This is a genomic window from Pantoea sp. E2023-21, assembly GCF_051302795.1.
In the GTDB taxonomy this organism is placed as follows: domain Bacteria; phylum Pseudomonadota; class Gammaproteobacteria; order Enterobacterales; family Enterobacteriaceae; genus Pantoea; species Pantoea ludwigii_A.
Window position 1 is genome coordinate 341,803 of the sequence record NZ_CP195344.1, and the last position, 56,384, is coordinate 398,186.

55 protein-coding genes, 3 tRNA genes and 1 riboswitch (2 of these 59 only partly in view) are annotated in these 56,384 nt (G+C 55.2%); of the genes, 41 read left to right on the forward strand and 17 right to left on the reverse strand.

From position 1 onward, the window contains the following. The 20 genes from sdhA to ACRQ84_RS01760 all read left to right on the forward strand — a co-directional run. On the forward strand, positions 1-236 hold the end of the coding sequence (gene sdhA / locus ACRQ84_RS01665) for a succinate dehydrogenase flavoprotein subunit (RefSeq protein WP_483817011.1). 1,531 nt of this gene lie to the left of the window's left edge; the window shows 236 of its 1,767 coding nt (coding positions 1,532-1,767); its start codon lies off the left edge, out of view; it ends in the stop codon at positions 234-236. Positions 237-250: 14 nt separating this feature from the next. After that, positions 251-967 carry a succinate dehydrogenase iron-sulfur subunit gene (locus ACRQ84_RS01670; protein ID WP_007890649.1) on the forward strand — a complete coding sequence of 239 codons (717 nt, stop codon included), beginning with the start codon at positions 251-253 and terminating at the stop codon, positions 965-967. A gap of 206 nt (positions 968-1,173) precedes the next feature. Then, positions 1,174-3,981, forward strand: coding sequence for a 2-oxoglutarate dehydrogenase E1 component (gene sucA, locus ACRQ84_RS01675; RefSeq protein WP_064740588.1), 2,808 nt, complete (start codon positions 1,174-1,176; stop codon positions 3,979-3,981). Positions 3,982-3,996: 15 nt separating this feature from the next. After that, positions 3,997-5,223 (forward strand): 2-oxoglutarate dehydrogenase complex dihydrolipoyllysine-residue succinyltransferase, encoded by a 1,227-nt coding sequence (gene odhB, locus ACRQ84_RS01680; RefSeq protein WP_064740589.1) that lies wholly within the window; start codon positions 3,997-3,999, stop codon positions 5,221-5,223. A 60-nt stretch (positions 5,224-5,283) separates the two neighbouring features. Beyond that, positions 5,284-6,450 (forward strand): ADP-forming succinate--CoA ligase subunit beta, encoded by a 1,167-nt coding sequence (sucC, locus tag ACRQ84_RS01685; RefSeq protein ID WP_007890646.1) that lies wholly within the window; start codon positions 5,284-5,286, stop codon positions 6,448-6,450. Continuing rightward, the gene (sucD, locus tag ACRQ84_RS01690) at positions 6,450-7,325 is read left to right on the forward strand and encodes a succinate--CoA ligase subunit alpha (RefSeq protein WP_064740590.1); all 876 of its coding nucleotides are present in this window, start codon (positions 6,450-6,452) and stop codon (positions 7,323-7,325) included. The genes sucC and sucD overlap by 1 nt, the downstream gene beginning before the upstream one ends. 665 nt (positions 7,326-7,990) lie before the next feature. After that, a complete protein-coding gene (gene cydA / locus ACRQ84_RS01695) occupies positions 7,991-9,562 on the forward strand; it encodes a cytochrome ubiquinol oxidase subunit I (protein ID WP_483817012.1) in 1,572 nt (523 codons plus the stop codon). Between the two features lie 11 nt (positions 9,563-9,573). Beyond that, positions 9,574-10,713, forward strand: a complete 1,140-nt coding sequence (cydB, locus tag ACRQ84_RS01700; protein WP_483817013.1) for a cytochrome d ubiquinol oxidase subunit II — start codon at positions 9,574-9,576, stop codon at positions 10,711-10,713. A gap of 15 nt (positions 10,714-10,728) precedes the next feature. Next, positions 10,729-10,842 (forward strand): cytochrome bd-I oxidase subunit CydX, encoded by a 114-nt coding sequence (cydX, locus tag ACRQ84_RS01705; RefSeq protein WP_007890642.1) that lies wholly within the window; start codon positions 10,729-10,731, stop codon positions 10,840-10,842. Continuing rightward, complete coding sequence (gene ybgE, locus ACRQ84_RS01710) at positions 10,842-11,135, forward strand: cyd operon protein YbgE (RefSeq protein WP_483817014.1); 294 nt, start codon at positions 10,842-10,844, stop codon at positions 11,133-11,135. The genes cydX and ybgE overlap by 1 nt, the downstream gene beginning before the upstream one ends. 180 nt (positions 11,136-11,315) lie before the next feature. Beyond that, positions 11,316-11,738, forward strand: a complete 423-nt coding sequence (gene ybgC, locus ACRQ84_RS01715) for a tol-pal system-associated acyl-CoA thioesterase (protein WP_191322252.1) — start codon at positions 11,316-11,318, stop codon at positions 11,736-11,738. Then, on the forward strand, positions 11,735-12,421 hold the full coding sequence (gene tolQ / locus ACRQ84_RS01720; RefSeq protein ID WP_007890639.1) for a Tol-Pal system protein TolQ: 687 nt from the start codon (positions 11,735-11,737) through the stop codon (positions 12,419-12,421). Before ybgC ends, tolQ begins: the two co-directional genes overlap by 4 nt. A 13-nt stretch (positions 12,422-12,434) precedes the next feature. Next, positions 12,435-12,863 (forward strand): colicin uptake protein TolR, encoded by a 429-nt coding sequence (tolR, locus tag ACRQ84_RS01725; RefSeq protein WP_008107389.1) that lies wholly within the window; start codon positions 12,435-12,437, stop codon positions 12,861-12,863. Between the two features lie 25 nt (positions 12,864-12,888). Then, positions 12,889-14,166 (forward strand): cell envelope integrity protein TolA, encoded by a 1,278-nt coding sequence (gene tolA / locus ACRQ84_RS01730; protein WP_483817015.1) that lies wholly within the window; start codon positions 12,889-12,891, stop codon positions 14,164-14,166. A gap of 116 nt (positions 14,167-14,282) precedes the next feature. Beyond that, the gene (gene tolB / locus ACRQ84_RS01735) at positions 14,283-15,578 is read left to right on the forward strand and encodes a Tol-Pal system beta propeller repeat protein TolB (RefSeq protein WP_064740595.1); all 1,296 of its coding nucleotides are present in this window, start codon (positions 14,283-14,285) and stop codon (positions 15,576-15,578) included. A gap of 64 nt (positions 15,579-15,642) precedes the next feature. Then, complete coding sequence (pal, locus tag ACRQ84_RS01740; protein ID WP_007890635.1) at positions 15,643-16,164, forward strand: peptidoglycan-associated lipoprotein Pal; 522 nt, start codon at positions 15,643-15,645, stop codon at positions 16,162-16,164. A 9-nt stretch (positions 16,165-16,173) separates the two neighbouring features. Next, positions 16,174-16,968 (forward strand): cell division protein CpoB, encoded by a 795-nt coding sequence (cpoB, locus tag ACRQ84_RS01745; RefSeq protein WP_064740596.1) that lies wholly within the window; start codon positions 16,174-16,176, stop codon positions 16,966-16,968. 166 nt (positions 16,969-17,134) lie between these two features. Then, a tRNA-Lys gene (locus tag ACRQ84_RS01750) sits at positions 17,135-17,210 on the forward strand. A 53-nt stretch (positions 17,211-17,263) separates the two neighbouring features. Next, positions 17,264-17,339: transfer RNA gene (locus tag ACRQ84_RS01755), tRNA-Lys, on the forward strand. 28 nt (positions 17,340-17,367) lie between these two features. After that, positions 17,368-17,443: transfer RNA gene (locus ACRQ84_RS01760), tRNA-Lys, on the forward strand. Positions 17,444-17,883: 440 nt separating this feature from the next. Here the strand turns inward: ACRQ84_RS01760 and ACRQ84_RS01765 are convergent. Continuing rightward, positions 17,884-19,344 (reverse strand): AlkA N-terminal domain-containing protein, encoded by a 1,461-nt coding sequence (locus tag ACRQ84_RS01765; protein ID WP_483817865.1) that lies wholly within the window; start codon positions 19,342-19,344, stop codon positions 17,884-17,886. 158 nt (positions 19,345-19,502) lie between these two features. Here ACRQ84_RS01765 and ACRQ84_RS01770 point away from each other — a divergent pair, with 158 nt between their 5' ends. From ACRQ84_RS01770 to pnuC, 3 genes are all read left to right on the forward strand, one after another. Next, positions 19,503-20,009, forward strand: coding sequence for a methylated-DNA--[protein]-cysteine S-methyltransferase (locus ACRQ84_RS01770; RefSeq protein ID WP_483817016.1), 507 nt, complete (start codon positions 19,503-19,505; stop codon positions 20,007-20,009). A 135-nt stretch (positions 20,010-20,144) separates the two neighbouring features. Continuing rightward, positions 20,145-21,206 carry a quinolinate synthase NadA gene (gene nadA, locus ACRQ84_RS01775; RefSeq protein ID WP_483817017.1) on the forward strand — a complete coding sequence of 354 codons (1,062 nt, stop codon included), beginning with the start codon at positions 20,145-20,147 and terminating at the stop codon, positions 21,204-21,206. Between the two features lie 27 nt (positions 21,207-21,233). Beyond that, positions 21,234-21,956, forward strand: a complete 723-nt coding sequence (gene pnuC / locus ACRQ84_RS01780) for a nicotinamide riboside transporter PnuC (protein ID WP_483817018.1) — start codon at positions 21,234-21,236, stop codon at positions 21,954-21,956. Here the strand turns inward: pnuC and zitB are convergent. The 4 genes from zitB to ACRQ84_RS01800 all read right to left on the reverse strand — a co-directional run bounded on the left by zitB (position 21,950) and on the right by ACRQ84_RS01800 (position 27,001). Then, positions 21,950-22,918, reverse strand: coding sequence for a CDF family zinc transporter ZitB (gene zitB / locus ACRQ84_RS01785; protein ID WP_064740601.1), 969 nt, complete (start codon positions 22,916-22,918; stop codon positions 21,950-21,952). The genes pnuC and zitB overlap by 7 nt on opposite strands. Further along, positions 22,887-25,952 (reverse strand): hybrid sensor histidine kinase/response regulator, encoded by a 3,066-nt coding sequence (locus ACRQ84_RS01790; protein ID WP_483817019.1) that lies wholly within the window; start codon positions 25,950-25,952, stop codon positions 22,887-22,889. The genes zitB and ACRQ84_RS01790 overlap by 32 nt, the downstream gene beginning before the upstream one ends. A gap of 2 nt (positions 25,953-25,954) precedes the next feature. Beyond that, positions 25,955-26,539 (reverse strand): response regulator, encoded by a 585-nt coding sequence (locus ACRQ84_RS01795; protein ID WP_064740603.1) that lies wholly within the window; start codon positions 26,537-26,539, stop codon positions 25,955-25,957. Positions 26,540-26,644: 105 nt separating this feature from the next. Then, on the reverse strand, positions 26,645-27,001 hold the full coding sequence (locus ACRQ84_RS01800; protein WP_483817020.1) for a YbgS-like family protein: 357 nt from the start codon (positions 26,999-27,001) through the stop codon (positions 26,645-26,647). Between the two features lie 296 nt (positions 27,002-27,297). On the opposite strand from ACRQ84_RS01800, the gene aroG reads away from it, so the two are divergent. Next, positions 27,298-28,350 (forward strand): 3-deoxy-7-phosphoheptulonate synthase AroG, encoded by a 1,053-nt coding sequence (gene aroG, locus ACRQ84_RS01805; protein WP_483817021.1) that lies wholly within the window; start codon positions 27,298-27,300, stop codon positions 28,348-28,350. A gap of 62 nt (positions 28,351-28,412) precedes the next feature. Here the strand turns inward: aroG and gpmA are convergent, their stop codons facing one another. The 6 genes from gpmA to modE all read right to left on the reverse strand — a co-directional run bounded on the left by gpmA (position 28,413) and on the right by modE (position 35,126). Then, a complete protein-coding gene (gene gpmA, locus ACRQ84_RS01810) occupies positions 28,413-29,165 on the reverse strand; it encodes a 2,3-diphosphoglycerate-dependent phosphoglycerate mutase (RefSeq protein WP_064740606.1) in 753 nt (250 codons plus the stop codon). 150 nt (positions 29,166-29,315) lie between these two features. Continuing rightward, entirely contained in the window at positions 29,316-30,350 is a 1,035-nt protein-coding gene (galM, locus tag ACRQ84_RS01815) for a galactose-1-epimerase (protein WP_483817022.1), read from the reverse strand. Further along, positions 30,344-31,492 carry a galactokinase gene (galK, locus tag ACRQ84_RS01820; protein ID WP_483817023.1) on the reverse strand — a complete coding sequence of 383 codons (1,149 nt, stop codon included), beginning with the start codon at positions 31,490-31,492 and terminating at the stop codon, positions 30,344-30,346. The genes galM and galK overlap by 7 nt, the downstream gene beginning before the upstream one ends. Next, on the reverse strand, positions 31,493-32,536 hold the full coding sequence (gene galT / locus ACRQ84_RS01825) for a galactose-1-phosphate uridylyltransferase (protein WP_064740609.1): 1,044 nt from the start codon (positions 32,534-32,536) through the stop codon (positions 31,493-31,495). Between the two features lie 258 nt (positions 32,537-32,794). Beyond that, positions 32,795-34,267 carry a molybdate ABC transporter ATP-binding protein ModF gene (gene modF / locus ACRQ84_RS01830; RefSeq protein ID WP_483817866.1) on the reverse strand — a complete coding sequence of 491 codons (1,473 nt, stop codon included), beginning with the start codon at positions 34,265-34,267 and terminating at the stop codon, positions 32,795-32,797. Positions 34,268-34,343: 76 nt separating this feature from the next. After that, on the reverse strand, positions 34,344-35,126 hold the full coding sequence (gene modE, locus ACRQ84_RS01835) for a molybdenum-dependent transcriptional regulator (RefSeq protein ID WP_064740611.1): 783 nt from the start codon (positions 35,124-35,126) through the stop codon (positions 34,344-34,346). A gap of 118 nt (positions 35,127-35,244) precedes the next feature. On the opposite strand from modE, the gene ACRQ84_RS01840 reads away from it, so the two are divergent. The 4 genes from ACRQ84_RS01840 (at position 35,245) to modC (ending at position 38,051) form a co-directional block, all read left to right on the forward strand. Beyond that, positions 35,245-35,403 (forward strand): AcrZ family multidrug efflux pump-associated protein, encoded by a 159-nt coding sequence (locus ACRQ84_RS01840; RefSeq protein ID WP_007890616.1) that lies wholly within the window; start codon positions 35,245-35,247, stop codon positions 35,401-35,403. 127 nt (positions 35,404-35,530) lie between these two features. Beyond that, positions 35,531-36,304, forward strand: coding sequence for a molybdate ABC transporter substrate-binding protein (gene modA / locus ACRQ84_RS01845; RefSeq protein WP_483817024.1), 774 nt, complete (start codon positions 35,531-35,533; stop codon positions 36,302-36,304). Beyond that, positions 36,301-36,993 carry a molybdate ABC transporter permease subunit gene (gene modB, locus ACRQ84_RS01850; protein WP_064740613.1) on the forward strand — a complete coding sequence of 231 codons (693 nt, stop codon included), beginning with the start codon at positions 36,301-36,303 and terminating at the stop codon, positions 36,991-36,993. The genes modA and modB overlap by 4 nt, the downstream gene beginning before the upstream one ends. Beyond that, positions 36,993-38,051: a molybdenum ABC transporter ATP-binding protein ModC gene (modC, locus tag ACRQ84_RS01855; RefSeq protein WP_483817025.1), complete on the forward strand. Its 1,059-nt coding sequence runs from the start codon at positions 36,993-36,995 to the stop codon at positions 38,049-38,051. The genes modB and modC overlap by 1 nt, the downstream gene beginning before the upstream one ends. Before the next feature lie 82 nt (positions 38,052-38,133). Here modC and ACRQ84_RS01860 read toward each other — a convergent pair whose 3' ends face one another. Then, complete coding sequence (locus ACRQ84_RS01860; protein WP_483817026.1) at positions 38,134-38,952, reverse strand: pyridoxal phosphatase; 819 nt, start codon at positions 38,950-38,952, stop codon at positions 38,134-38,136. 148 nt (positions 38,953-39,100) lie between these two features. On the opposite strand from ACRQ84_RS01860, the gene pgl reads away from it, so the two are divergent. After that, the gene (gene pgl, locus ACRQ84_RS01865) at positions 39,101-40,096 is read left to right on the forward strand and encodes a 6-phosphogluconolactonase (RefSeq protein ID WP_483817027.1); all 996 of its coding nucleotides are present in this window, start codon (positions 39,101-39,103) and stop codon (positions 40,094-40,096) included. 113 nt (positions 40,097-40,209) lie between these two features. On the opposite strand, the gene ACRQ84_RS01870 is transcribed toward pgl, so the two are convergent. After that, positions 40,210-40,686, reverse strand: a complete 477-nt coding sequence (locus ACRQ84_RS01870; protein WP_064740617.1) for a kinase inhibitor — start codon at positions 40,684-40,686, stop codon at positions 40,210-40,212. A gap of 29 nt (positions 40,687-40,715) precedes the next feature. Then, a complete protein-coding gene (gene bioA / locus ACRQ84_RS01875) occupies positions 40,716-42,011 on the reverse strand; it encodes an adenosylmethionine--8-amino-7-oxononanoate transaminase (protein WP_483817028.1) in 1,296 nt (431 codons plus the stop codon). Positions 42,012-42,099: 88 nt separating this feature from the next. On the opposite strand from bioA, the gene bioB reads away from it, so the two are divergent. From bioB to bioD, 4 genes are read left to right on the forward strand one after another with little or no spacing between them, the layout of a single operon-like run. Next, the gene (bioB, locus tag ACRQ84_RS01880) at positions 42,100-43,131 is read left to right on the forward strand and encodes a biotin synthase BioB (protein ID WP_007890608.1); all 1,032 of its coding nucleotides are present in this window, start codon (positions 42,100-42,102) and stop codon (positions 43,129-43,131) included. Further along, complete coding sequence (gene bioF, locus ACRQ84_RS01885; protein ID WP_483817029.1) at positions 43,132-44,283, forward strand: 8-amino-7-oxononanoate synthase; 1,152 nt, start codon at positions 43,132-43,134, stop codon at positions 44,281-44,283. It abuts the gene before it with no gap. Further along, a complete protein-coding gene (gene bioC, locus ACRQ84_RS01890) occupies positions 44,267-45,022 on the forward strand; it encodes a malonyl-ACP O-methyltransferase BioC (RefSeq protein ID WP_483817030.1) in 756 nt (251 codons plus the stop codon). The genes bioF and bioC overlap by 17 nt, the downstream gene beginning before the upstream one ends. Continuing rightward, on the forward strand, positions 45,019-45,690 hold the full coding sequence (gene bioD, locus ACRQ84_RS01895; protein ID WP_483817031.1) for a dethiobiotin synthase: 672 nt from the start codon (positions 45,019-45,021) through the stop codon (positions 45,688-45,690). Before bioC ends, bioD begins: the two co-directional genes overlap by 4 nt. Positions 45,691-45,914: 224 nt before the next feature. On the opposite strand, the gene ACRQ84_RS01900 is transcribed toward bioD, so the two are convergent. Beyond that, positions 45,915-46,631 (reverse strand): ABC transporter ATP-binding protein, encoded by a 717-nt coding sequence (locus tag ACRQ84_RS01900; RefSeq protein WP_064740622.1) that lies wholly within the window; start codon positions 46,629-46,631, stop codon positions 45,915-45,917. Between the two features lie 901 nt (positions 46,632-47,532). On the opposite strand from ACRQ84_RS01900, the gene uvrB reads away from it, so the two are divergent. Next, positions 47,533-49,554 carry an excinuclease ABC subunit UvrB gene (uvrB, locus tag ACRQ84_RS01905; RefSeq protein WP_483817032.1) on the forward strand — a complete coding sequence of 674 codons (2,022 nt, stop codon included), beginning with the start codon at positions 47,533-47,535 and terminating at the stop codon, positions 49,552-49,554. 86 nt (positions 49,555-49,640) lie between these two features. Here the strand turns inward: uvrB and ACRQ84_RS01910 are convergent, their stop codons facing one another. Beyond that, positions 49,641-50,543, reverse strand: coding sequence for a gluconeogenesis factor YvcK family protein (locus tag ACRQ84_RS01910; RefSeq protein WP_483817033.1), 903 nt, complete (start codon positions 50,541-50,543; stop codon positions 49,641-49,643). Positions 50,544-50,739: 196 nt separating this feature from the next. Beyond that, positions 50,740-50,876: riboswitch (molybdenum cofactor riboswitch) on the forward strand. Between ACRQ84_RS01910 and moaA the strand changes: the two genes are divergently transcribed. From moaA to ACRQ84_RS01945, 7 genes are all read left to right on the forward strand, one after another. Further along, positions 50,865-51,851 carry a GTP 3',8-cyclase MoaA gene (gene moaA, locus ACRQ84_RS01915; RefSeq protein ID WP_064740625.1) on the forward strand — a complete coding sequence of 329 codons (987 nt, stop codon included), beginning with the start codon at positions 50,865-50,867 and terminating at the stop codon, positions 51,849-51,851. It overlaps the preceding riboswitch by 12 nt. 17 nt (positions 51,852-51,868) lie before the next feature. Continuing rightward, the gene (gene moaB, locus ACRQ84_RS01920; RefSeq protein ID WP_064740626.1) at positions 51,869-52,384 is read left to right on the forward strand and encodes a molybdenum cofactor biosynthesis protein B; all 516 of its coding nucleotides are present in this window, start codon (positions 51,869-51,871) and stop codon (positions 52,382-52,384) included. Positions 52,385-52,386: 2 nt separating this feature from the next. Further along, on the forward strand, positions 52,387-52,872 hold the full coding sequence (gene moaC, locus ACRQ84_RS01925) for a cyclic pyranopterin monophosphate synthase MoaC (protein ID WP_483817034.1): 486 nt from the start codon (positions 52,387-52,389) through the stop codon (positions 52,870-52,872). Then, complete coding sequence (moaD, locus tag ACRQ84_RS01930; protein WP_483817035.1) at positions 52,865-53,110, forward strand: molybdopterin synthase sulfur carrier subunit; 246 nt, start codon at positions 52,865-52,867, stop codon at positions 53,108-53,110. Before moaC ends, moaD begins: the two co-directional genes overlap by 8 nt. Next, entirely contained in the window at positions 53,110-53,565 is a 456-nt protein-coding gene (moaE, locus tag ACRQ84_RS01935; RefSeq protein ID WP_483817036.1) for a molybdopterin synthase catalytic subunit MoaE, read from the forward strand. The genes moaD and moaE overlap by 1 nt, the downstream gene beginning before the upstream one ends. 80 nt (positions 53,566-53,645) lie before the next feature. Continuing rightward, entirely contained in the window at positions 53,646-54,740 is a 1,095-nt protein-coding gene (locus ACRQ84_RS01940; RefSeq protein ID WP_483817867.1) for a DUF1615 domain-containing protein, read from the forward strand. A gap of 59 nt (positions 54,741-54,799) precedes the next feature. Beyond that, positions 54,800-55,507, forward strand: coding sequence for a Bax inhibitor-1/YccA family protein (locus ACRQ84_RS01945; protein WP_008102687.1), 708 nt, complete (start codon positions 54,800-54,802; stop codon positions 55,505-55,507). A gap of 119 nt (positions 55,508-55,626) precedes the next feature. Here the strand turns inward: ACRQ84_RS01945 and ACRQ84_RS01950 are convergent, their stop codons facing one another. Continuing rightward, positions 55,627-56,384, reverse strand: partial view of a lysylphosphatidylglycerol synthase domain-containing protein gene (locus ACRQ84_RS01950; protein WP_064740631.1) — the 3' portion only. 217 nt of this gene lie beyond the right edge of the window; only the last 758 of its 975 coding nucleotides appear in the window; the start codon falls outside the window, past its right edge; it ends in the stop codon at positions 55,627-55,629.

Consider the following 56,384-nt stretch of genomic DNA (forward strand, 5'->3'; position numbering starts at 1 on the left):
TTGAGTGCCTTGAGCTGGATAATCTGATGGAAACCGCCTACGCGACAGCTGTAGCCGCCAACTTCCGTACCGAAAGCCGTGGCGCACACAGCCGCTTCGACTATCCGGAGCGCGATGATGCTAATTGGCTGTGCCACAGTCTCTATGTTCCGCAGACGGAAAGCATGACGCGCCGTGAGGTGAACATGCAACCGAAACTGCGTGCGGCCTTCCCGCCGAAAGCACGTACTTACTAATTGCGGAGATCATCATGAGACTCGAATTTTCAATCTATCGTTACAACCCAGAAGTCGATGCCAAGCCCCGCATGCAGGAATATACCCTGGAGTCGGAAGATGGTCGCGACATGATGCTGTTGGATGCGCTGATCCGTCTGAAAGAAAAAGACCCGACGCTGGCTTTCCGTCGCTCTTGCCGTGAAGGCGTGTGCGGTTCAGATGGTCTGAACATGAACGGTAAAAATGGTCTGGCGTGTATCACGCCGATCTCTGCGCTGGGCAACGGCTCGAAGAAAATTGTCATCCGTCCACTGCCGGGGTTGCCGGTGATCCGCGACCTCGTGGTAGACATGGGACAATTCTATGCACAGTATGAGAAGATTAAGCCTTTCCTGTTGAATAATGGGGAAAATCCTCCGGCGCGCGAGCATCTACAAAGCCCGGCTGAGCGTGAGCACCTTGATGGTTTGTACGAGTGTATTCTCTGCGCCTGCTGCTCAACCTCGTGCCCGTCGTTCTGGTGGAACCCGGACAAATTTGTGGGTCCGGCAGGCCTGCTGGCGGCTTATCGTTTCCTGATCGACAGCCGCGACACGGAAACCAATGCGCGTCTCGACAATCTAAACGATGCTTTCAGTGTTTTCCGCTGTCACAGCATCATGAACTGTGTGAGCGTGTGCCCGAAAGGCCTAAACCCAACGCGCGCCATCGGCCATATTAAGTCGATGCTGCTGCAACGCGGGGCGTAACAAAGAAGTCACTGTCCGGGAACTGCGGTTCCCGGATGTTTACGGAAGCCTCTATAAGCGCGGTACTGACCACGCTTATAAAGGTTCCCTTACGAGCCAGGCGCCGGTAGCGCACAGGTTCGTATCGCTGAACTCACTACGGCAAGCCGCGTAAGCGGTAACAAATGAAACCTCATAAAAAGCAGATTAATGCTTAAGGGATCACAATGCAGAACAGCGCGATGAAACCCTGGCTGGACTCCTCCTGGCTGGCCGGCGCGAACCAATCTTACATAGAGCAACTCTATGAGGATTTCCTGACCGATCCTGACTCAGTTGATGACATGTGGCGCGAGCTGTTCCAACAGCTGCCGGGCACTGGCGTGAAACCTGAGCAATTTCACTCCACCACGCGTGATTACTTCCGCCGCCTGGCAAAAGACGCTACGCGTTACACCTCAACCGTGACCGATCCGGCGACCAATTCCAAGCAGGTTAAAGTGCTGCAGCTGATCAATGCATTCCGCTTCCGCGGGCATCAGCAAGCCAACCTTGACCCGCTCGGCCTGTGGAAACAGGACGCTGTATCGGATCTCGATCCGGCTTATCACGATCTGACCGACGCCGATTTTCAGGAAAGCTTTAACGTAGGCTCCTTTGCTATCGGCAAAGAGACCATGAAGCTGGCTGATCTGTTCGCGGCATTGCAGCAGACGTACTGTGGCTCGATTGGTGCAGAGTATATGCACATCAACAACACCGATGAGAAACGCTGGATTCAACAGCGTCTGGAATCGGTGGTGGGCCACGCGTCTTTCAGCAACGACGAGAAAAAAGGTTTCCTGAAAGAGCTGACCGCGGCAGAAGGCCTGGAGAAATATCTGGGTGCGAAATTCCCAGGTGCGAAGCGCTTCTCGCTGGAAGGCGGTGATGCGCTGGTGCCAATGCTGCGCGAGATGATTCGTCACGCCGGCAAGAGCGGTACGCGCGAAGTGGTGCTGGGTATGGCGCACCGTGGTCGCTTGAACGTACTGATCAACGTATTGGGTAAAAAGCCGCAGGATCTGTTTGACGAATTCTCCGGTAAGCACAAAGAACATCTCGGCACCGGCGACGTGAAGTACCACATGGGCTTCTCGTCTGACGTGGAAACCGAAGGCGGCCTGGTGCATCTGGCGCTGGCATTCAACCCGTCGCATCTGGAAATCGTTAGCCCGGTAGTCATGGGTTCGGTGCGTGCGCGTCTGGATCGTCTGGCTGAGCCAAGCAGCAATAAGGTTCTGCCGATCACCATTCACGGTGATGCCGCGGTTATCGGCCAGGGCGTGGTGCAGGAAACCCTGAACATGTCGCAGGCGCGCGGCTACGAAGTGGGCGGTACCGTTCGCATCGTGATTAACAACCAGGTTGGCTTTACCACTTCCAACCCGAAAGATGCGCGCTCTACACCGTACTGTACTGACATCGGCAAAATGGTGCTGGCACCGATTTTCCACGTTAATGCGGATGATCCAGAAGCCGTGGCGTTTGTCACTCGCCTGGCGCTGGACTATCGCAACACCTTCAAACGTGATGTCTTCATCGACCTGGTGTGCTATCGCCGTCACGGCCACAACGAAGCCGACGAGCCAAGTGCCACTCAGCCGTTGATGTACCAGAAAATCAAAAAGCATCCAACGCCGCGTAAACTCTATGCCGATCAGCTGGAAAGCGAAGGTGTAGCGACCAGCGAAGATGCCACCGAGATGGTGAATCTGTACCGCGATGCGCTGGATGAAGGCGAGTGCGTGGTGCCGGAATGGCGTCCAATGAGTCTGCACTCGTTTACGTGGTCACCGTACCTGAACCATGAATGGGACGAAAGCTATCCAGCCACCGTTGAACTGAAACGTCTGCAGGAACTGGCGCGCCGCATCAGCAGCGTACCGGAATCGGTAGAAGTGCAGTCACGCGTCGCGAAGATCTACAACGATCGTAAAGAGATGGCCGAAGGCAACAAAGCGTTCGACTGGGGTGGAGCAGAAAACCTCGCTTACGCCACGCTGGTTGACGAGGGGATTCCGGTGCGTCTTTCCGGTGAAGATACCGGTCGCGGTACCTTCTTCCACCGTCATGCGGTGATCCATAACCAGACTAACGGTTCAACTTACACGCCGCTGCACCATGTCCATAACGGTCAGGGTCAGTTTAAAGTGTGGGATTCCGTGTTATCTGAAGAAGCGGTACTGGCCTTCGAATACGGTTACGCCACCGCAGAGCCGCGCGTGCTGACCATTTGGGAAGCGCAGTTCGGCGACTTCGCTAACGGTGCGCAGGTCGTCATCGACCAGTTCATCAGCTCCGGCGAACAGAAATGGGGCCGGATGTGTGGCCTGGTGATGTTGCTCCCGCACGGCTATGAAGGCCAGGGCCCTGAGCACTCCTCGGCGCGTCTGGAGCGTTATCTGCAACTCTGTGCTGAGCAGAACATGCAGGTGTGCGTACCTTCCACACCAGCGCAGGTTTACCACATGCTGCGTCGTCAGGCGCTGCGCGGTATGCGCCGTCCGCTGATCGTGATGTCGCCGAAATCGCTGCTGCGTCATCCGCTGGCAATTTCTTCCCTGGAAGAGTTGGCCACCGGTAGCTTCCAGCCGGCCATTGGTGAGATCGACGATCTGGATCCGCAGCAGGTAAAACGTGTGGTGCTGTGTTCGGGCAAAGTTTATTACGATCTGCTGGATCAGCGTCGTAAAAACGAGCAGACCGACGTGGCCATCGTGCGTATCGAACAACTCTATCCGTTCCCGCACAAAGTCGTGCAGGACGTATTGAAAAACTATGCTCATGTGCAGGATTTCGTGTGGTGTCAGGAAGAGCCGCTGAATCAGGGCGCATGGTATTGCAGTCAGCATCATTTCCGCGAAGTGGTTCCATTTGGTGCGTCACTGCGTTATGCAGGCCGTCCGGCTTCTGCTTCACCGGCCGTGGGCTACATGTCCGTACATCAAAAACAGCAGCAAGACCTGGTTAATGACGCGCTGAACCTTGGTTAATAAAAAGGAAAGAAAATGAGTAGCGTAGAAATTCTCGTTCCCGATTTGCCTGAATCCGTAGCGGACGCAACGGTTGCAACCTGGCACAAAAAACCTGGCGACTCTGTGAGCCGCGATGAAGTACTGGTAGAGATTGAAACTGATAAAGTGGTTCTGGAAGTGCCTGCATCTGCTGACGGCATCCTGGAAGCCGTGCTGGAAGATGAAGGCGCTACCGTTACTTCTCGCCAGATTCTGGGCCGACTGAAAGAGGGCAACAGCGGCGGAAAAGAGACTGCAGCGAAAGCGGAAAGCAACGAGTCTACTCCTGCACAGCGCCAGACTGCTTCTCTGGAAGAAGAGAGCAACGATGCGCTTAGCCCAGCGGTACGCCGCCTGATCGCTGAAAACAACCTCGATGCCAGCCAGATTAAAGGCACCGGCGTTGGCGGCCGTCTGACGCGTGAAGATGTGGAAAAACATCTGGCGAAGAAAGCCGACAGCGGCAAAGCCGCACCCGCCTCAGCACCAGCCGCTGCTGCGCCGCAGGCCGCTGTGGCTAACCGCAGCGAAAAACGCGTACCGATGACGCGTCTGCGTAAGCGTGTGGCCGAGCGTCTGCTGGAAGCGAAAAACAGCACCGCGATGTTGACCACCTTCAACGAAATCAACATGAAGCCAATCATGGACCTGCGTAAGCAGTACGGCGATGCGTTCGAGAAGCGTCACGGCGTGCGTCTGGGCTTCATGTCCTTCTACATCAAAGCGGTGGTTGAAGCGCTGAAACGCTTCCCGGAAGTTAACGCGTCTATTGATGGCGAAGATGTGGTTTACCACAACTATTTCGATGTGAGCATTGCGGTTTCTACCCCGCGTGGTCTGGTTACGCCAGTGCTGAAAGATGTCGATGCGCTGAGCATGGCCGACATTGAGAAGAAAATTAAAGAGCTGGCGGTGAAAGGCCGTGACGGCAAATTGACGGTTGAAGAGTTGACCGGCGGTAACTTCACCATCACCAACGGTGGTGTATTTGGTTCGCTGATGTCTACGCCAATCATCAACCCACCGCAGAGTGCGATTCTGGGCATGCACGCCATCAAAGAGCGCCCAATGGCGGTCAATGGTCAGGTGGTGATTCTGCCAATGATGTATCTGGCACTCTCTTACGATCACCGTCTGATTGATGGTCGTGAATCCGTTGGCTATCTGGTCGCGGTGAAAGAGATGCTGGAAGATCCAGCTCGCCTGCTGCTGGACGTCTAATTTCGCCGGGCGCGCGGTGTGAAGGCGCGCCCAAAATCTTACCTGAATGGATAGAACATCATGAACTTACATGAATACCAGGCGAAGCAGCTGTTTGCACGCTATGGCATGCCAGCGCCGACAGGCTACGCCTGCACTACGCCACGTGAGGCCGAAGAAGCCGCGTCTAAAATTGGCGCCGGTCCGTGGGTAGTGAAATGCCAGGTTCATGCCGGTGGCCGCGGTAAAGCGGGCGGCGTGAAAGTCGTTAACAGCAAAGAAGATATTCGTGCTTTCGCTGAGCATTGGCTGGGCAAACGTCTGGTGACCTATCAAACTGATGCGCATGGACAGCCGGTAAACCAGATTCTGGTTGAAGCCGCGACTGACATCGATCAAGAGCTGTATCTGGGTGCGGTTGTTGACCGCGCGACTCGTCGCGTGATCTTCATGGCTTCGACAGAAGGCGGTGTTGAGATTGAGAAAGTGGCAGAAGAAACGCCACACTTAATCCACAAAATGGCACTGGATCCGTTGGCAGGCCCACAACCGTATCAGGGCCGCGAGTTGGCGTTCAAACTCGGCCTGACCGGTAAGCAAGTGAGCCAGTTCACCAAAATCTTTATGGGTCTGGCGACCATGTTCCTCGAGCGCGATCTGGCGATGGTTGAGATCAACCCGCTGGTGATCACCAAGCAGGGCGATCTGATCTGCCTCGACGGCAAATTGGGCGCGGATGGTAACGCACTGTTCCGTCAGCCGGAGTTGCGTGAAATGCGCGATCCGAGCCAGGAAGATCCACGCGAAGCACACGCTACGCAGTGGGAACTGAACTACGTTGCGCTGGATGGCAACATCGGTTGTATGGTGAACGGCGCCGGTCTGGCGATGGGCACCATGGACATCGTGAAACACCACGGCGGTGAGCCAGCGAACTTCCTTGACGTTGGCGGCGGCGCAACCAAAGAGCGCGTGACCGAAGCCTTCAAAATCATCCTGTCTGATGATGCCGTTAAAGCGGTATTCGTTAACATCTTCGGCGGCATCGTGCGTTGCGACCTGATTGCAGACGGCATCATCGGTGCAGTGGCAGAAGTGGGTGTCAACGTGCCGGTAGTGGTACGTCTCGAAGGTAACAACGCCGAGCTGGGCGCTAAGAAACTGGCGGACAGCGGTCTGAACATCATTGCAGCAACTAGCCTGACAGACGCTGCACAGCGTGTTGTCGCTGCAGCGGAGGGTAAATAATGTCCATTTTGATCGACAAAAACACCAAAGTCATTTGCCAGGGTTTCACCGGTGGTCAAGGGACGTTTCACTCTGAGCAGGCGCTGGCCTACGGTACGCAGCTGGTTGGCGGTGTCACGCCAGGCAAAGGCGGCACCACGCATCTCGGTCTGCCGGTGTTCAACACCGTGCGTGAAGCGGTAGAAGCGACGGGCGCAACCGCCACCGTGATCTACGTTCCGGCTCCGTTCTGCAAAGACGGTATCCTGGAAGCCATCGATGCGGGCATCAAACTGATCATCACCATCACCGAAGGTATCCCAACGCTGGATATGCTGACCGTGAAAGTGAAGCTGGATGAAGCCGGCGTGCGTATGATCGGCCCGAACTGCCCAGGCGTGATCACCCCAGGCGAATGTAAGATCGGTATCATGCCGGGCCACATTCACCAGCCGGGCCGCGTGGGTATCGTCTCGCGTTCAGGTACGCTGACCTATGAAGCGGTTAAGCAGACCACTGACATCGGCTACGGCCAGTCAACCTGCGTCGGTATCGGTGGTGACCCGATCCCGGGCTCTAACTTCATCGACATCCTGAAACTGTTCCAGGAAGATCCACAGACCGAAGCGATCGTGATGATCGGTGAGATCGGTGGTAGCGCGGAAGAAGAAGCGGCTGCCTACATCAAAGCACACGTGACCAAGCCCGTTGTCGGCTACATCGCCGGTGTAACTGCACCGAAAGGCAAACGTATGGGCCACGCTGGTGCCATCATTGCCGGTGGTAAAGGTACCGCTGATGAGAAATTCGCTGCGCTGGAAGCGGCCGGTGTGAAAACCGTACGCAGCCTGGCAGACATTGGTGACGCAGTTAAAGCGGTTCTGCCCATCCAATAATTCATCACGGTTGTGATGCAGAAAGGCCACCTTCGGGTGGTCTTTTTTTTGGCAATATCCTGCTAAAAATTAGGGGGAAAAGCGCAACGGGTGAAGAAAGTGCGGCTATGCTTAGGTTGTCATCGAGGTAAAGAAGGGAAAAGGCGCTAGATCTCTGTCAAAGAATTGATGCGTGGCTTTGCAGATAGAGGTTAAATAATTGCGGAAAAGGTAATTATATTCTTAATTTAACCCACGGATTGTGACAACTAATTAACAACCATTCTTACGATACATATCTGGAAATTTATAGTTTTAATCCAGATCAATAAATGGCGAGTTATAACAAACTTTACCACTGGCTAAGCACGGGCCAACCGGTATAAATTGCGCTGCATCAATTCAGTCTTCTTCATAATTTTTCAGGAGTTTGTGCCAGGCGTTGTTAAATCAATTCTGTCGCCTCCTCGACGCACTCCTGCTTGAACCAGACTGAAAAGATCGGTTTTTCGGGAAATTTATATCACTGTTACTCACGCATATCGGGCAACAGATTTTCTCTGTTATCTCAGTAATAAAACTGGAATCAATAATCAGTCGTTCCTGAATCTTATTCTGCGCGTCAATGTCTGTTGTTTGCCGTTGTCATCCGCAGGGGAAGTTCATGCGAGGAGCAAGGAGTCATCATGTTAGATATTGTCGAGCTGTCGCGTTTACAGTTTGCCCTGACGGCGATGTACCATTTCCTGTTCGTGCCATTAACGCTGGGTATGGCGTTTTTGTTGGCGATCATGGAAACCGTGTATGTCCTCACGGGGAAACAAATTTATAAAGATATGACCAAGTTCTGGGGCAAGTTGTTTGGTATCAACTTTGCGCTCGGCGTGGCTACCGGCCTGACCATGGAATTCCAGTTCGGTACCAACTGGTCATATTACTCACATTACGTCGGCGATATCTTTGGTGCGCCGCTCGCCATTGAAGGTTTGATGGCGTTCTTCCTCGAATCCACCTTTGTAGGTCTGTTCTTCTTCGGCTGGGATCGCCTGGGCAAGGTGCAACACCTCGCGGTGACCTGGTTGGTGGCGCTCGGCTCGAACATGTCCGCACTGTGGATTCTGGTGGCGAATGGCTGGATGCAGAACCCGATCGCATCGGAATTCAATTTCGAAACCATGCGTATGGAGATGTTGAGCTTCTCCGAACTGGTGCTTAATCCGGTTGCGCAGGTGAAGTTTGTGCATACCGTGGCCGCCGGTTACACCACCGGCGCGATGTTCATTCTCGGTATCAGCGCATGGTATCTGCTAAAAGGGCGCGATATGGCTTTTGCTAAGCGCTCTTTTGCTATTGCAGCCAGCTTCGGTATGGCCGCGATTTTGTCGGTGATCGTACTGGGTGACGAATCCGGTTATGAAATCGGCGACGTGCAGAAAACCAAACTCGCAGCGATTGAAGCGGAATGGGAAACCCAACCGGCACCGGCTGCGTTTACGCTATTCGGTATTCCGGATCAGGAGACGCAGGAAAACAAATATGCGATTCAGATTCCGTATCTGCTCGGCTTGATCGCTACACGTTCAGTCGATACGCCGGTGACCGGTTTGAAAGATTTGCTGGCGCAGCATGAAGTGCGTATTCGTAACGGTATGAAAGCTTACGCACTGTTAAACGAACTACGTGGTGGCAGTAAAGATCCTGCTGTTCGTAGCCAGTTCGAAGCCACCAAACAGGATCTCGGTTATGGCTTATTGCTGAAGCGTTATACCGCAGATGTGGCGAATGCCACTGAAGAGCAAATTCAGCAAGCCAAGCAGGACTCTATTCCGCGCGTTGCGCCGTTGTATTTTGCCTTCCGCATCATGGTGCTGGGTGGCGTGCTGATGTTGGGCATTATTGCGCTCTCCTTCTGGAGCGTGATCCGCAACCGTATCGGTAAGTCCCGCTGGCTGTTGAAAGCGGCATTGTACGGCATTCCATTGCCGTGGATTGCAATTGAAGCCGGTTGGTTCGTTGCTGAATACGGGCGTCAACCATGGGCGATTGGTGAGGTGCTGCCCACCGCAGTCGCTAACTCCTCACTAACCGTGGGCGATCTCCTGTTCTCGATGACGCTGATTTGCGGTCTCTATACCTTGTTCCTCGTGGCGGAAATGTACCTGATGTTCAAATTCGCGCGCCTTGGTCCAAGCAGCCTGAAGACGGGGCGCTATCATCATGAAACGCTGAAACCATCATCTCAGCCGGTGCGTGGATAAGGAGAGCTACCATGTTTGACTATGAAGTATTGCGTTTTGTCTGGTGGCTGCTGATTGGCGTGTTGCTGATCGGTTTCGCCGTCACCGACGGCTTTGATATGGGTGTGGGTATGCTGACCCGTATTCTGGGTCGTACCGATACCGAACGCCGCATCATGATTAACAGTATTGCGCCGCACTGGGACGGTAACCAGGTTTGGCTGATCACCGCCGGTGGCGCGCTGTTTGCTGCCTGGCCGATGGTCTATGCTGCGGCGTTCTCGGGTTTCTACGTGGCGATGATTCTGGTGCTAGCGTCACTGTTCTTCCGTCCGGTCGGTTTTGACTACCGCTCGAAGATTGAAGATATGCGCTGGCGCGGCATGTGGGATTGGGGCATTTTCATCGGCAGCTTTGTGCCGCCGCTGGTGATTGGTGTGGCGTTCGGTAACCTGCTGCAAGGTGTGCCGTTCCATGCTGACGAATATCTGCGCCTCTTCTATACCGGCAACTTCTTCCAACTGCTGAATCCGTTTGGCTTGCTGGCGGGCGTGATCAGTGTGGCGATGATCCTGACGCAGGGCGCAACCTATCTGCAGATGCGTACCGCAGGCGATCTGCACCTGCGTAGCCGCAGCACTGCGCAAATCTCTGCGCTGGTGATGATGGTGTGCTTTGTACTGGCAGGCGTTTGGGTTAAATACGGCATCGACGGCTACGTGGTGAAAAGCGTCATCGATCATCACGCGGCCTCTAACCCGCTGGGCAAAGACGTAGTGCGTGCAGCCGGTGCATGGATGGTGAACTTTGAGCAGACGCCGGTGTTGTGGTTATTCCCGCTGTTGGGCGTGGTGTTGCCGCTGCTGACCATTCTCTGCTCGCGCATCGAGAAGGGCGCCTGGGCGTTCATCTTCTCTTCACTGACGTTAGCCTGCGTGATCATGACGGCCGGTATTGCGATGTTCCCGTTCATCATGCCATCCAGCACCGTGCCGGGCATCAGCCTGACAATGTGGGATGCCACGTCTAGCCTACTGACCCTAAAAGTAATGACCATTGCTGCCATCATCTTTGTACCGATTATCCTGGCGTACACCGCCTGGTGTTATTACAAGATGTTTGGCCGTATCACCAAAGAACACATTGAGAGCAATACGCACTCCCTGTACTGATTAAGGAGATTAAGCATGTGGTATTTTGCCTGGATTCTTGGCACCTTGCTGGCCTGTGCGTTCGGTGTGATTACGGCGCTGGCGCTGGAGCATGTTGAAGAGAGCAGCGCGAAGGACGAGCAAGTCTAATGCGCACACTGATTCAGACACTGTATCGTCTGATGGATAAGGGCCCGCTTCGGGCCCTTTCGCTCATCCTCGCGTTGTGGTTGGCGGGCTGTGTCATTTGGCAGCCCGCACGCTTTGCCGCGCGCACCAGTGATTTAGCGATAGGGCACGGAATGCTGCTGATTTGGGCCGTCTGCACTGGCGTTATTCACGGTACCGGGTTTCGTCCTCAGCGCCTGCGCTGGCAAGCTTGGTTCTCACCCTTGCCGGCAATGATGGTTTTAGTCGCAGGAATTTTCTGGTTCTACCATTAAGTCCATGCTCAGGACTTAAAAATGCTGCATTTTCAGGCGCTGACGTGAGGTTTTGTCAGCGTCCGGTCAAGAAACATCCTAAAAATCCTTCCAGTTGTTAACCTGTGATAATTATTTTCTCCTGGCTCTGGCGGACCATTCCCAAGCTGATCTCACTTGCGTATAGTAGCAACGTTTAAAATGAGACCGGGATGTAGAGTGAGTACAACGCTGTTTCGCTGGCCGGTTCGTGTCTATTACGAAGACACCGATGCCGGTGGTGTGGTTTACCACGCCAGTTATCTTGCTTTCTATGAACGAGCACGTACCGAAATGTTGCGCCAGCGCCATTTCAATCAGCAGGTCCTGTTGGAAGAGCAGGTGGCTTTTGTGGTACGACGCATGACGATCGATTTTGTTGCGGCTGCACGTCTGGATGATCTTCTGGAAATTCAAACAGAAGTAACTTCAATGACGCGAGCAACGATGACATTTTCGCAGCGTATCGTGAATGCCGAAGGCAAAGTGCTAAATGAAGCAGAAGTCCTGATTGCCTGCATCAACCCACATCTAATGAAGCCAATTGCGCTTCCCAAGTCTATTGTCGCGGAGTTCAAGCAGTGACTGACATGAATGTTCTTGATTTGTTCCTGAAGGCGAGCCTTCTGGTCAAACTTATCATGTTGATTTTGATCGGCTTTTCTATTGCCTCATGGGCGATCATTATTCAGCGTACGCGCATTTTAAATGCGGCGGGGCGCGAAGCCGAAGCGTTTGAAGATAAGTTCTGGTCGGGGATTGAGCTGTCTCGCCTGTATCAGGAAAGCCAGGGACGCCGTGATGAATTGAGCGGATCTGAGCAAATTTTTTATTCCGGTTTCAAAGAGTTTGCGCGTTTGCACCGTGCTAACAATCACGCGCCAGAAGCGGTAGTGGAGGGTGCAAGCCGTGCAATGCGTATCTCCTTCAATCGTGAACTGGAAACGCTGGAAAACCACATTCCTTTCCTTGGCACCGTAGGTTCTATCAGTCCGTATATCGGTCTGTTTGGTACGGTGTGGGGGATCATGCACGCCTTTATCGCCCTCGGTGCGGTAAAACAGGCGACGCTGCAGATGGTTGCGCCGGGTATCGCCGAAGCGCTGATCGCCACTGCAATCGGTCTGTTCGCGGCCATTCCTGCTGTTATGGCGTACAACCGTCTGAACCAGCGTGTTAACAAGCTGGAACAGGGCTACGACAACTTTATGGAAGAGTTCACGGCTATCCTGCATCGTCAGGCTTTCTCCACCGACAACACGAAGTAAGTCGAGGTTTACGATGGCCAGAACCCGTGGTCGCGGTAAGCGCGACCTTAAGTCGGAAATCAACATTGTTCCGCTGTTGGACGTATTGTTGGTGTTGCTGCTCATCTTTATGGCAACCGCGCCGATTATTACCCAGAGCGTGGAAGTGGATCTGCCAGATGCGACAGATTCGAAAACCGTCTCAACTGATGATAATCCACCGGTGATTGTGGAAGTGTCTGGCGTCGGCCAGTACAGCCTGGTCGTGGATCACGATCGTATGACGCAGTTGCCGCCGGAGCAGGTGGTGAGCGAAGCGCAGCGCCGGATTGAAGCCAATCCGAAAACGGTCTTCCTGATCGGCGGTGCGAAAGACGTCCCTTACGACGAAATCATCAAGGCGCTGAACCTGTTACATCAGGCAGGCGTGAAATCTGTCGGTTTGATGACGCAGCCGATTTAAAGCGAACCGTTTTTGGGAACCGAGTGTGTCGAAGGCAACCGAGCAGAACGACAAGTTAAAGCGCGCGATAATCGTTTCGGTGATTCTGCACATCGTGCTGATCGCCTTACTGATTTGGAGCTCGTTTAACGAGAAAATCGAATCCAGCGGCGGGGGTGGCGGCAGTGATATTGACGCAGTGATGGTCGATTCAGGCGCCGTGGTTGAGCAATACAACCGCCAGCAGAATCAGCAAAGAGACAGTCAGCGTGCCGAGCAGCAGCGGCAGAAACAGTCGCAGCAGCAGGCCGAAGAGTTACAACAGAAACAAGCTGCTGAGCAGCAGCGCTTGAAAGAGATGGAAAAAGAGCGCTTGCAGGCACAGCAGGAAGCCAAAGAGCAGGCGAAACAGCAGGCCGAGCAGCAGAAAGCCGCTGAAGCCGCTGCGAAGCAGGCGCAGGAACAGCAGAAAACGGCTGAAGCCGCCGCAGCGAAAGCTAAGGCTGATGCTAAAGCGGAAGCCGATGCGCAGGCAAAAGCGGCCGCCGACGCCAAAGCCAAAGCGGTAGAAGAAGCCAAGCAAGCCGCGGCAGACGCGAAGAAGAAAGCGGAAGAGCAAGCGAAAGCAGCTGCCGCTGAAGCAGCGAAAGAGAAAGCGGCGCAGCAGGCAAAAGCGGCGGCAGAATCAAAAGCTAAAGCGGATGCAGAAGCCAAAGCGCAGGCTGCTGCCGAGGCAAAGGCGAAAGCGGCTCAGGAAGCGAAAGAGGCTAAAGAGCAAGCGGCTGCTGAGGCGAAAGAGAAAGCCGCTGCAGCAGCTAAAGAGAAGACTGCTGCCGAGGCGAAAGCCAAGGCCGATGCCGCAGCGAAGGCAAAAGCGGATGCAAAAGCGAAAGCGGCGGCTGATGCGAAAAAAGCTGCCGCTGAAGCAGCGAAGAACGAAAACGCGGTTGACGATCTGTTAGGTGGACTGTCTTCTGGCAAGAATGCACCGAAAAGTGGCACCGCATCGGGTGGCGCTGCCGGGCAGGGCAATCAGAAGAAAGCGGGTGCGTCAGGTGCGGAGATTAATTCTTATCTGGGCCAGGTTGTCGGAGCCATTCAGAGCCGTTTCTACGATGCGGATTTGTATAAAGGTAAAGAGTGCAACCTGCGCATCAAGCTGGCACCGGATGGTTTGCTGATTGATGTTAAATCGGAAGGTGGTGACCCCGCCTTGTGTCAGGCGGCTATCGCCGCTGCGAAGCAGGCACGTATTCCAAAGCCGCCTTCGCAGGCTGTATATGAAGTGTTTAAAAACGCACCCATGCGTTTCAAACCAGAATAATGCAGTAACGTACGGCAGGTTGAACTAAGGTTAGCTTGCCGTACTCTATGAGTACTCGTGTTTTTCAGGAACTGTGCGAATTATCATGAACCTCTGGTTCAGGTAAGGGAGAAAAAATGAAGCAGGCACTTCGTGTAACCTTAGGTTTTTTTGTACTGCTGTGGGCAGCCATGCTCCATGCAGAAGTCCGTATTGAAATTACGCAGGGCGTTAACACCGCACGTCCTATTGGTGTGGTTCCGTTTCAATGGGCTGGCCCAGGCGCGGCACCAGAAGACATCGGTGGTATTGTTTCCGCCGACTTACGCAACAGCGGCAAATTCAACCCGCTGGATCGTTCGCGTCTGCCACAACAACCCGCTAGCGCGCAGGAAGTTCAACCTGCCGCATGGAGCGCATTAGGTATTGATGCCGTCGTGGTGGGTCAGGTCACACCAAACGCTGACGGCAGCTATCAAATTGCCTATCAGCTGGTGGATACCGGCGGCGCACCAGGCACCGTATTGGCGCAGAACTCTTACAAAGTGACGAAGCAGTGGTTGCGTTATGCAGCGCACACCGCCAGTGACGAAGTGTTCGAGAAGCTGACCGGCATCAAAGGCGCATTCCGTACCCGTATTGCATATGTGGTTCAGACCAATGGCGGTCAGTTCCCGTATGAGTTGCGCGTGTCGGATTACGATGGCTACAACCAGTTTGTGGTTCACCGTTCACCGCAGCCATTGATGTCTCCGGCCTGGTCGCCAGATGGCAGCAAAGTGGCTTACGTGACCTTCGAAAGCGGCAAATCTGCGCTGGTGGTTCAGACGCTATCTAACGGTGCAATCCGTCAGGTTGCTTCTTATCCGCGTCACAACGGTGCGCCAGCTTTCTCACCAGACGGTTCTAAACTGGCCTTCGCGCTGTCGAAAACCGGTAGCCTGAACTTGTACGTGATGGATCTGGCTTCAGGTCAGACGCGTCAGGTGACTGATGGTCGCTACAACAGCACTGAACCGACGTGGTTCCCGGATAGCCAGACCTTGGCCTATACCTCGGATCAGGCCGGTGCGCCTCAGATTTATAAAATTGGAGTTAACGGCGGTGCGCCACAACGTATTACCTGGGAAGGTGCGCAAAACCAGGATTCGGACGTGTCAACCGACGGTAAAACAATGGTGATGATCAGCAGCGCCGGTGGCGCTCAGCATGTCGCCAAACAGGATCTGGTAACGGGAGCCGTTCAAACAATAACGGACACGTTCCTGGATGAGACGCCAAGTCTGGCGCCAAACGGCACGATGGTAATCTATAGCTCTACTCAGGGGATGGGTTCCGTGTTGCAGTTGGTTTCAACCGACGGGCGTTTCAAAGCGCGTCTTCCGGCAACTGATGGACAGGTCAAATTCCCTGCCTGGTCGCCGTATCTGTGATGCATAGGTCCCCTGCACGGCGGGGGATTAAAATGTATGGCAAACAAAATAATAGGATAAAGAAATGCAACTGAACAAAGTGCTGAAAGGTTTGATGCTGGCTCTGCCAGTTATCGCAGTAGCTGCATGTAGCTCACACAAAAACAACAACAACGATCAGACTGGTATGGGCGCTAACGACGGCGCTTACGGTGCTGGTGCGGGACAGAACGGTAACATGTCTTCTGACGAGCAAGCGCGCCTGCAGATGCAGCAGCTGCAGCAGAACAACATCGTTTACTTCGGTCTGGACAAGTATGACGTGCAGTCTGATTACGCTCAGATGCTGGATCAGCATGCTGCATTCCTGCGTGGCAACCCGTCTTACAAAGTGACCATCGAAGGTCACGCGGATGAGCGCGGTACACCGGAATACAACATCGCCCTGGGCGAACGTCGCGCAAGCGCTGTTAAGATGTATCTGCAAGGCAAAGGCGTTTCTGCTGACCAGATGTCTATCGTTTCTTACGGTAAAGAAAAACCAGCTGTACTGGGTCATGACGAAGCGGCATATGCCAAAAACCGTCGTGCCGTACTGGTTTACTAAGATAATCCTATGATGAGTAACTTCAGACTTCATCTGTTGAGTCTGTCGTTACTGGTTGGTTTAGCGGCCCCCTGGGCCGCTAATGCCCAGGCGTCAATCAGTAGCGTTGGCTCAGGCTCGGTCGAAGACCGCGTCACCACTCTTGAACGTATCTCTAATGCCCAGGCTCAGCTTCTGCAGCAGTTGCAGCAGCAGATGAGCGACAATCAAAGCGATATCGATTCGCTGCGCGGGCAAATCCAGCAAAACAGCTATCAGCTTAATCAGGTGATTGAGCGCCAGAAACAGCTCTATCAGCAAATCGACAGCCTCAGCTCCAGCAGTAACGGTGCGCAGGCCAGTGGTGGTGCAGATGCCGCTGCAGCGGGTGCTGCGGCTTCTGATAGCGGTAACAGCAATACTGCCAGTGCAGCCGCGCCAGCTCAAACCGGCGATGCGAACACGGATTACAATGCTGCTGTTGCGCTGATTCTGGAGAAGAAGCAGTACGATCAGGCGATTACTGCCCTGCAGGCTTGGGTGAAGAAATATCCTGATTCTACCTATCAGCCGAACGCCAATTATTGGTTAGGTCAGCTGTTTTACAACAAGGGTAAAAAAGACGATTCGGCCTACTATTTTGCCACTGTGGTAAAAAATTACGCGAAATCGCCAAAAGCCCCGGAAGCGCTGTTTAAGGTTGGCGTGATCATGCAAGAGAAAAACGACACGGCGAAAGCCAAGGCCGTTTTCCAACAAGTGATCAAACAATTCCCAAATAGTGATTCTGCTAAGCAGGCGCAAAAACGCCTCGCCGGGTTGTAATTTGTGCTTAAAAGACCGGATTTCGTGTGATTTCTGGTCTTACAGCATGAAAGGTAAGCAATTGAGACATTTAGTGGAAAATAAGGGTTGCGCCCTCCCGCTAAATCAGTAATATATGCCGCCGTTGCCGGGACATATCTTAACAAGTATCGGCAGCACTGAAGATGGGTCGTTAGCTCAGTTGGTAGAGCAGTTGACTTTTAATCAATTGGTCGCAGGTTCGAATCCTGCACGACCCACCATCTCAACCCGTTGTAAGTGAGATGATTTCTTCAGTAAGCTTCACAACCTTGATGGGTCGTTAGCTCAGTTGGTAGAGCAGTTGACTTTTAATCAATTGGTCGCAGGTTCGAATCCTGCACGACCCACCATCAAGTATAAGGTTGTAAGCCCCACAGCGGGTCGTTAGCTCAGTTGGTAGAGCAGTTGACTTTTAATCAATTGGTCGCAGGTTCGAATCCTGCACGACCCACCAGTTATGTAGAAAGGCGCCCTAAAGGCGCCTTTTTGCTTTTTTACGTTTTAATAAATTTTAGCGATGTTGCTTTGGGATGTGTGCCGGGCCCTAAAAGGCGGGACGGATCGCGAAGACCCATCACATCCCTGTGGATCGGCCTCGCAAGTACTCGCCTCATCCATGAGGCTCGCCCGCAAGCGGGCAACGCTTCGCGTTGTGCAAAAACGCTCCCGGCGTTTTTGTCCATGGCTCGGACGCTTCGCTCCTCCGCTCCCGCCTTTTAGAGCAAACAAGCTCAAGAGTCGCTTCAAAAATAAGTGCACGTATTTATATGAAGGCGGGAATAAGGGGCGGTGGAGTAAAGCTTCCGGCGCATGGATGCGCCGGCAGAGCCTACAGGGATGTATCCACGGTGACTTTACGTAACCGCCCCTTATTTCCGCCGGAAAGGCACTGTTTTACTTCTTAACCGGCGTCAGACTTTTCCAGATATGCAGCACCGCATAGCTGCGCCACGGTCGCCAAACCTGTGATAACTGCTCCGCCACTTTGGCACTCACGCCGCCGAGATTATTACGAATCGCAATATCCTCTTTGGGAAACGCATCAGGCCAACGCAGCGCGCGCACTGCGATATAACTCGCTGTCCACGGCCCAATTCCTTTCAGCGCCAGCAACTGCTGCTGAACCACATCAGGATTCACCGCAGCGTTGAATCGCAAGGCACCAGAAGCACACGCCTGTGCCAATGCCTGAATAGCATGAGAACGTGCACTCACAATCCCAAGGCTAGCGATATCATCAATACTTGCTGTTGCCAGCGCCTCGGCATTGGGCGGCAAACGAGACAACTCTGGCCATGGCGTTGCCAGCGGTTCGCCAAAGCGTTGTGCCATGCGACTACTCAGCGTAGTTGCAGCTTTCACCGTTACTTGTTGGCCGAGTATCGCCCGTACACCTAGCTCGAAGCCGTCAAACGCACCAGGAACGCGTAAACCGGGAAAGCGCGATAAACTCTCCGCCAGCAGCGCATCGTGGCTGAGATGCTCTGCTATGCGCTGTGGCTGCGCATCCAAATCAAACAGATCGCGTAGACGACGCAACAGGGCGGGTAGCACTGGCGTCAACGACGTGGTGAATTGCACTTTCAACGACTGTTTCTCAGCAATATGGCTCACGCGCACCCAGCCGCGACAATTGCCCAACGCCACGGTGCGGTGATACATGCCGTCGTTGACCCATTCCACCTCCTTCATGACGCGCTGTTGCAGAAAATCGAGCATCGCGTCCCAATCGTAAGGCGGACGATAACTCAGGCGCAGTTCGGCGCTTTCCTGAACCGTAGTAGTAGAATCGGGCTGACTCTGCTTGCGCAGGCGGGAAGGCGTCATGCGGTAGCGCGCTTGAAACACATCATTAAAACGTCTCAGGCTACGGAAGCCGCTGGCGTAGGCAATTTCCGTTACCGGTAGCGAGGTTTCCGTCAGAAGTTGCTTAGCGAGCAGCATACGGCGCGTCTGACGCAATTCTAATGGCGAAACACCCAGCTCCTGCTGCACCACACGACGTAATTGACGTTCGCTGAGGTTGAACTCGCGGGCGATGTCTGCGAGCGTCTCCTGCTCTTCCAGCAAGCCCTCTTCGATGCGTCGAATCAAACGATCGGCAATGCGATGATGACTATCTACTGGCGCAAAGCCGGGTGCCAGTTCCGGACGACAGCGTAAACAGGGGCGAAAGTGCGCTTTCTCTGCGGCCTCTGCGCTGCTGAAAAACAGGCAATTCTTCTGCATCGGCGCTTTCACCGGACAAATTGGCCGGCAATAAATGCCGGTTGATGTCACGCCCACAAAAAACAGCCCATCGAAGCGACTGTCGCGCGAGGTCAGCGCCTGGTAAGCAATTTCAGCATCAAACATCATCGTCTCCGGCAAATAAACGGCATGGTTGCGCAAATAGAACAGGAAAACTCGCTGCTTTCGGACAGCTAACCAGTTTATGCTGATGACCGAAAACAGCCAGTTTCCTGCGGCGGAAATGCGATAATAGCCAGCAGAGATTACGCCGGAGGTGCACCATGTATCATGCCAAAATCATCGCGACGCCGGTTGGCGAGCTAACACTTGTAGCCACCGATAATGGATTGTCGGCAATCCTGTGGGAAAACGAAGGGGCGCAGCGCGTGCCGCTGAAGCCAATCAGCCGTAACGATCAGCATCCGATTCTGTGTGAGGCCGAACGCCAGCTGCGCGAATATTTTGCCGGCGAGCGGCAGCAGTTTGATATGCCGTACGACACCGTCGGCACCGAGTTCCAGAAAAAAGTCTGGCAGGCCTTGCTCACTATCCCGTTTGGTGAAACTCGCAGCTACCAGCAAATCGCCGAGCAGATTGGCCATCCCAAAGCGGTGCGCGCCGTGGGCGCGGCGAACGGTAAAAATCCGCTATCGATTATGGCGCCGTGCCATCGTGTGATCGGTAGCAACGGTAAGCTCACTGGCTTCGCCGGTGGACTCACCGTCAAAGCGTTCCTGCTGCAGCTGGAAAGTCCGCAGAAGTCGTTAAGCAGCGCATTGTTGCTATAGCGCGCGCAAAAAAGGGACGACACTCTCGCGCAATTCCGTTATCGTGTTTAGCATATAAAACACGATGGCGGTTTTGATGCCGCATCATTGCCGTAACAGGCAATTTTGTTAAATTGATAAAACGAGAGCCGTGTCATGAGTCTGATGTTCGATCCTGAAAGCGCGATCTATCCTTTCCCGCCGAAACCGGCACGTCTCAGTGACGATGAAAAATCCTATTATAAAAATAAAATCAAACGCTTGCTGAAAGAACGTGATGCGGTAATGGTGGCGCATTACTACACCGATCCCGAAATTCAGGCGCTGGCGGAAGAGACCGGCGGCTGCGTATCTGACTCACTGGAAATGGCGCGTTTTGGCAGCACGCACCCCGCCAAAACCTTGCTGGTGGCGGGCGTGCGTTTCATGGGCGAAACCGCAAAAATCCTCAGTCCGGAAAAAACCGTGCTGATGCCCACCTTGCAGGCGGAATGCTCACTCGATCTCGGTTGCCCCATTGAAGAGTTTAATCGCTTCTGCGATCAGCATCCCGATCGTACCGTGGTGGTGTATGCCAACACCTCGGCCGCTGTTAAAGCGCGTGCAGATTGGGTGGTCACGTCCAGCATCGCAGTAGAGCTGATTGAACATCTCGACAGCCTCGGCGAGAAAATTATCTGGGCACCGGATCGCCATCTTGGCCGTTACGTCACACAAAAGTCCGGCGCGGATGTGCTGTGCTGGCAAGGCGCCTGCATCGTGCATGATGAATTCAAAACCCAGGCATTGCACCGCATGAAGGCGCTTTATCCTGAGGCGGCGGTGTTAGTCCATCCTGAATCGCCACAGGCAATTGTTGATCTGGCCGATGCGGTGGGTTCCACCAGTCAGCTGATTCAGGCGGCGCAAAGCTTGCCGCATCCGCAAATGATCGTCGCCACCGATCGCGGCATCTTCTACAAAATGCAGCAAGCGGTACCGAACAAAGAGCTGCTGGAAGCGCCAACGGCGGGTGAAGGCGCAACCTGCCGCAGCTGTGCGCACTGTCCATGGATGGCGATGAACGGTCTGAAAGCGATTGCCGAAGGGTTGGAGCGTGGTGGCAGCGAGCATGAAATTCATGTGGATAGCGCATTGCGTGAGGCCGCGTTGCGACCGCTCAACCGCATGCTATCCTTTGCAGCAGATCTCAAACTCAAGGTAAAAGGGAACGCATGACGCGCACCCTTAACACAGGTGCCCGTTATGGACTTCTTTAGCACGCAAAACATTCTGGTTCACATTCCGCTCGGCGTTGGCGGTTACGATCTGTCGTGGATTGAAGCCGTCGGCACCGTGGCGGGCTTGCTGTGCATCTGGCTCGCCAGCCTCGAAAAGATCATCAACTACTTTTTCGGGCTGATTAACGTCACGCTGTTCGCGGTGATCTTCTTCCAAATCCAGCTTTACGCCAGCTTATTGCTGCAGCTGTTCTTCTTCGTCGCCAACGTTTACGGCTGGTACGCATGGAGTCGGCAAACCGCCAACAATGAAACTGAGCTGCAAATTCGCTGGCTGCCGCGGTCAAAAGCCTTGGGCTGGGGCGCGGCGTGTGTGGTGGCGATTGCGCTGATGACGCTTTATATCGATCCGGTCTTTGCCTTACTCACCAAAACTGCCGTAAGCATCATGCAAAGTGTCGGTCTCAACGTGGCGATGCCGCAACTGCAGCCGGATGCCTTCCCGTTCTGGGATTCGTGCATGATGGTGCTGTCGATTGTGGCGATGATCCTGATGACACGTAAATACGTTGAGAACTGGCTATTGTGGGTGGTGATCAACGTGATTAGCGTAATGATCTTTGCGCGTCAGGGCGTGTATGCCATGTCACTCGAGTACGCGATTCTGACGTTGATTGCGCTTAACGGTTCGCGCTTGTGGATGCAAAGCGCGCGCGAACATGGCTCACGCGCGCTGTCACATCAGTGATGGTGATGCGCATGTCCTTCCAGCGCAGCATGATCATGGTGATCGTGCTGCGCGGCGCTGTTATCTAAACAGAGCTCGCAGTCGGGGCCGCTACACGGCTGATACTCCATTTGCACCGTAGCATGGACAATTTGATAGTGCTCATGCAGATAGTGGTGAATACGCTGAAGCAGGCCGTCATGATCGTACGGCGGAATCACCTGCACGTGCAGTGTCAGTACCGGTTTTTCACCCACTTGCCACAGATGTACATGATGCACGTTACGCACTTCATCAATATTGCGCGTCAACTCGCGCGACAGCTTATCCGCATCAATATGGCCCGGCGCACCTTCAAGTAATTCATGCAGACTTTCACGCAGCAGCGACCACGCGCTGCGGACTACCAGCAATGACACCAGCAGCGACAGAATCGGGTCAATCGGCGTCCAGCCGGTCAGCATAATGATCACCGCCGCTGCAATGGCACCGATCGAGCCCAGCAAATCCCCCATCACATGCAGTGCTGCGGCGCGCACGTTGAGATTCTTTTCTTCACTACCGCGATGCAATATCCAGAAGGAGAGCAGGTTCGCCAGCAATCCGGCGATGGCGATGCTTAGCATCAAACCGCCTTGAATCGGCTGCGGCTGATAAAAGCGACGCAGCGCTTCCCAGACGATAAAGACGGTAATGACCAGCAGCGCGATAGCGTTGACAAACGCGGCTAAGGTTGTCAGGCGCAGTAAGCCGAAGGTATGACGCGCGTTAGGCTTGCGCTGCGCGAACTGCACCGCCAACAACGCCATTAGCAGCGCCGCAGCATCGGTTAACATATGTCCGGCGTCGGCTAACAGCGCCAGCGAGCCAGAAATCAGCCCGCCGAACACTTCGGCCACCATAAACAGCGCCGTTACGCCAAACGCCGCAGCCAGTCGCGTGCGATTGCTGTTACCCGCACCGTGGGAATGAGTGTGTGCCATAGTTTTCCAGTTGTTTGAGTAACCTGTTTGTTAATGATATCAGTAAATTAAGATTATCAAGCTGCAACTGCTGCTGTTTAGCCTGCATCATCAACAGTTCACTGCGCTCGACAACCTCATCCATACCCAGCATCAACCCGCTGCCTTTCATACGGTGTGCCGCGTGTTCCAGCGCCGACCAATCCTGGGTGTCACACGCGTTCAGCAGCGAATCCCGATCTTGTTGCAGCGTGCGCTGCAGCGTTTGGCAGATGCGCGGAATAAACGCCTGATTATGCTGTGCCAGAATCAATAAGCTGTGTGGCAGCGCGGCAAGGGGATCCTGCACCGCTCGCGCCAGCAATGGCGCCAGGTGATCGAGTTCGATGGGTTTGAGCAGTAAGGCTTCATCGTCTTGCAAATTGATTTTCAGCAGTTGCACGTCAGCAGAGCAGAGCACGCGCAGCATGGCTGTGCCGCGCTGGCGTTGGCGACGGCGCAGAATACGCAACAGCGCCAAACCATCTGGGCGCGGCATCATCTGATCGATAAACAGAATATCGAAGGGGTGTTGGGCATCAGCGCGCAGCAGCGCTCGGCCCTCTTCAAACACCTGCGCCTCCACGCCAAAGTTCGCCAACTGCTGTTGCATCACCAAAAGATTGGTTGGGTGATCGTCTACGATCGCCACGCGCAGTTGCGGGTACAGTGGCCAGCTTGCTGTGCGTTCGGTTAACGGTTCTTCGCTCAGTATCAGCGGCAACGCCACGCTGACGGTAGTGCCCTGTCCCGGTTCTGAAGTGAGCGTTAGCGAACCGCCCATACGTTGCACAATTTCACGACAGATAAACAAGCCCAGCCCACTGCCTTGCACCGCATGACGTTTACCCGATGGCGCCTGGTACCACGCTTCGAACAGCTGAGCCTGTTCGTTGAGCGGAATGCCGCTACCGCTGTCGGCGACCGTAAGCTGGATTTGTTCATCAACCGCCAGCGTCAGACGTACTTCGCCTTCACGGGTAAACTTCAACGCGTTTGCCACCAGATTATTCACCACTTGCTGCAGGCGATCGCCATCGAGTAACACGCGGGCAGGCAGCGGCGTCAGCGCTTCGGCAATCAAGTTCGGTCCGTCTTCGCGCATCAAGGGATGATAGAACTGCTGCTGTTGCTGTAGCCAAAGCGTCAGATTGAGCGGGCGCGGCGCAAGGCGAAAGCTCTGGCTCTCAATACGCGCGTGATCCTGCAGGTCGTTTAGCAGCGCCATCAGCGATCGCGCGCTGCTGTGCATCAGCGCCAGACGTTCGCTCGGATGCTGCTGCTGTTCCAGCTCCAGTAAACCGAGAATAGCCTGCATCGGCGTGCGTAGCTCGTGGCTGGCGGTGGCGAGAAACTGGCTCTTGGCCGCATTGGCACGTTCTGCTTGTTCACGCTGCAACCGATCGCGACGCTGTTGCCAATAGCGGCGTAACAGTAATCCCAACAACAACACAATAATCACGCCAGCCGCAATCAAAATCATTAACGGAATGTTGCGCATCGCCATCGTTGTGCCGGGCTGCGGCGGCTGCGACCAACTCACACGCATCTGATTAAGCGTATCGGGCGGGATCTGCTGCAATGCATGATCGAGCAGGGCGCTAAGCTCAGGCTGATGTGCGCTCACCTGCGGCGCCAGCGGCCAGGCAATATCACTGGCAGCAAATGCCAGATGTACACGATTCTCTTCATGATTCGCCATGCGCCAGCGGGCGGACAGCACGTTATCAACCAGTGCATCAATCTGGCCGTTATTCAGCGCCTGCCAAAGCTGCGCCCGATCGTCGAACGGCTGCGGCGTGATGCCCGATGGCAATAAACGCATGGCTAAATCATCGCGCAATATCCCGACGCGCTGGCCTTGTAACGATTGCCAGTTCATCGGCTGATAGGTGGAAAGCGTATAAATCCCCCAAATGGCGCGCCATACCGGCAGCGTATTGCTGCCGGGATCGTCGCCATACAAAGGCTGTAAGAGGTTGAGCATCACCTGCTGTTGTTGCAATAGCGTAGCCGCCTGTTGCGGATTGTTGACCCAGCGCGGCGTAAAACGCAGGCCGGTAGTTTGGCTCAATGCGTTTAGCAGATCGATGCCGAAGCCGCGCGCGTTGCCGTTGCTGTCGCGATAGCTCCACGGCGCGTTATCCGCCTCAACCGCATAGGGAACTTCACTGTGCTGCGCCAGCCACCGCTTTTCGCTGGCCGAGAACATCAAGGTTTGCGTGTCCTGATAGCGCAGCAGCGGCGGACTCCAGCGTTGTTGAACGCGACTGCTGAACTCGGCGGGCAGCAGGCGCAGCTGGCTGTTGAGCCAGTGGATCAATGCTGCATCGCGCGCTAACGCACGAAGCATCAGCTCGCCTGCGCCGGGATCGGCGGTAATTTGGTAAATCTGGCCTTGCTGCAACTGGCCCAGCAAAAAGCCCGCGCTGGCCTCATCAGCGACCAGATAATCGCTCTGCTGATTGAGCAGCGCATACAGCGCCTGCAAATCGCCTGGCAAGGTGTGCCAGCGATGCTGTTGTACAAACCTGGCAGGCAGTTGCGTTAATGTCGCTTCGGCGATGGTGAGCTGCGCGGTATCGCTGTTGAACATCACCGCGCGCTGATTATCGCGATTACGATAGATACGGATTGGGCTGCTGTACCAGCTGTCGCTCAGCAGAATATCGGGCGGAAGCGGAGTGTGTTGATTACTTAATACCAGATCCACCTCGCCGCGCTGCAGCGCCTGCAATTGCTGAGCGCGGTCGCTATAACTTTGTAGCGTGAAACGAGTGCCCGTCAATTGGCTAAGGGCGCTGAGATAATCAGCATCGATGCCCCAAATATGGTCGCCAATGCGCATCGCCCAGGGCGCGCTATTTTGTGCCGGAACGGCAACACGTAACGTTGCGCCCGGCCATGGCTCGGCGTGCGGCGCAGGCATCATCGCAGGTAACATCACGCTGCTGGCGGGTTGCAGATCGGCTTTAGCCATGACACTCAGCAACAGCATGCTGAGTAGCAGATACATCCTCACTGCTGCGCTTTCCACAGTTCAGCCAGTTCAACTACCGATTGCACGCCGGTTTTCTCCAGAATGTTCTTCTTATGCGTGCTCACGGTTTTATTGCTGATGTGCAGCTGCTCGCCAATCTGTAAATTCGATAAACCGCGCACCAGCAATGCCACAATCTGCTGTTCCTTCTCGGTCAACGGCAATTCGATACGTTCTGGTAGTGGCGGAAACGCCTGCTGGCCACCGAGTACCGCCAGAATCGCACTCAGCAGTTGCATCATGCTTTGACTCTTCACCACGTAACCCGCCGCGCCAAGGGATACCGCGCTGAGCAAGGTGTGGCGGCTCTGCTGCGCGGAATAGATCAGTACCGGACATTGTTGATGGCGCACGCGCAAACGGCGTAACAGCTCCAGCCCGTCACAATCGGGTAAGCCGATATCCAGCACAATCAAATCGATAGCGTGTTGCTGAAGCAGTTGGCGCGCCTGTGCTTCATCGCCAGCGGCGAGAATTTTCAAAGGGATGGGAGCGTTAACGCAAGCCGCTTCCAGTGCGACTTCAACTAACGGATGATCATCAATAAGCAGCAATGAAGCCATGAAACGGTTCCTGTGAATTTCATTGCTTCAGCATAGCGGAAAAGGGCGGGGGGCAAAATAAAAGGGAGAGCCGAAGCTCTCCCTTATTTAAAACTGACGGCACGATTATTGTGAGGTGCCGTCTGTTTTATGTTTCACGTGGCCGCCACCCTCTTTGGTGTCGACTTTTTTATTCATATCCGGGCATTTGCCGTCTTTACACATGCTGTTTTTGTGCACCTGGTTGGCGGACATATTACCTGAATCTGTGCCAGACGTGGCCGCGCTATTGGTATTGGTGCCGGTGTTATTAATTTGGCTGTTATCAACTTTATTGGGTGGCAGGTTCTCTTTTGCACCACCCGCTGCAGCACCTGCTTCCGCAGAAGCATTCGCCGCGCCGTTGTTATCAGCAGCCATCGCTGCACCGCTACCTAAAGTCATCGCTGCCGTCAGAAAGATAATTGCAAACTTATTCATCATTATGCTCCAGTAATTAATGGATAGTTGCCGTCAAACACGCACTGGTGTTAAGTGACGAAAATAGCGTGCCGCGATGGAATAAAATCCACCTTATACGCTTCGCTCAAATATTAAATTTTGCAAACACGTCATTCCTTAGTGCTTACATTTAAAAAGCTTAGTGCATGGATATATAAATGCAAATTTGAGATGTACATTTTAACCGCGTTGTGGAATTTACACCTGTGGCGCGAAGGGCTAAAGTGGGCAGGTTGCGCCCGGCGGACGCTGGGCCAGAAATTTGAATGGAATAGTGTATGGATTACCAGAACGATGACTTACGCATCAGAGAGATCAAAGAGTTACTTCCTCCTGTTGCCCTGCTTGAAAAATTTCCCGCTACCGATAAAGCTGCCGAAACCGTCGCGCAGTCACGTCAGGCAATTCACCGCATTCTGCATGGCGAAGACGATCGTCTGCTGGTGGTGATCGGCCCTTGCTCGATTCACGACACCGAAGCGGCGAAAGAGTATGCGAATCGCCTGCTGAAACTGCGTGATGAGCTGAAAGACGATCTGGAAGTGGTAATGCGTGTTTATTTTGAAAAACCGCGCACCACCGTAGGGTGGAAAGGGCTGATTAACGATCCCTTTATGGATGGCAGTTTCCAGATTAACGACGGCCTGCGTCTGGCGCGTAAACTGCTGGTGGATATCAACGATATCGGTTTGCCTGCGGCGGGTGAGTTCCTCGATATGATCACGCCACAATATATGGCCGACCTGATGAGTTGGGGCGCGATTGGCGCGCGTACTACTGAATCGCAAGTGCATCGCGAACTCTCTTCTGGCCTCTCTTGTCCGGTAGGTTTCAAAAACGGCACCGACGGCACCATTAAAGTGGCGATTGACGCGATCGGTGCGGCCAGCGCGCCACACTGCTTCCTCTCTGTCACCAAATATGGTCATTCGGCGATTGTTGAAACCAGCGGTAACGAAGATTGCCACATCATTCTGCGCGGCGGCAAAGAGCCGAACTACAGCGCCGAACACGTGGCGGCGGTGAAAACCGGTCTGGAGAAAGCAGGTCTGCGTCCACAGGTGATGATCGACTTTAGCCACGCTAACAGCATCAAGCAGTTCCAGCGTCAGATGGTGGTTGCGGATGACGTGGCACAGCAAATTGCCGGTGGCGAGCAGGCGATTACCGGCGTGATGATCGAAAGCCATCTGGTGGAAGGGAATCAGAGCCTCGAAAGCGGCAAATCGCTGGTGTACGGCCAGAGCGTTACCGATGCGTGTATTGGCTGGGAAGACACCGAGAAAGCGTTGCGTCAGCTGGCTCAGGCGGTCAAACAGCGTCGCGACTAAGCCGTTACCGCAATAAAAAAAGGCCAGACTTGCGTCTGGCCTTTTTGCGTTTCAGCGGTCGCTTACTTCGCTTTACCCTGGTTTGCTACAGCTGCTGCTTTCGCAGCAATCTCGTCAGCATCGCCCAGATAGTAACGTTTAATCGGCTTGAAGTTCTCATCAAACTCATACACCAACGGCACGCCAGTTGGGATGTTCAGCTCAAGGATCTCGTCTTCGCTCAGGTTATCGAGGTATTTAACCAGCGCACGCAGGGAGTTACCGTGCGCAGCAACGATCACTTTTTCACCGCTCTTAATGCGCGGCAGAATGCTTTCGTTCCAGTATGGGATCACGCGTTCGATGGTCAGCGCCAGGCTTTCAGTGGTTGGCAGCTGCGCATCAGTCAGTGACGCATAACGCGGATCGTGGCCTGGGAAACGCTCATCAGCGCGATCCAGTTCTGGTGGGGTGATGGCAAAGCCACGACGCCATTGTTTAACTTGCTCGTCACCGTATTTGGCGGCGGTTTCAGCTTTATCCAGACCTTGCAGCGCACCGTAATGACGCTCGTTCAGACGCCAGGTTTTCTCAACCGGCAGCCATGCCTGATCCAGCTCATCCAGCACGTTCCACAGGGTGTGGATAGCGCGCTTCAGCACTGAGGTGTAAGCGAAATCAAACACGAAACCTTCTTTCTTCAGCAGCTGACCGGCTGCTTTGGCTTCAGTGCGACCTTTGTCAGACAGGTCAACGTCGTACCATCCGGTGAAGCGGTTTTCCTGGTTCCACTGGCTTTCGCCGTGTCGCACCAGTACCAGCTTAGTTACGGCCATAGCTTTACTCCTTAATGCTCGATTTACGATTAGTATTGAAACCGGCTGCGGCCACTGAGAAGCGGCTCACTAATAGCGCCATACCATAGCGGAAAACATCGCACTGCGTAAGCCTGTCGGCAGCGCAGTGCGCGTTTTTCATCCGGTGGCTCAGTGCGGCGTGAAGCGATAACGCGTCACGGACTGCCAGCTGTCGCCGGGTTGCAGCCAGCAATCGGGCTGTGGCCACTCTGCATGGTTGGGCGAATCCGGTAAAAATTCGCTCTCCAGAGCGATGCCCTGGAAAGCAGTATAGCTGTCCTGCTCACGGGCGCGTGTTCCCGCCAGATAGTTGCCGGTGTAGAACTGCAGCGCCGGGGCGGCAGTAAACACGCTCAGCTCAAGCTTGCCATCGGCTGACCACAAATGGGCAGCAGGTTGGCTGCTGTCACCGGCGGTGTTAAGTAAAAAGGCATGATCGTAGCCTTTCACCGCTTTTTGATCGTCATCGGCGAGGAATTCGTCGGCCACGCGCTTCGGCTGGCGGAAATCAAAACTGTTTCCCGCCACCGCTTTCAGCGGCGCATTCGGAATACCTTCGCTATCCACCGGCAAGTAATGATCGGCGTGCAGTTGTAAGCGATGCTGGCGCGCATCACCATGATGCGCATCAAGATTAAAGTAAGCATGGTTGGTCAGATTGACCGGGCAAGGCTTATCGGTTTTCGCTTCGTAGCGAATCGACAGGCAATTATCATCATCAAGTTGATAGATGACATCGGCAATCAAATTGCCGGGATAACCCTGATCGCCATCCGGTGAATCGAGGCGATAATGCACCTCGGTTTCGCTCTGACTGAGAATCTGCCAGCGACGTTTATCAAACCCTTCCGGTCCGCCGTGCAGCTGATGCGCGCCCTGGTTAGCGGCCAGCAGCAAATTGAGCGGCTTGAGTTCTGCCGAGGCAATACGATTAGCGTAGCGGCCAATGGTGGCGCCAAGATAGGCATCCTGATGCAGATAATCTGATGGTGTCGCGCAGCCGAGTAGCGCTTCACGCACGCTGTGATCCTGCATCGGTACGCGCGCGGAAAGCCAGGTTGCGCCCCAATCCATAAAGGTGGCGACCATGCCGTTGCGATTGCGCAACACGGTGATACGCCACGGTTGCCCGTCTGGCGCGTGGGAATTGACATCACTTACCATTGGCCGGCTCCTGCAGAGGCTTTGCACACGTAGAACGTCTCTTTAATGCCGGTTTGCGCTTCATATTTTTCGGCGACAACGGCTTTCACGTCATCAACCAGATCGGTCGGCATCAGCGCCACGATGCAGCCACCGAAGCCGCCGCCGGTCATGCGCACGCCGCCGCGCGGGCCGATTTCCGCTTTCACAATCTCAACCAGCTGGTCAATTTGCGGCACGGTGATTTCAAAATCATCACGCATTGAGGCGTGCGATTCGGCCATCAATTCGCCCATACGTTTCAGATCGCCTGCGCTTAACGCCTCTGCTGCTTCCAGCGTGCGCGCATTCTCGGTAATCACATGACGGACGCGTTTTGCCACTAATGCATCCAGCTCACCGGCAGAGGCTTCAAATTCTTCCAGCGTAACATCGCGCAGCGCCGGTTTATTGAAGAAGCGCGCGCCGGTTTCACACTGTTCGCGACGCGTATTGTATTCGCTGCCCACCAGGCTGCGCTTGAAGTTGGAGTTGATGATCACCACCGCAACATCTTCTGGCATTGATACTGCGCGCGTGCCGAGCGTGCGGCAATCCAGCAGCATGGCGTGATCCGGCTGGCCCAGCGCGGAAATCAGCTGATCCATGATGCCGCAGTTGCAGCCGACAAACTGGTTTTCCGCTTCCTGGCCGTTCACCGCAATTGCTGCGCCGTCCAGTTTCAATGCATACAGCTGCTGGAATACGGTCCCAACCGCCACTTCCAGTGAGGCTGATGAACTCAGCCCCGCACCTTGTGGCACATTGCCGCTGATCACCATATCGACGCCGCCCAAGCTGGCATCGCGTTTCTGCAGGTGTTTCACCACGCCGCGCACGTAGTTGGCCCACATTGGCTCTTTTAACGGCTCAATCGGCGCATCGAGCGAGAAACTGTCCTGCTGATTGTCGTAATCGACGGCAATCACGCGCACCTGGCGATCGTCGCGTTTGGCGCAGGCAATCACAGTTTGATAATCGATGGCGCACGGCAGCACGAAGCCATCGTTGTAGTCGGTGTGTTCGCCGATCAGATTGACGCGGCCCGGCGCCTGAATGCTATGCGTAGGCTGATAGCCAAAGGTGTCAGCGAAAACCTGTTGAGTAATGGATTTTAATGACATTTATTGCGCCTCGCGGAAATGGATATCGCTGACAGAACGCAGACGTTCAGCCGCCTGTTCTGCCGTTAAATCACGTTGGGTTTCGGCCAGCATTTCATAGCCAACCATAAATTTGCGTACCGTGGCTGAACGCAGCAGCGGCGGGTAGAAGTGGGCATGCAGCTGCCAGTGATCGTTGGCTTCGCCGTTGAACGGCGCGCCGTGCCAACCCATTGAATAGGGGAATGAGCACTGGAACAGGTTGTCGTAGCGGCTGGTCAACTGCTTCAGCGCCAGCGCCAGATCGGTGCGCTGCGGCTCCGTGAGATCGGTGATGCGTTTCACATGGGCTTTTGGCAACAGCAGCGTTTCAAACGGCCACGCCGCCCACCACGGCACCACGGCCAGCCAGTGTTCAGTTTCCACCACCGTGCGGCTGCCATCATTCAGCTCACGTGCAGCGTAATCGACCAGCATCGGCGACCCTTTCTCAGCAAAATAACGACGCTGATGGTCATCTTCTTTCTGCGCTTCATTCGGCAGGAAGCTGTTGGCCCAAATCTGGCCGTGCGGATGCGGATTGGAGCAGCCCATCGCTGCACCTTTATTTTCAAACACTTGCACCCACGGATAATGCTGACCGAGATCGGCGGTCTGTTCCTGCCAGGTGCGCACAATATCTTCCAGCCCGCTTAGCGGCAGTTCTGGCAGCGTTTTGCTGTGATCCGGCGAGAAACAGATCACCCGGCTGGTGCCACGCGCGCTTTCGCAGCGCATCAGCACATCGTCGCTCTGCGGTGCATCTGGCGTGTTGGTCATCAGCGCGGCAAAATCGTTGGTGAACACGTAAGTGCTTTTATAGTTTGGATTTTTGTCACCGGTAATGCGGGTGTTTCCCGCACAGAGGAAACAGTCCGGATCGTGCGCGGGCAGTTGTTCCAGCGCCGGCGTTTCCTGCGCACCTTGCCACGGACGTTTAGCGCGGTGGGGTGAAACCAGTACCCATTGATCGATCAATGGGTTATAGCGGCGATGCGGATGATCGACCGGATTAAATTTTTCCATGATGAGTCCTGGTAAACAGCAAACAGATAAAAATGATTTTGATCAAAGTAGCACAAAGACCAGCGGGAAAGCGTGATCCAGTCTGGATAAATGGTATCGTTTACACAAGGTGACGATTCTCATTTTGTGGGGTTATCGCGTGCATTTGTTGAAATACCAGGCAATGAAATGGTAGCGGTTACATCGAAGCGTCATTTCAGGGTTGGTGCGCATGAATACGCAGAGATTTGTAAGGTCGCCATTTATGGCGACCACTCATTAACGCAGTGTTTCTTGCAGGAAACCGTAACCGTGTTCCTGCGCAACAAAACTCAGGCGGTGGGAGATGCACTGCGGGGCGTCTTCAGCGTGATGCGACACAAACAGCAGTTGCGTGCGGCCTTCGCCGATCAGCACATCGACAAAACGGCGCACCAGCTGGCGGTTAATGGGATCCAGTCCTTGCAGCGGTTCATCGAGAATCAGCAGCGTCGGATGTTTCACCAGCGCACGCGCAATCAGCACCAGCCGCTGCTGGCCCCACGACAAACTGTGGAACGGCGCATCCGCCAACTGATTGTCCATACCAAGCAGCGCCAGCCACTGAAGCGCCAACGCTTTCTGCCGGTCCGACACCGCCTGATATAAGCCAATTGAATCGAAGAAGCCGGAGAGCACCACGGTGCGCACATTGCAGCTGACGCGATAATCAAGGTGCAGGCTGCTGCTGACATAGCCGATATGCTGCTTGATGTCCCAGATGGTTTCACCGCTGCCACGGCGGATGCCAAACAGCGTCAAATCGTTGCTGTAACCTTGCGGATGATCGCCGGTCACTAAACTAAGCAAGGTGGATTTACCCGCGCCATTCGGCCCAACAATCTGCCAGTGTTCACCGGGATTGACCTGCCAGTTCAGGCCATTAATCACCGCGACATCGTTGTATGACACCACGCCGTTACGCAGAATCACCCGCGGCGCATCTTCAGCCAGCTGCGGCAATTGATCGGGTTGATCCGCTTCCGGCAGTGCCATGCCTGCGAGTTTTTCACTGTGTGCCAGCTGCGCCACCAGCGCTTCGGCCAATATCGCGCGGCGCTCGCCAACGTGCGTTAGCGTGCATTCGGCTAATACGCCGACTTTTTCAACAAAATCAGGAATATCGTCAAAGCGATTGAGCACCAGCACCACGCTGTAACCGTTGCGGTGCAAATTGTTGAGGGTGTTTGCCAGGCTGGCGCGCGACCCCACATCCAGTCCATCAAAAGGCTCATCGAGAATCAGCAGATCTGGCTGCGCCATCAGCGCCTGACACAGCAGCGTTTTGCGCGTCTCGCCGGTAGAAAGATATTTGAAGCGGCGATCGAGTAGATTAGTGATACCAAACTGCTGCGCCAGTGCCTGACAGCGCGCCTCATCTTTCACTTCGTCCTGAATGATTTGCGCCGCAGTGCGACCGGTATCGTCTTCGCCTTCACTGAGCAGGTCGGTGTTATTGCGTTCCCATTCATCGCTGACCAGCTTCTGGAGCTGCTCCAGCGACAGGCGCGTACGGCGCTGAAAATTCTGCTGCACGCTGCCTTTACCGGGCAGCAGTTCGCCGGAGAGCGCGCGCGCCAGCGACGATTTGCCGCTGCCATTGGCGCCGACAAAAGCCCAGCTTTCGCCGCTGTTGAGGGTTAAATCTTTGAGTGATAGGGCTCGGGTGTCGCTAAGGTGAAACGTGCCTTGCGAAATTTGCAATGAAGACATCATCTATTCCGTTTTATGCATCGTGTCGCTCAGTTTTAGCCAGTGATGCAGACGAAGTCAAATCATGGCGCGGATTTCAGAGCAGCGTGGCAATGATGGCATGTTCGGCATTAAAACTGGCGGTGACATGGGCGCCAACCTGCAGATTCTGCTGCTTCACTGCGTCATTGGTGACGGTAGCACACAGCGTTTCGCCGCTCGGCAACGCCATCAATACTTCGCTGACCTGCTCGCCGGGTTCGATGGCACTAATCTGCGCGGCCAGCTGGTTATCGCTGCTGTCTGCGGAGTGACTGATGTGAATCCACGGCGCTTTAATCAGCACCAGCACCTCTTTACCGCTGTCGAGCTGCAAACGTTCGGCGCTGCGCTCGGTGATCGCCACCTGCAAACGCGTGGTGCCGTCGGCGAGCAGTACCTCAATGTGTTGCTGAACCTGTTGATGGTCGCTGGCCAGCACCGTGCCAAACAGCTGATTGCGCGCACTGGTTTGTAGCGAGAAACGCGCAATCGCTGCCAGCAGGCTGTCGAGCGGCAAACTGTCGTTTTGCAACGCATCAAAGGCTTTCTGCTGAATCTGTTCCATCAGTTGGAAAAGCTGAATCAGTCGTTCGCCATAGCGTGTAAGTTGTGCACCGCCGCCGCCTTTGCCGCCGGTCGCGCGATCCACCAGTGTTTGATCGGCCAGTTGATTCATCTCATTGATCGCGTCCCAGGCACTTTTGTAGCTGATGCCCGCCAATTTCGCGCCCTGGCTGATCGAGCCGGTTTGCTGCACGCGTTTCAATAATTCGATGCGGCGCGGATCGGCAAACAGTTTTTGCTGAAGACGAATATGGAGAGAAAGTTCTGCCTGCATGTCAGCTCCTTAGGTTAATCCGCTCAGTTTACTGCTTAAAAGTAAAAGCACGAAAAGGGCAGTGCGTTTTTTTCGCTAACCGTTACAATCACTTTTTTATTTTCTGCGTGAGGTTTCCATGCTGGAACTGTTAAAAAGCCTGGCTGTGGCTATCATCATGGTGCCGATTGTGATGGCGATTATGCTCGGTCTGATTTACGGCCTGGGTGAAGTTTTCAACGTCATCTCTAAATTTGGCCGCCGCGACGATCGTCCCGCCAACAGCTCGCAACACTGATTTCCCCACGCCCGCACCCTGCGGGCGTTTTGTTATTAACTTCCGTAAAATCCTGCCGATAACTATCTCATGACGCATTTGTGCCGACGTTGTATTATCAAATATATAACGTAACAAGGAGCAACAAATGCAAAAAAATCATTACCGCTGGGCTGCTGTCACTGCACTGACTCTTTCTCTGGCCGGTCAAGCGGTTGCTGCGGAAAAAATCACCGTGTTCGCTGCTGCGTCACTGACTACTGCGTTGCAGGAGATCGCTACGCAGTACCAGAAGAAAACGGGCGTTGAAGTGGTCTCTTCATTTGCCTCTTCATCAGTGTTAGCGCGCCAGATTGATCAGGGCGCGCCTGCCGATCTGTTCATCTCTGCCGACCAGCAGTGGATGGACGATGTAGTGGCAAAAAACAGCGTGGTGACCAACACGCGCTATACGCTGCTTGGCAATGACTTAGTGCTGATCGCCCCGAAAAGCGATGCCGCCAAAGCGGTGACCATTGATAGTAAAACCGACTGGAGAAGCCTGCTGAAAGGTGAGCGACTGGCGGTGGGCGATCCCGATCACGTACCGGCCGGGATTTATGCCAAAGAAGCATTACAAAAACTCGGCGCGTGGGACGCTTTATCTTCGCAGCTGGCACCCGCTAACAATGTACGTGCTGCGCTGGCGCTGGTTGAACGCAATGAAACGCCGTACGGCATCGTGTATGGTTCAGACGCGGTTGCCAGCCAAAAAGTGCAGGTAGTCGGACGTTTCCCGGAAGAGAGCCACAAGCCGGTGGAATATCCGATGGCGATCGTCAAAGAACATCAGAACGCAACGGTAACCGCCTTCTATAACTATTTGCAGGGGCCGGATGCCGCTGCCGTGTTTAAACAGTATGGATTTACGCCGAAGAAATGATATTGAGCGATCCCGAATGGCAGGCCGTGTTTCTCAGCCTGAAAGTGTCCTGTGTAGCGGTGCTGTGCAGCTTGCCGTTTGGCATCATGATGGCCTGGATTCTGGCGCGCTGCCGGTTTCCAGGCAAAACCTTGCTCGATAGTATCGTCCACCTGCCGCTGGTGCTGCCGCCGGTGGTGGTCGGTTATCTGTTGCTGATCGCTTTAGGCCGCCGCGGTTTCATCGGCGAAAGGCTGTATGACTGGTTCGGCTTCACGTTTGCCTTTAGCTGGCGCGGCGCGGTGATCGCTTCGGCGGTAATGGCGTTTCCGCTAATGGTGCGAGCGATTCGGCTCGCGCTGGAGGCGGTTGATACCAAACTTGAGCAGGCCGCTCGCACGCTTGGTGCGGGTCGCTGGCGCGTGTTTTTCACCATTACCCTGCCGCTCACCTTGCCTGGCATCATTGTCGGTACGGTTTTGGCCTTTGCCCGTTCGCTGGGCGAATTTGGCGCCACCATCACTTTTGTTTCCAACATTCCCGGTGAGACACGCACCATTCCGTCGGCGATGTTTACCTTGATCGAAACGCCAGGCGCCGAAGGCACCGCTGCGCGACTGTGTGCGGTGGCAATTGCGCTGGCGCTGATGTCGCTGGTGGCTTCTGAGCTGCTGGCGCGCTGGGGCCGCAAGCGGCTGGGAGCGGCGTAATGTTAAATCTGCAACTTTCTCAGCAGTTGGGTGATCATCGACTCGACGTCAACGTCAATATTCCCGCTAGCGGCATCACCGCCATTTTTGGCGTATCGGGTGCGGGAAAGACCTCGTTGATTAACGCGATTGGTGGCTTAACGCAGCCGCAAAGCGGGAGTATTGAACTGAACGATCGTTTGCTGTTTGATTCAGCATCGCGCGTGAATTTACCGCCGGAAAAGCGTCGCATCGGCTACGTGTTTCAGGATGCGCGGCTGTTCCCGCACTATCGTGTACGCGGCAATCTGCAATACGGCATGGCACCGTCGATGAAGTCACAGTTCAACGCGCTGGTGGCGCTGCTCGGCCTTGAATCGCTGTTAACGCGCTATCCGGCATCGCTGTCGGGCGGTGAAAAACAGCGCGTGGCGATTGGCCGCGCCTTGCTGACTGCGCCCGATATTCTGCTGATGGACGAACCGCTGGCGTCGCTTGATCTGCCGCGTAAACGTGAACTGATGCCCTATCTGCAAAAGCTGGCGAAGCAGGTTGATATTCCGATTCTTTACGTGTCGCACAGCCTCGACGAAATCCTGCAGCTGGCGGATAACGTGCTGGTTCTGGATGCGGGCCAGGTGAAAGCCTTTGGTGCGCTGGAGAAGGTGTGGAGCAGTTCGGCGATGCGTCCGTGGTTGCCGCTTGCCGAGCGTACCAGCGTGCTGCGCGTGCAGGTGTTAGAGCAGCATCCGGATTACCCGATGACCGCGCTGTCGCTCGGCGATCAGCATATTTGGGTCAGTCGGGTGAATCAGCCGCTGAAAACCCCGCTGCGCATTCGTATCGCCTCGGCGGATGTGTCGCTGGCATTGCAGCCGCCGCACAACACCTCGATACGCAATATTTTACCGGCGCAGGTGGTTGAGCTGCTGGAGATTGACGATCAGGTGGAAGTGAAGCTGCGTATTGGGATAAGCGAATTGTGGGCGCGCATCTCGCCGTGGGCGCGGGATGAGCTGGGCATCCGGCCCGATCAGTGGCTGTATGCGCAGATTAAGAGTGTGTCGATAGCGGCGTGAGCAACAGGTCGCCATGAATAGCGACCCTACAATGCGTTATACCGGTTTTGTAGGGTGCGCATTTATGCGCACCTTTTTGATATTACAGCACTTCCTGATAAATCACGTCGGCGATGCCCGGCTCCAGATTGGTGCCAATCACCTTTTTGGCGCGCGCTTTGATGGCGTCGTCGGCATTGCCCATCGCCACGCCCAATCCCACCTGTTCCAGCATGCTGAGATCGTTGTAGTTATCGCCAAACGCCAGCACGTCTTGCATGCTGAAGCCCTGACTTTCCACCCATTGCGCCAGGCGCTTGCCTTTGCTGTTGCCACCTTTGGCAATATCGACCTGATCGTGCCACGACCATTCACAGGCCAAACCCAATTCGGCTTCGGTGCGTTCGGCAAACTGCTGCAGCGCGCGCGTATCCGGATGCGACAAGGCGAACTTCCAAATTGATGTGGCTTTACGCGCGGCCTGCGCCAGACTTGGCACCTGCAGAAACAGCGGACGCTGCGCTTCTGGCAGCGACTGCGCCCAGTTGAGCGTTCGCGTTACATGGCCGGTTGGCGTCTGATACAGCATCGCATCATCGACATACAGCAGACCGTGGATGTTCTCTTCATCCAGCATCTCAATCACACGCGCGGCTTGGTTTTTATCAAGTGGATCGGCGGCCAGCACCTTTTTCGCTGGATAATCATACAAATAGGTGCCGTTACAGCAGATGGCGGGGGTATCGAGATTCAGTGCCTGATAAAAAGGGTGGATGGCGCAGTGATGGCGACCGGTGACGATCAACACTTTCACGCCCGCCTGTTGCGCGCGGGCCAGCGCTTCGATGGATTCAGGCAAAATGGTTTTATTCGGGGTCAGCAGGGTGCCGTCGAGGTCAAGGGCGATTACGCGGTAGCTCATTACACTTTCCGTCCGGGAGTTGGCAAAGCATTGAGTCTACACCCGGCAGCGGCCCTGAGACAAAAAACAGGGCACAAATGAATCCAGCGCGACAAAATGAAACGCGCTACAGTTATCCCTTTCATCAGGCAGCGAATAAGGAAAACGCATGAAACAAGTCGTGTATACCGCCAGTCCCGAGAGCCAGCAGATTCATGCCTGGCAGTTGCAGGAAGATGGCGCACTGACGTTATTGCAGGTAACGGATGTTGCCGGCCAGGTGCAGCCGATGGTGGTGAGCCCGAAGAAAGATTTCCTCTATGTAGGTGTTCGTCCGAATTTTCGCGTGCTGGCGTTCCGCATTGCGGCCGACGGTACGCTGAGCCTCGCCGGTGAAGCGCCGTTACCGGGCAGCCCAACGCACATTTCCACCGATCGTCAGGGTAACTATCTGTTCTGCGGCTCGTACAACGATGCCTGCGTCAGTATTAGCCCAATTGGCAGCGATGGCTTGCCGCAGGCACCGAGTCAGGTAATTAGCGGATTGGAGGGTTGTCACTCAGCGAATATCGATCTGAACAACCAAACGCTGTTTGTACCGGCACTGAAACAGGATCGCATCTGCCTGTATCAGCTGAATGCAGATGGAACGCTGGCGCCGCGTGAACAAGCGCAGGTCACCACCGTTGAAGGTGCGGGTCCGCGTCACATGGCCTTCCACCCGAACGGCGCCTATGGCTACGTAGTGAACGAGCTAGATAGCACCGTGGATGTCTGGGCGCTGAACAACGTGCACGGTCAGGTTGAGCGCGTGCAGAGCCTCGACATGATGCCAAAAGATTTTAGTGACACGCGTTGGGCGGCTGACATCCATATCACGCCGGATGGCCGTTTCCTTTACGCCTGTGACCGTACCAGCAGCACCATTACGGTGTTTAGCATCAGTGAAGATGGATCCGTACTGGCGATTGAAGGTTTCCAGCCGACCGAAACGCAGCCGCGCGGTTTTAACATCGATCACAGCGGTCAATATCTGGTGGCGGCGGGACAGAAATCGCACCATATCGAAGTGTATAAGATTGAGGAGCGCGGCCTGCTCAATCCGCTGGCGCGTTATGCGGTAGGACAAGGCCCAATGTGGGTGGTGATTCACCAATTGGGATAAATAAAATGCCTGCCCGGTTCACCGGCAGGCATTTACCGTAGCGGCGCGATTCATCGCGCTATTTGTCCGTTACGACAATGCGCAATAAATTGCGCCGCTACGGTTCTGCACTGTTATGCGTACTTCACCGTCATCGACGCACTCGCCAGCGCATGGAAATGCACGTTAAAACCAACCATCGCGCCGCTCGCGCCTTCATCCACCTCAATTTTGTCCGTATCCAGCGCATGCACGGTAAAGATGTAGCGATGCGATTCACCCTGCGGTGGGGCCGCGCCGCCATAGCCAGTTTGGCCAAAATCGGTGCGCGTCTGGATGGCGCTCTCCGGCAGTTCCGCCACGCCGGAACCGGCACCTTGCGGCAACACGGTCACCTCGGCCGGAATGTTCGCGACTACCCAATGCCACCAGCCGGAACCGGTGGGTGCGTCGGGATCGTAGCAGGTGACCACAAAGCTTTTGGTGCCTGCTGGCACATCATCCCACGCCAGATGCGGTGACAAATTGTCGCCCTGGTAACCCATGCCGTTGAAAACGTGTCGTTCTGGCATCTTATCGCCATCGTTAAAATCCTGGCTAAATACGCGCATGATCTCTCCTTTTTGGTTGTGCAGTGCCGTCAATCATGGTGGAAATGCGCGGCAACATCCAGTGCCGCACTGACCGCTTGCGTCAGTTTCGTCAGTTCAGCGGCAGAAATCAGGTAAGGTGGCATCAGGTAGATCAATCGGCCAAACGGACGAATCCATACGCCGCGCTCGACGAAGAACTGCTGCAGCGCGGCCATGTTCACCGCCTGATGCGTTTCGATCACGCCAATCGCGCCCAGCACGCGTGCATCGGCCACCGCATGATGGCTACGCAACGGTAGCAGTTCGGCGCGTAATTGCCGTTCAATGGTCGGCACCTGGGTTGTCCAGCCGTCTTCAGCGATCAGCGCCAGACTTTCCACCGCCACCGCGCAGGCCAGCGGATTGCCCATAAAGGTGGGCCCATGCATAAAGCAGCCTGCCGCGCTGCGGCTGATGGTATCGGCGACTTCTCGTGTGGTTAGCGTGGCGGAGAGCGTCATGGTTCCGCCGGTCAGCGCTTTCCCCAGGCAGAGAATGTCCGGCGTGATGCCAGCATGTTCGCAGGCAAACAGCTTGCCGCTGCGGCCAAAGCCGGTGGCGATCTCATCGGCAATCAGCAGCAAACCGTAGCGGTCGCACAGCGCACGCACCTGTTGCAGATAGCGCGGATGGTAGAAACGCATCCCGCCTGCGCCTTGCACGATCGGCTCCAGAATCACTGCCGCAATCTCACGATGGTGAGTTTCTGCCAACTGCGCGAAATCAGCAAAATCCGCCTCGTTCCACTCATCATCAAAGGCGCATTGCGGCGCGTTGGCGAACAGATGTTCTGGCAGATAGCCGCGCCACAGGCTGTGCATTGAGTTTTCCGGATCGCACACCGACATAGCGGCAAAGGTATCGCCATGATAACCGCGCTTCAGCGTGAGAAATTTCTGTCGCGTTTGGTTGCGTCCCAGCCAGTATTGCAGTGCCATCTTCATCGACACTTCAACGGCGATGGAACCTGAATCGGCAAGGAACACGCACTCCAACGCGTCAGGCGTGATGGCAACCAGCTGGCGGCTCAGCTCCACCGCCGCCGGATGGGTAATGCCGCCAAACATCACATGCGACATCTGCGTCATTTGCTGCTGCAGCGCCTGATTGAGGCGCGGATGGTTATAGCCGTGAATCGCCGCCCACCACGACGACATGCCATCCACCAGTTCACGTCCATCAGCCAACTGCAGCTGGCAGCCGTGCGCCGCCACAACCGGATAACAGGGCAGGGGATCGCGCATCGACGTGTAGGGATGCCAGATATGCTGGCGGTCAAAATTGAGGTCGTCCTGAGTGAACATGTGAGTTGTAAACCATTTTAAAAAGATTTAGTTTACAAGTATAACCACGTTAATCGTCGGGATGAACCCCCTTTTTCTGGAGTAAGCAATGGCAAACCGCTGGACACTGACACAAGCTCAGGCACTTTTCGATAAACCTTTCCTTGAGTTGATGTTTGAAGCGCAGCAAGTGCATCGTCAACATTTCGATCCGCGCCAGGTGCAGGTCAGCACGCTGCTATCGATCAAAACTGGCGCCTGCCCGGAAGACTGCAAATACTGTCCGCAGAGCGCGCGTTATAAGACCGGTCTGGAATCCGAGCGTCTGATGGAGGTGGATGCGGTACTGGAATCGGCGCGCAAAGCCAAAGCGGCGGGATCGAGCCGTTTCTGCATGGGCGCTGCATGGAAAAACCCGCACGAACGCGACATGCCCTACCTTCAGCAGATGGTGCAGGGCGTAAAAGCGATGGGCATGGAGACCTGCATGACGCTTGGCACGCTGGACGGCAGCCAGGCGCAGCGCCTTGCCGAAGCCGGGCTCGATTTCTACAACCACAACCTTGATACCTCACCAGAATTCTACGGCAACATCATCACCACGCGCAGCTATCAGGAACGTCTGGATACGCTGGATAAAGTGCGCGGCGCGGGCATTAAAGTCTGTTCGGGCGGCATCGTTGGCCTGGGTGAAACCGTGAAAGATCGCGCGGGCTTACTGGTGCAGTTGGCCAATTTGCCGACGCCGCCTGAAAGCGTACCGATCAACATGCTGGTGAAGGTCAAAGGCACACCGCTGGCCGATAACGATGACGTTGAACCGTTCGACTTTATCCGCACCATCGCGGTGGCGCGCATCATGATGCCATCATCACACGTGCGCCTTTCAGCCGGTCGCGAGCAAATGAGCGAGCAAACCCAGGCGATGTGCTTTATGGCCGGGGCTAACTCGATTTTCTACGGCTGCAAACTGCTCACCACGCCAAATCCGGAAGAGGATAAAGATCTGATTCTATTCCGCAAGCTGGGGCTCAATCCGGAACATACCGCGACCACCGCGGGTGACAACGAGCAGCAATATCAGCTCAGCGAGCAGCTGCTGCACGCCGATACCGAGCAGTTCTACAACGCGGCTGTGTAAATGGGCTGGACACAACGTATTGATCAGGCGCTGACGGCGCGGCGTGCTGCTGATGGCTGGCGTCTGCGGCGTCCCATCGAGCACAACAACGTGCGGGAAATTACGCTCGACGGTCAGCGTTATCGCCATTTCTCCAGCAATGACTATCTCGGACTCAGTCAGCATCCGGCGGTGATCGCCGCGTGGCAGCAGGGCGCGGCCGAGACGGGCGCAGGGGCGGGTGCATCCGGTCATGTCACCGGTTACAGCCGTCATCATGCGCAGCTTGAAGCGGAATTAGCAGACTGGCTTGGCTATTCGCGCGCGCTGCTGTTCATTTCGGGATTTGCCGCCAATCAGGCGGTGATTCATCTGCTGGCGGAAAAGCAGGATCGCATCTTTGCCGATAAGCTGGCGCACGCTTCACTGCTGGATGCCGCCAGCCACAGCCCGGCGAGCTTGCGTCGCTTTGCTCATAATCAGCCGGAAAGTCTGGCGAAACTGCTGGCCACGCCGTCAGAAGGCGGCACGCTGGTGGTGACCGAAGGTGTATTCAGCATGGACGGCGACAGCGCGCCACTGACGTCGATTGCTGAGGAGACGCGGCGCGGCAACGGCTGGCTGCTGGTGGATGATGCGCACGGCATCGGTGTGACCGGTGCGCAAGGACGCGGCAGCTGCTGGCAGCAGCAGGTAAAACCGGAGCTGCTGATCGTCACCTTTGGTAAAGGGTTTGGCGTCAGCGGCGCGGCGCTGCTGTGTGATGACGCCACCGCCGATTATGTTGAACAGTTTTCTCGCCATCTGATCTATTCCACCGCGATGCCTCCGGCGCAGTGCTACGCGCTGCTGGCAGCACTGCGGCAGATTCAACAAGGCGATGCGCTACGCGAGCGGCTGCACAGTCACATTGCGCGTTTCCGCGCCGGTGCCGCCGATTTGCCATGGCAGCTGGTCGCGTCCGCTAGCGCTATCCAACCGCTCATCGTCGGCGAAAACAGTGCGGCGCTGGCGTTGTCGCAGCGGCTGGCTGAAGCCGGCTGTTGGGTGAGCGCCATTCGTCCGCCGACCGTGCCGCCAGGCACGGCGCGGCTGCGCATCACGCTTACTGCTGCGCATCACCCCGATGATATTGATCGTTTGCTGGAGGCGCTGTATGACGCTGCAGGTTAACAAGCAGGCCGTAGCGCACGCCTTTGGTCGCGCGGCGGCGCATTACGAGCAGCACGCGCAATTACAGCGGCTGAGCGGCGATGCGTTACTGGCGCGGGCACCCGCAAGCTTTGGCCCGCATCTGCTGGATGCCGGTTGCGGCACGGGTTGGTATAGCCGCTACTGGCGCGATCGCGGACGTACTCTGACGGCGCTCGATTTGTCGCCCAACATGCTGCAAACTGCGCGCGATCAGCAATCGGCGCAGCACTATCTGCTGGGCGATATCGATGAAGTGCCGCTGCCCGACGCCAGCGTTGACGGCGTGTGGAGCAATCTGGCGGTGCAATGGAGCAGCGATCTACACACGGCGTTACAGCAGTTTTTGCGCGTTACGCGGCCGGGTGGCACGGTGCTGTTTTCCACGCTGCTCGACGGATCGCTGCATGAAGTGCATCACGCGTGGGCGCAGCTGGATGGTCGCCAGCATGCCAACCGTTTTCTCAGTACCGCGCAGTTTCACGCGGCCACTGCAACGCTGCCGATGACGGCGCAGCAGCAGGTTATCACGCTGCACTTTCCCAGTGCGCTCAGCGCTATGCGCTCCCTGAAAGGGATTGGTGCCACACATCTGCACGATGGACGCGGCGCCAGCGTGCTGACCCGATCCCAGCTAGCGCAGCTTGAGCAGCACTGGCCGCAGGATGAGGCCGGATATCGCCTGAGTTATCACCTGATGTATGGAGTTTTAAGCAAATGACACGCTGGTTTATTACCGGAACGGATACTGAAGTGGGCAAAACCGTGGCCAGCGGCGCGCTGCTGCAGGCGGCGCGCGCCGCCGGTTTACGCACCGCTGGCTACAAGCCGGTGGCATCCGGCTGCGAGATGACGCCGGAAGGCATCCGCAACAGCGACGCGCTGGCGTTGCAGCGCTACAGCAGCCTGACGTTAAGCTACGAGCAGGTCAATCCACTGGCGTTTCTCGAACCGACCTCGCCGCATATCATCAGCGCAGAAGAGGGCCGGCCGATCACCTTTGCGGCACTGTCAGCAGGGTTGCGCGCACTGGAGCAGCAGGCGGAATGGGTGTTAGTTGAAGGCGCAGGCGGTTGGTTCACACCGCTCTCCGAGACGCAAACTTACGCCGATTGGGTGGCAGCTGAGCAGTTGCCGGTGATTCTGGTGGTGGGCGTGAAGTTAGGCTGCATCAACCATGCGATGCTCACTGCCGAGGCGGTGAAAGCGCGCGGATTGCGCCTTGCGGGTTGGGTAGCCAATGATATCCAGCCACCCGGCAAACGCCATCAGGAGTATATCGCCACGCTGCGACAGCGTATTGAAGCGCCGTTTCTGGGGGAGATCCCACATCTTACTGATGAGGCGCAGCAGGCCGAGTGCGGGCGCTATTTGACACTACCGCAATAACCCAGGTCGCCATAAATGGCGACCCTACATTGCTTGAAGCCATTTTGTAGGGGGCTGTTCATGGCGTAATGCCGATCAGTTAAGCACCGTATCTAACCACCGCACATTCCGTAGCGGCGCGATTTATCGCGCAATGAATTGCGCCGCTACAATATGTGCGCTCGGTAATAGGATTTCATCTCTTAACTGACAAGCATTACGCCATTCATGGCGACCTAAGATAATCACGTCGCCGTTAGCCACTTGTTGACGGTGATGTCATCCAGCTGCGCCACTTTACCGTGTGCCACATTGCGTCCTTGATGCAATAGCAGGAAATAGTCGGCGACGCGGCGGATAAATGAAACGTGCTGCTCAAGCAACAAAATGGTTAAACCATATTCACGGTTTAACCGACGAATCAGGTTGCCCATCTCTTCTTCCAGCCACGGCGACATCCCTTCCGTCGGCTCATCCAGAATCACCAGTTTTGGCTGCAGCACCAGTGCGCGTGCCAGTGCCAAATGTTGCTGTTGTTCCATCGGCAACTCGCCGCTGCGTTGATGGCGCAACGAATAGAGCGCTGGAAACAGGTCAAAAACCATTTCAGGAATGGCGCGGCTCCGATCATCCTGCGCCGCCATCAGGGCAATCAGCAGGTTATCTTCCACGCTCATCTGCGAGAATATATGCCGTCCTTGCGGCACATAACCTATGCCGGTACGCGCGCGCAGCTCGGCAGGTTGCAGCAGCAAATCTTCCGGCGGCGCGCCATCTTCCTGCCAGGTCATCGAGCCGCTGTTGATCGGCAAACGCCCCATAATGCAGTTCACCAAGGTGGTTTTGCCCATGCCGGGGCTGCCCAGCACGCCGGTGCAGGTACCCGGCGGCAGATCGAGATCCACATCCCACAGAATGTGATTTTGACCGTAAAACTGATTCACCGAACGTAAACTCAGCATCTGACATACTCCTTCCAGATTATTAGCCTGAATGCTCCCGCTCTGTGTCGTCTGGCATACAGTCGTGCACGATTGATGGACACCGCTGTTATCGGCACACGCCGATATGGACTCGTCACTCCATACGATGAACATTGCAATTCCCAGGCCAGGTTAAGGATTTAGGCATCTCTCAATCTGAAATGAAGCAAATAGGCCGCTAAAAGTTGAGTAATGCTTAACAATTGCCAGCGGTGATAAATTGGCTGCACTTTGACGGTGCTGAAGGCTTAACGTTTCTGGTGCATTTGATCGTTCGTAAGGCATTAACTGCGGAAATAAGTGGCCTTAATGCCTGGGTTCTCTGCAGGCAAGAGAGCGTAAAGAGGCAAAAGAAGGGTTAATGCGGCACGCAGGAAGATAAAAATAAATACGAAAAAATTTTTTTTCGTGCTTAAGGATGGGCGCGAGAAAATTATACACAGCCGATGGGCTCGGGGCTCGATCCACTTATCCACCATTACTGTGGATAACCTTGTGCATTAGCGACTGAAAACCGTGTGGAAGCGAGTAAATTCGCGGCCTTAACACATTATGATGAGAAACTGGGCTTTTGGGTCAATGTCAATTAAAACAGTAGGTTAGTTAAAATCAAGCATGCGAATTATCTGCCTTGTCATCGAACTGCAATTTAATGACACTCTATTGACAAATGTTAAAAGCGTCCTCCGCTTGGGGATAACATTACGCAACAACAGCTTGCTGCTCGCCGCTTCAATTACGCTGAAGAAAATCGACCTAAGGTGCCATTATCGTGCAATTTTACTGTGATTATGTCCAGTATTTTTTTCTGGCAAATTCCCCATAGCAGAGTAGAATTAGCAGCCTGCCCGCCGACTTCACCAGCTGGAACCGCCAAAACATGAGCAAAGCCTTCAAACTCAACTCCGATTTCAAGCCTTCAGGCGATCAACCTGAGGCGATTCGCCGTCTCGAAGAGGGGCTGGAAGATGGACTCGCGCATCAAACGCTGTTGGGCGTTACGGGCTCAGGTAAAACCTTTACCGTGGCGAACGTGATTGCCGATCTCAATCGACCCACCATGGTGCTGGCACCCAATAAAACATTGGCGGCGCAGCTGTACGGTGAAATGAAGGAGTTTTTCCCGGATAACGCGGTGGAGTTTTTCGTCTCTTATTACGATTACTATCAGCCTGAAGCCTATGTGCCGAGCTCTGACACCTTTATTGAAAAAGACGCGTCGGTGAATGAGCACATTGAACAGATGCGTCTGTCGGCGACCAAAGCACTGCTGGAGCGTCGTGATGTGATTGTGGTGGCCTCGGTGTCGGCGATCTACGGTTTGGGCGATCCCGATCTCTACTTGAAAATGATGCTGCATCTGACGCGCGGCATGATTATCGATCAGCGCAGTATTCTGCGTCGTCTGGCGGAGTTGCAATACAGTCGCAACGATCAGGCCTTCCAGCGCGGTACCTTCCGCGTGCGCGGCGAGGTGATCGATGTGTTCCCGGCGGAATCGGATGACATTGCGCTGCGTATCGAACTGTTTGATGAAGAAGTTGAACGGCTATCGCTGTTCGATCCGCTGACGGGTCAGATCGATTCGGTGATCCCGCGCTTTACCGTCTATCCCAAAACGCACTACGTAACGCCGCGCGAGCGTATTCTGCAGGCGATGGAAGACATCAAAGTCGAACTGGTGGATCGCCGCAAGGTGCTTATGGATAACAATAAGCTGCTTGAAGAGCAGCGTATTTCCCAGCGTACTCAGTTCGATCTCGAGATGATGAACGAGTTGGGGTACTGCTCCGGTATCGAAAACTACTCCCGCTATCTCTCGGGACGCGGACCGGGTGAGCCGCCGCCGACCTTGTTCGACTACTTACCGGCTGATGGCCTGCTGGTGGTCGACGAATCGCACGTGACCATTCCGCAGATTGGCGGCATGTATCGCGGTGACCGCGCGCGTAAAGAGACGCTAGTAGAATACGGTTTCCGTTTGCCGTCGGCGCTGGATAACCGCCCGATGAAGTTTGAAGAGTTTGAAGCGGCAGCCCCACAAACCATTTATGTTTCGGCGACGCCGGGCAACTACGAGCTGGAAAAATCTGGCAGCGAAGTGATTGATCAGCTGGTGCGTCCAACGGGCCTGCTGGATCCGATTCTGGAAGTGCGTCCGGTGGCGACGCAGGTCGACGATTTGCTGTCGGAAATCCGCAAGCGTGTCGAGATCAATGAGCGCGTGCTGGTCACCGTATTGACCAAGCGCATGGCGGAAGATCTCACTGAATATCTGGTTGAGCACGGCGAGAAGGTGCGCTATCTGCACTCGGATATCGATACTGTGGAACGTATGGAGATTATCCGCGATTTACGCCTTGGCGAATTTGATGTGCTGGTCGGCATTAACCTACTGCGAGAAGGCCTGGATATGCCGGAAGTGTCGCTGGTGGCGATTCTGGATGCCGATAAAGAGGGCTTCCTGCGCTCGGAGCGTTCGTTGATTCAGACCATAGGCCGCGCCGCGCGTAACATTAACGGCCGGGCGATTCTCTACGCCGACAAAATCACGCCGTCGATGGAACGCGCGATGGGCGAAACCGAGCGCCGTCGCGAGAAGCAGCAAAAATACAACGAAGAGAACGGCATCGTGCCGCAAGGGCTCAACAAGAAAATCACCGATATTCTTGAGCTCGGCAAAAACGTGGTTAAAACGCGCGGTAAAGGCAAAACCGCGTCACGTACTGCAGCAGAAGCGGAAGCCAATTACATGGCGCTTACGCCGCAGGCGATGCAGAAGAAAATTCACGAGCTGGAAGGGCAGATGCAGCAACACGCGCAGAATCTGGAGTTTGAAGAAGCCGCCAGCGTGCGCGATCAGCTACATCAACTGCGCGAGCTGTTTATTGCGGCTTCGTGATCGTTGTATTTAGGTCGCCATGAATGGCGCCCCTACGCGGATTCAGTGGGGTTTTCGTAGGGTGCGCATTGATGCGCACCTGGAAACTAAACGGCTTGAATCGCGTGTTCCAGCGCAATGCGCAGCAGCTGGCGGTCATGGCGATATTTGATATCGGCGGCTTCCAGCGGTTCACGAATGATTAAACGCTGTTCCACACCGCTAATATCGGCTGCCGGGCTCACCACCACGGCATCGATAACGCGCTTACCAATGGCTTTTTCCATGATCGCCAGTTTATCGGCCACATTCAGGCTGGCCGCTGCGGCGCTCAGCTCGCGACCCAGGTTGCCAATAAATACCATGGTGGCTGGCGTACGACGCAGTGCGCGGGCCATATCTTCCATCAACAAGATCGGCATCAGGCTGGTGTAAAAGCTGCCAGGCCCAATGAGAATCAAATCCGCTTCGCCCACTGCGTCTATGGCTTCGCGCGTTGGCAATACGTTTGGATGCAACATCAACTCTTCCGGCGGCTGCTTCATCTCATCAATCGCGGTTTCGCCGTACACCATATTGCCTTCACCATCCTGCGCCACCAGATCGACCGGCTGTTCTGACATTGGAATCAGAAAGGCATCTACCTTGAGGAGATTGCGGATGATATTGATGGCTTCCAGCGGGCGCACGCTAAGGTGATCAAGCGCCTTAAGCATCAGGTTGCCAAGATTGTGTCCGGCCAGCTCGCCATTACCGCTAAAACGATACTCAAACATCGCGGTAGCGACGCTCGGTTCGGTGATCAGCTGATTGATGCAGTTACGCATATCGCCCCACGCAATGCCGCCTTCCGAGCGGCGAATGCGGCCGGTGGAGCCGCCGTTATCGGTGGTGGTGACGATGCCGGTTAAGCGCGAGCCTAACGGCGCCAGCGCCGACATCACGCGGCCCAGACCGTGCCCGCCACCTAATGCCACTACGCGATCCAAATCTGCCAGGGTTCGATTCATGTTTCTCCTTTGTCACCGACATCCTCGCGTTGAGGCGCAGTTGAACTGATGTGCATCAATATCTGGGGTGCATTTTACCGTATCCTGTCGCGAAAATGCGGTGAAAAATACGTTATACATCAAGATATATAGCGAAATTCACTGATGGATGCGAATCGCTAATCGCGCTACCATTCGTTTTAACCGTGTTGTCCACAATGACAACAAACTCCCAAGCCTGGGTTCCTAAGTCGTTAACGATAGGGAATGCAGGCCGCAGCCTTGAGCTGCCAGGGTGCAGAAAGAAATGACTGCATCTCCCGACTTTGGAAAGGTGTTCAGGTGCCACAATTTACAGATGCCTACGCGCGCAGCTTTTACTATCTGCGCCTGTCGGTCACGGATGTGTGTAACTTCCGTTGTACCTACTGCTTACCAAACGGCTACAAGCCGAACGGTACGCATAATAAGAGCTTTCTCTCGCTGGATGAGATTCGTCGCGTGACGCGTGCCTTTGCGGCTGCGGGCACGGAAAAAGTGCGCCTGACCGGTGGCGAACCTTCCATGCGTCGTGATTTCACCGACATAATCGCCGCCGTGCGTGAAAACGCCGCCATTCGCCAGATAGCGATGACCACGAACGGTTACCGCATGGCGCGCGACGTGGGTGCGTGGCGCGCTGCTGGCCTCACCCATATCAACGTCAGCGTCGATAGCCTCGATGCGCGCCAGTTTCACGCTATTACCGGGCAGGACAAATTTGCCGAAGTGATGGCGGGAATTGATGCTGCTTTTGAGGCCGGTTTCGAGAAAGTGAAAGTCAACAGCGTGTTGATGCGCGACGTGAACAGCCACAGTCTCAGTACCTTCCTTGAATGGCTGCGCCTGCGCCCGATTCAATTACGCTTTATCGAGCTGATGGAAACCGGCGAAGGCAGCGATCTGTTCCGCCGCCATCATATCTCCGGTGAAGTGATCCGCGATCAACTGATTCTGCAAGGTTGGCAGCGCCAGCCGCGCGGCCGCAGCGACGGTCCGGCGCAGGTGTTCCGACATCCCGATTATCAGGGCGAAGTGGGCCTGATCATGCCTTATGAGAAAGATTTCTGCGCCAGCTGCAACCGCCTGCGCGTGTCGGCACTGGGCAATCTGCATCTGTGCCTGTTTGGTGACGGCGGCGTCTCGTTGCGCGATCTGTTGGCCTCTGACGATCAGCAGGATGAGTTGCAGGCGCGCATTGCGCACAGCCTTGGACAGAAAAAGCAGACGCATTTCCTGCATCAGGGCAATACCGGCATCACGCAAAATCTCTCCTTTATTGGTGGCTAAACACAGGAGTTACGGCCATGGGTAAACCAACCGGCGACTTTGTCGCCTTAAATGTGGCGGTGATGACCGTCTCTGATAGCCGCGATGCCGGCAATGACACATCGGGCGATTATCTGCGCGAAGCGCTGGCGGAAGCCGGGCATCAGGTGGTGGATCGCGCGCTTGTGCCGGATAACCGCTACCGTATTCGTGCCACGGTGTCGCGCTGGATTGCCAGCGACGATGTGCAAGTCGTGATCGTCAATGGCGGCACCGGTTTTAACAGTAAAAACAGCACGCCAGAAGCATTGCTGCCGCTGCTCGATCGCGAAATTGAAGGCTTTGGCGAGCTGTTCCGCATGATCTCTTATGAAGAAATTGGCAGCTCGACGCTACAGTCGCGTGCGGTGGCCGGATTAGCCAATCAGACGCTGATTTTTGCCGTGCCGGGATCGACCAATGCCTGCCGCAGCGCCTGGGAACGCATTATTGAAGATCAACTGGATGCGCGTACGCGTCCGTGTAATTTCGTCTCACATTTGAAGAAGTTGTAAGTATGTCATCCTTAACCCATATCAATGCCGCTGGCGAAGCCCACATGGTGGATGTCTCCAGCAAAACCGAAACGGTGCGCGAAGCTCAGGCTGAAGCGCTAGTGCTGATGAGCGCCGAAACGCTGCAGATGATTATTGACGGCAGCCATCATAAAGGTGACGTGTTCGCCACCGCGCGCATCGCCGGTATTCAGGCGGCAAAACGCACCTGGGAACTGATTCCGCTCTGTCATCCGCTGATGCTGAGCAAAGTGGAAGTCACCTTGCTGGCGGAACCGCAACATAGCCGCGTGCGCGTCACCTCGCTCTGTCGTCTGACCGGTAAAACCGGCGTCGAGATGGAAGCGTTGACGGCGGCATCCGTCGCGGCACTTACCATCTATGACATGTGCAAAGCAGTGCAAAAGGACATCGTCATTGACCAACTGCGTTTGCTGAGCAAAAGCGGCGGCAAGTCCGGCGACTTCAAGGCGGTGAGCCATGATTAAGGTGCTGTTTTTTGCCCAGGTACGTGAACTGACCGGCACCAGCGCGCTTGAGTTGGCAGCTGAATATGGCGACGTCGCGACCTTGCGAGCGGCGTTAGCGGAGAAGGGCGATCGCTGGGCGCTGGCGCTGGAGTCCGGCAAGTTGCTGGCCGCGGTCAACCAAACGCTGGTGCCGATGAGTCATCCGCTGCGTGCGGGTGATGAAGTGGCCTTTTTCCCGCCGGTCACCGGAGGCTGATGATGGAAACGCGGATTCGTGTGAGTGCAGAGCCTTTCAACGTCGGCGAAGAGTATGAAAAACTCGCCGCGCATGACAGCGACGGCGCGGTCGTGACATTCACCGGTAAAGTGCGCAATCACAATCTCGGCGCCAGCGTGGCGGCATTGACGCTGGAACATTACCCCGGCATGACGGAAAAGGCGCTAGCGGATATCGTCGCGGACGCACGTCAGCGCTGGGCACTGCAGCAGGTGACGGTGATTCATCGCGTTGGCGAACTGTTCCCCGGCGACGAAATTGTGTTTGTTGGCGTCAGCAGCGCGCATCGCGGCAGCGCCTTCGCCGCCACCGAGTTCATCATGGACTACCTGAAAACCCGCGCGCCGTTCTGGAAGCGCGAAGCCACTGCCGCAGGCGATCGTTGGGTTGATGCCCGCGACAGCGATCATCAGGCCGCTGAGCGCTGGAGCTAGCGCGCAAAATCTTCCCGCTCCGATAGCGGCAGGCCACTGAAAACGTTAAGGTACGGTTTTTGTTGGCGTCAGGGATTATGATGAACACGAGCAAGATAATGAAAGGCGCAGCATTGCTGGCTGCGCTGGTGCTGGCCGGTTGTAGCACGAAAAAAGAGCCGCAGGCACCGGCGCGACAGCCCGCCGATGTGAAGAGCCAAATTCAACAGCTGTTGCCCAGCGACGTGACGCAAAAATCGGCCTGGGCCGACGACATCTATACCGCGTTCCGCGTGCAGCAAATCGATGCCAGCGTCAGCAATATCTGTGCGGTGATTGCCGTTACCGATCAGGAATCTAACTTCAGTGCCGATGCGGTGGTGCCGGGCTTACCGAAAATTGCCTGGGGTGAAATCGATCGCCGCGCCGCCAAAGTCCACGTTCCGGCGTTTCTGGTGCGCACCGCGCTGCTGATCAAATCACCGAACGGTGAGAGCTATGCGTCGCGTCTGGATAAAGTGCGCAGCGAAAAAGAGCTGAGCGCCATCTTTGATGATTTCATTGATATGGTGCCGATGGGGCAGAAGCTGTTTGGTAACCTCAACCCAATTCACACCGGCGGGCCGATGCAGGTCAGCATTGAGTTTGCTGAAGCGCACGCCAAAGGTTATCCGTATGCGGTTGACGGCTCGATTCGCCGTGAAGTCTTTACCCGACGCGGTGGCATCTACTTCGGCACGCTGCATTTGCTCGGCTATCCCGCCGATTACAGCCAGCCGCTGTACCGTTTCGCCGACTTCAACGCCGGTTGGTATGCCAGCCGCAACGCCGCATTCCAGGCGGCCATCGCCCGTGCCAGCGGCATCAAGCTGGCACTTGATGGCGACCTGATCGTTTATGGAAGCGAGCAGGCCGGTTCCACTGAACTGGCGGTACGCAGCCTGAGCAAGCAGTTGGACATGAGCAATCGTGAAATCCGCCGCGATCTGGAGAAGGGTGACACAGCCGACTTCGCCAGCAGCACACTGTGGAAACAGACCTTTATTCTCGCCGATAAGATGGCCGGTAAACGTCTGCCACGAGAAATGCTGCCGGGTATCAAATTGGAAAGCCCGAAAATTACCCGCAATCTCACCACCGCGTGGTTTGCTCAGCGCGTAAATGGCCGCTATCAACAGTGCTTGACACGCCGTTGACGCAAACGGGTGTACACTCCACACTTACAGAGTTTGTCTAACATTTAATGAGGCGCTTCATGGATCGATATCCACGTAATGATTCAATCGTGCAACAGGCATCCACCTCGCTGCAGACCTACATGGCACAGGTGTATGGCTGGATGACCTGCGGCTTGCTGCTCACCGCGTTTGTATCGTGGTTTGCTGCCCGCACACCTGCAGTAATGGAACTGGTATTTGCGAATCGCATCACTTTCTTCGGTTTGATCATCGCACAGCTGGCGCTGGTGTTTGTACTGTCTGGCATGGTGCAACGTATGAGTGGCGCGGTGGCGACCGCACTGTTTATGCTCTATTCGGCGCTAACCGGCTTAACCATGGCGAGTATTTTCCTCGTCTACACCTATTCATCCATTGCCAGCACTTTCTTTGTAACGGCCGGGATGTTCGGGGCGATGAGCTTCTACGGCTACACCACTAAGCGCGATCTGAGCCGCTTTGGCAGCCTGCTGTTTATGGCGCTGATTGGTATTCTGCTGGCGTCACTGGTGAACTTCTGGCTGAAAAGCCCGGCGTTAATGTGGGCGATTACCTACATTGGCGTGGTGGTGTTTGTCGGCTTAACCGCCTATGACACGCAAAAGCTGAAAGCGATTGGTGAAAACATCAATGTGAATGACAAAGAGAACCTGCGTCGCACCTCAATCATGGGCGCGTTGACGCTGTATCTCGACTTCATCAACCTGTTCCTGATGCTGCTGCGTATTTTCGGCAACCGCCGTTAAATCTCGCATATTTTCGTAGGGTCGCCATTCATGGCGACCGTCATCCGGATGCGCATAAATGCGCATCCTACGAATGCGGTGTTGTAGGGTCGCCATCAATGCCGACCCTACGAAGATCTCTAGCGCGAAACTGATTTCTCCATCTTCTGTTCATTCTTCTGCCGCAAATGTTTTGCGCGACTTTCCAGCCACAAATACAGCACCAGCGCCACCAACAGCGGCAGAATAAAGTAGAGCACACGATAAGCCAGTAGCGCCGCGATGATGGTGCCGTGCGACGCATGCTGCCCGCTTAACAGCGCCAAAAATACCGCTTCAAGAACGCCAATCCCAGCCGGAATATGAATAATCACCCCAGCAATACTGCTGATCAACAGCACGCCCAGCACGATGGGATAATCCACTTGCCGCGCCAGTAGCAGCCAGATAATCATCCCCATCACCATCCAGTTGGCGCAGGACACCGCAAACTGGAACAATGCCATGCGCAGCGAAGGCAACTGCAGATGTTGGCCTTTCACCGTCCAGCGACGTTTCTTTGAGAACGCACAGGCCCACAAGTAGATTGCGACGACCACTAATAGCGCGGCACCGATGATGCGCAGCGTGGTTTCACCAATAAACCAACCGGACGGGATCGGCACCATGCCCGCTGCAAATACGACGCCCGCCAGCAAAATGTAGCCAAGCCAGTTGGTGGCGATACTCAGCGAGAAAATGCGCGTAATGGTGTTACCTGGCAAACCGAGTCGCGAGTAGAGCCGATAGCGCATCGCCACACCGCCAACCCAGGTACTGAGCGTCAGGTTAAAGGCATAACAGATAAACGACACCAGCATCACCTGACGCTTCGCCAACTTATGACCGCAGTAAGCGC

Bases quoted from the DNA above. Each gene is read 5' to 3' on its own strand.
- ACRQ84_RS01670 (WP_007890649.1), top strand. From the start codon at position 251: ATGAGACTCGAATTTTCAATCTATCGTTACAACCCAGAAGTCGATGCC.
- sucA (WP_064740588.1), top strand. From the start codon at position 1,174: ATGCAGAACAGCGCGATGAAACCCTGGCTGGACTCCTCCTGGCTGGCC.
- odhB (WP_064740589.1), top strand. From the start codon at position 3,997: ATGAGTAGCGTAGAAATTCTCGTTCCCGATTTGCCTGAATCCGTAGCG.
- sucC (WP_007890646.1), top strand. From the start codon at position 5,284: ATGAACTTACATGAATACCAGGCGAAGCAGCTGTTTGCACGCTATGGC.
- sucD (WP_064740590.1), top strand. From the start codon at position 6,450: ATGTCCATTTTGATCGACAAAAACACCAAAGTCATTTGCCAGGGTTTC.
- cydA (WP_483817012.1), top strand. From the start codon at position 7,991: ATGTTAGATATTGTCGAGCTGTCGCGTTTACAGTTTGCCCTGACGGCG.
- cydB (WP_483817013.1), top strand. From the start codon at position 9,574: ATGTTTGACTATGAAGTATTGCGTTTTGTCTGGTGGCTGCTGATTGGC.
- cydX (WP_007890642.1), top strand. From the start codon at position 10,729: ATGTGGTATTTTGCCTGGATTCTTGGCACCTTGCTGGCCTGTGCGTTC.
- ybgE (WP_483817014.1), top strand. From the start codon at position 10,842: ATGCGCACACTGATTCAGACACTGTATCGTCTGATGGATAAGGGCCCG.
- ybgC (WP_191322252.1), top strand. From the start codon at position 11,316: ATGAGACCGGGATGTAGAGTGAGTACAACGCTGTTTCGCTGGCCGGTT.
- tolR (WP_008107389.1), top strand. From the start codon at position 12,435: ATGGCCAGAACCCGTGGTCGCGGTAAGCGCGACCTTAAGTCGGAAATC.
- tolB (WP_064740595.1), top strand. From the start codon at position 14,283: ATGAAGCAGGCACTTCGTGTAACCTTAGGTTTTTTTGTACTGCTGTGG.
- pal (WP_007890635.1), top strand. From the start codon at position 15,643: ATGCAACTGAACAAAGTGCTGAAAGGTTTGATGCTGGCTCTGCCAGTT.
- cpoB (WP_064740596.1), top strand. From the start codon at position 16,174: ATGATGAGTAACTTCAGACTTCATCTGTTGAGTCTGTCGTTACTGGTT.
- ACRQ84_RS01765 (WP_483817865.1), bottom strand. From the start codon at position 19,344: ATGTTTGATGCTGAAATTGCTTACCAGGCGCTGACCTCGCGCGACAGT.
- ACRQ84_RS01770 (WP_483817016.1), top strand. From the start codon at position 19,503: ATGTATCATGCCAAAATCATCGCGACGCCGGTTGGCGAGCTAACACTT.
- nadA (WP_483817017.1), top strand. From the start codon at position 20,145: ATGAGTCTGATGTTCGATCCTGAAAGCGCGATCTATCCTTTCCCGCCG.
- pnuC (WP_483817018.1), top strand. From the start codon at position 21,234: ATGGACTTCTTTAGCACGCAAAACATTCTGGTTCACATTCCGCTCGGC.
- zitB (WP_064740601.1), bottom strand. From the start codon at position 22,918: ATGGCACACACTCATTCCCACGGTGCGGGTAACAGCAATCGCACGCGA.
- ACRQ84_RS01790 (WP_483817019.1), bottom strand. From the start codon at position 25,952: ATGTATCTGCTACTCAGCATGCTGTTGCTGAGTGTCATGGCTAAAGCC.
- ACRQ84_RS01795 (WP_064740603.1), bottom strand. From the start codon at position 26,539: ATGGCTTCATTGCTGCTTATTGATGATCATCCGTTAGTTGAAGTCGCA.
- ACRQ84_RS01800 (WP_483817020.1), bottom strand. From the start codon at position 27,001: ATGATGAATAAGTTTGCAATTATCTTTCTGACGGCAGCGATGACTTTA.
- aroG (WP_483817021.1), top strand. From the start codon at position 27,298: ATGGATTACCAGAACGATGACTTACGCATCAGAGAGATCAAAGAGTTA.
- gpmA (WP_064740606.1), bottom strand. From the start codon at position 29,165: ATGGCCGTAACTAAGCTGGTACTGGTGCGACACGGCGAAAGCCAGTGG.
- galM (WP_483817022.1), bottom strand. From the start codon at position 30,350: ATGGTAAGTGATGTCAATTCCCACGCGCCAGACGGGCAACCGTGGCGT.
- galK (WP_483817023.1), bottom strand. From the start codon at position 31,492: ATGTCATTAAAATCCATTACTCAACAGGTTTTCGCTGACACCTTTGGC.
- galT (WP_064740609.1), bottom strand. From the start codon at position 32,536: ATGGAAAAATTTAATCCGGTCGATCATCCGCATCGCCGCTATAACCCA.
- modF (WP_483817866.1), bottom strand. From the start codon at position 34,267: ATGTCTTCATTGCAAATTTCGCAAGGCACGTTTCACCTTAGCGACACC.
- modE (WP_064740611.1), bottom strand. From the start codon at position 35,126: ATGCAGGCAGAACTTTCTCTCCATATTCGTCTTCAGCAAAAACTGTTT.
- ACRQ84_RS01840 (WP_007890616.1), top strand. From the start codon at position 35,245: ATGCTGGAACTGTTAAAAAGCCTGGCTGTGGCTATCATCATGGTGCCG.
- modA (WP_483817024.1), top strand. From the start codon at position 35,531: ATGCAAAAAAATCATTACCGCTGGGCTGCTGTCACTGCACTGACTCTT.
- modB (WP_064740613.1), top strand. From the start codon at position 36,301: ATGATATTGAGCGATCCCGAATGGCAGGCCGTGTTTCTCAGCCTGAAA.
- modC (WP_483817025.1), top strand. From the start codon at position 36,993: ATGTTAAATCTGCAACTTTCTCAGCAGTTGGGTGATCATCGACTCGAC.
- ACRQ84_RS01860 (WP_483817026.1), bottom strand. From the start codon at position 38,952: ATGAGCTACCGCGTAATCGCCCTTGACCTCGACGGCACCCTGCTGACC.
- pgl (WP_483817027.1), top strand. From the start codon at position 39,101: ATGAAACAAGTCGTGTATACCGCCAGTCCCGAGAGCCAGCAGATTCAT.
- ACRQ84_RS01870 (WP_064740617.1), bottom strand. From the start codon at position 40,686: ATGCGCGTATTTAGCCAGGATTTTAACGATGGCGATAAGATGCCAGAA.
- bioA (WP_483817028.1), bottom strand. From the start codon at position 42,011: ATGTTCACTCAGGACGACCTCAATTTTGACCGCCAGCATATCTGGCAT.
- bioB (WP_007890608.1), top strand. From the start codon at position 42,100: ATGGCAAACCGCTGGACACTGACACAAGCTCAGGCACTTTTCGATAAA.
- bioF (WP_483817029.1), top strand. From the start codon at position 43,132: ATGGGCTGGACACAACGTATTGATCAGGCGCTGACGGCGCGGCGTGCT.
- bioC (WP_483817030.1), top strand. From the start codon at position 44,267: ATGACGCTGCAGGTTAACAAGCAGGCCGTAGCGCACGCCTTTGGTCGC.
- bioD (WP_483817031.1), top strand. From the start codon at position 45,019: ATGACACGCTGGTTTATTACCGGAACGGATACTGAAGTGGGCAAAACC.
- ACRQ84_RS01900 (WP_064740622.1), bottom strand. From the start codon at position 46,631: ATGCTGAGTTTACGTTCGGTGAATCAGTTTTACGGTCAAAATCACATT.
- uvrB (WP_483817032.1), top strand. From the start codon at position 47,533: ATGAGCAAAGCCTTCAAACTCAACTCCGATTTCAAGCCTTCAGGCGAT.
- ACRQ84_RS01910 (WP_483817033.1), bottom strand. From the start codon at position 50,543: ATGAATCGAACCCTGGCAGATTTGGATCGCGTAGTGGCATTAGGTGGC.
- moaB (WP_064740626.1), top strand. From the start codon at position 51,869: ATGGGTAAACCAACCGGCGACTTTGTCGCCTTAAATGTGGCGGTGATG.
- moaC (WP_483817034.1), top strand. From the start codon at position 52,387: ATGTCATCCTTAACCCATATCAATGCCGCTGGCGAAGCCCACATGGTG.
- moaD (WP_483817035.1), top strand. From the start codon at position 52,865: ATGATTAAGGTGCTGTTTTTTGCCCAGGTACGTGAACTGACCGGCACC.
- moaE (WP_483817036.1), top strand. From the start codon at position 53,110: ATGATGGAAACGCGGATTCGTGTGAGTGCAGAGCCTTTCAACGTCGGC.
- ACRQ84_RS01940 (WP_483817867.1), top strand. From the start codon at position 53,646: ATGAACACGAGCAAGATAATGAAAGGCGCAGCATTGCTGGCTGCGCTG.
- ACRQ84_RS01945 (WP_008102687.1), top strand. From the start codon at position 54,800: ATGGATCGATATCCACGTAATGATTCAATCGTGCAACAGGCATCCACC.